Source organism: Microbacterium murale (genome assembly GCF_030815955.1).
Lineage (GTDB): Bacteria > Actinomycetota > Actinomycetes > Actinomycetales > Microbacteriaceae > Microbacterium > Microbacterium murale_A.
This window is the reverse complement of the sequence record NZ_JAUSXK010000001.1, coordinates 2,886,367-2,944,037: the sequence shown is the minus strand read 5'-3', so window position 1 is coordinate 2,944,037 and position 57,671 is coordinate 2,886,367. Positions and strand designations below refer to the sequence as shown.

General features: G+C 66.6%; 52 protein-coding genes (2 of these 52 only partly in view). 16 read left to right on the top strand and 36 right to left on the bottom strand.

What is annotated here, in order from left to right; all coding sequences use genetic code 11:
- The 3 genes from QFZ46_RS14280 to QFZ46_RS14270 all read left to right on the top strand — a co-directional run.
- On the top strand, positions 1-428 hold the 3' portion of the coding sequence (locus tag QFZ46_RS14280) for a hypothetical protein (protein WP_307362663.1). Its footprint begins 139 nt before the window's first position; 428 of the gene's 567 nt are visible here — the last part of the coding sequence; its start codon lies beyond the left edge, outside the window; its stop codon occupies positions 426-428.
- A 172-nt stretch (positions 429-600) separates the two neighbouring features.
- Positions 601-993: a pyridoxamine 5'-phosphate oxidase family protein gene (locus tag QFZ46_RS14275; protein ID WP_307362661.1), complete on the top strand. Its 393-nt coding sequence runs from the start codon at positions 601-603 to the stop codon at positions 991-993.
- 15 nt (positions 994-1,008) lie between these two features.
- Positions 1,009-1,407 (top strand): YccF domain-containing protein, encoded by a 399-nt coding sequence (locus QFZ46_RS14270; RefSeq protein ID WP_307362658.1) that lies wholly within the window; start codon positions 1,009-1,011, stop codon positions 1,405-1,407.
- 65 nt (positions 1,408-1,472) lie between these two features.
- Here the strand turns inward: QFZ46_RS14270 and QFZ46_RS14265 are convergent, their stop codons facing one another.
- On the bottom strand, positions 1,473-4,232 hold the full coding sequence (locus QFZ46_RS14265) for a lamin tail domain-containing protein (RefSeq protein WP_307362653.1): 2,760 nt from the start codon (positions 4,230-4,232) through the stop codon (positions 1,473-1,475).
- A gap of 202 nt (positions 4,233-4,434) precedes the next feature.
- Positions 4,435-5,421, bottom strand: a complete 987-nt coding sequence (locus QFZ46_RS14260) for a glycerophosphodiester phosphodiesterase family protein (RefSeq protein WP_307362650.1) — start codon at positions 5,419-5,421, stop codon at positions 4,435-4,437.
- 87 nt (positions 5,422-5,508) lie between these two features.
- On the opposite strand from QFZ46_RS14260, the gene QFZ46_RS14255 reads away from it, so the two are divergent.
- Both QFZ46_RS14255 and QFZ46_RS14250 read left to right on the top strand, forming a co-directional pair.
- The gene (locus tag QFZ46_RS14255; protein ID WP_307362647.1) at positions 5,509-6,411 is read left to right on the top strand and encodes a Bax inhibitor-1/YccA family protein; all 903 of its coding nucleotides are present in this window, start codon (positions 5,509-5,511) and stop codon (positions 6,409-6,411) included.
- 140 nt (positions 6,412-6,551) lie between these two features.
- A complete protein-coding gene (locus QFZ46_RS14250; protein ID WP_307364617.1) occupies positions 6,552-6,824 on the top strand; it encodes a GlsB/YeaQ/YmgE family stress response membrane protein in 273 nt (90 codons plus the stop codon).
- Positions 6,825-6,830: 6 nt separating this feature from the next.
- On the opposite strand, the gene QFZ46_RS14245 is transcribed toward QFZ46_RS14250, so the two are convergent.
- The 11 genes from QFZ46_RS14245 to QFZ46_RS14195 all read right to left on the bottom strand — a co-directional run bounded on the left by QFZ46_RS14245 (position 6,831) and on the right by QFZ46_RS14195 (position 18,424).
- Positions 6,831-8,111, bottom strand: a complete 1,281-nt coding sequence (locus tag QFZ46_RS14245) for an RNA polymerase sigma factor (RefSeq protein ID WP_307362645.1) — start codon at positions 8,109-8,111, stop codon at positions 6,831-6,833.
- Positions 8,108-8,536 carry a YciI family protein gene (locus QFZ46_RS14240; protein ID WP_307362643.1) on the bottom strand — a complete coding sequence of 143 codons (429 nt, stop codon included), beginning with the start codon at positions 8,534-8,536 and terminating at the stop codon, positions 8,108-8,110. Before QFZ46_RS14240 ends, QFZ46_RS14245 begins: the two co-directional genes overlap by 4 nt.
- Before the next feature lie 97 nt (positions 8,537-8,633).
- Positions 8,634-10,001: a glycosyltransferase gene (locus QFZ46_RS14235; protein WP_307362641.1), complete on the bottom strand. Its 1,368-nt coding sequence runs from the start codon at positions 9,999-10,001 to the stop codon at positions 8,634-8,636.
- 25 nt (positions 10,002-10,026) lie between these two features.
- Positions 10,027-11,604, bottom strand: coding sequence for a glutamine-hydrolyzing GMP synthase (gene guaA / locus QFZ46_RS14230; protein ID WP_307362638.1), 1,578 nt, complete (start codon positions 11,602-11,604; stop codon positions 10,027-10,029).
- On the bottom strand, positions 11,601-12,119 hold the full coding sequence (locus tag QFZ46_RS14225) for a DUF3817 domain-containing protein (RefSeq protein ID WP_307362637.1): 519 nt from the start codon (positions 12,117-12,119) through the stop codon (positions 11,601-11,603). Before QFZ46_RS14225 ends, guaA begins: the two co-directional genes overlap by 4 nt.
- Positions 12,120-12,163: 44 nt before the next feature.
- Positions 12,164-13,144 (bottom strand): class I mannose-6-phosphate isomerase, encoded by a 981-nt coding sequence (locus QFZ46_RS14220; protein WP_307362634.1) that lies wholly within the window; start codon positions 13,142-13,144, stop codon positions 12,164-12,166.
- Positions 13,145-13,155: 11 nt separating this feature from the next.
- Positions 13,156-14,334, bottom strand: coding sequence for an ADP-dependent glucokinase/phosphofructokinase (locus QFZ46_RS14215; protein WP_307362632.1), 1,179 nt, complete (start codon positions 14,332-14,334; stop codon positions 13,156-13,158).
- Between the two features lie 39 nt (positions 14,335-14,373).
- Positions 14,374-15,237, bottom strand: a complete 864-nt coding sequence (locus QFZ46_RS14210; protein WP_307362631.1) for a ketose-bisphosphate aldolase — start codon at positions 15,235-15,237, stop codon at positions 14,374-14,376.
- 45 nt (positions 15,238-15,282) lie between these two features.
- On the bottom strand, positions 15,283-16,128 hold the full coding sequence (locus tag QFZ46_RS14205) for a carbohydrate ABC transporter permease (RefSeq protein WP_307362629.1): 846 nt from the start codon (positions 16,126-16,128) through the stop codon (positions 15,283-15,285).
- 2 nt (positions 16,129-16,130) lie between these two features.
- Complete coding sequence (locus QFZ46_RS14200; RefSeq protein WP_307362627.1) at positions 16,131-17,054, bottom strand: carbohydrate ABC transporter permease; 924 nt, start codon at positions 17,052-17,054, stop codon at positions 16,131-16,133.
- 80 nt (positions 17,055-17,134) lie between these two features.
- Positions 17,135-18,424 (bottom strand): ABC transporter substrate-binding protein, encoded by a 1,290-nt coding sequence (locus tag QFZ46_RS14195; protein WP_307362625.1) that lies wholly within the window; start codon positions 18,422-18,424, stop codon positions 17,135-17,137.
- A 231-nt stretch (positions 18,425-18,655) separates the two neighbouring features.
- Here QFZ46_RS14195 and QFZ46_RS14190 point away from each other — a divergent pair, with 231 nt between their 5' ends.
- Both QFZ46_RS14190 and QFZ46_RS14185 read left to right on the top strand, forming a co-directional pair.
- Positions 18,656-19,462: a DeoR/GlpR family DNA-binding transcription regulator gene (locus QFZ46_RS14190; RefSeq protein ID WP_307362623.1), complete on the top strand. Its 807-nt coding sequence runs from the start codon at positions 18,656-18,658 to the stop codon at positions 19,460-19,462.
- A gap of 76 nt (positions 19,463-19,538) precedes the next feature.
- Positions 19,539-20,147 carry a glyoxalase gene (locus tag QFZ46_RS14185; protein WP_307362621.1) on the top strand — a complete coding sequence of 203 codons (609 nt, stop codon included), beginning with the start codon at positions 19,539-19,541 and terminating at the stop codon, positions 20,145-20,147.
- A gap of 63 nt (positions 20,148-20,210) precedes the next feature.
- On the opposite strand, the gene QFZ46_RS14180 is transcribed toward QFZ46_RS14185, so the two are convergent.
- The 3 genes from QFZ46_RS14180 to QFZ46_RS14170 form a co-directional block, all read right to left on the bottom strand.
- Positions 20,211-24,857, bottom strand: a complete 4,647-nt coding sequence (locus QFZ46_RS14180) for an ExeM/NucH family extracellular endonuclease (RefSeq protein WP_307362620.1) — start codon at positions 24,855-24,857, stop codon at positions 20,211-20,213.
- 167 nt (positions 24,858-25,024) lie between these two features.
- Positions 25,025-25,780, bottom strand: coding sequence for an SURF1 family protein (locus tag QFZ46_RS14175; RefSeq protein WP_307364615.1), 756 nt, complete (start codon positions 25,778-25,780; stop codon positions 25,025-25,027).
- Positions 25,781-25,839: 59 nt separating this feature from the next.
- Entirely contained in the window at positions 25,840-26,955 is a 1,116-nt protein-coding gene (locus QFZ46_RS14170; protein ID WP_307364613.1) for a GuaB3 family IMP dehydrogenase-related protein, read from the bottom strand.
- 113 nt (positions 26,956-27,068) lie between these two features.
- Between QFZ46_RS14170 and QFZ46_RS14165 the strand changes: the two genes are divergently transcribed.
- Positions 27,069-28,151 carry an FAD-dependent oxidoreductase gene (locus QFZ46_RS14165; protein WP_307362618.1) on the top strand — a complete coding sequence of 361 codons (1,083 nt, stop codon included), beginning with the start codon at positions 27,069-27,071 and terminating at the stop codon, positions 28,149-28,151.
- 28 nt (positions 28,152-28,179) lie between these two features.
- On the opposite strand, the gene QFZ46_RS14160 is transcribed toward QFZ46_RS14165, so the two are convergent.
- The 4 genes from QFZ46_RS14160 to guaB form a co-directional block, all read right to left on the bottom strand.
- Positions 28,180-29,868, bottom strand: a complete 1,689-nt coding sequence (locus tag QFZ46_RS14160) for an ABC-F family ATP-binding cassette domain-containing protein (RefSeq protein ID WP_307362617.1) — start codon at positions 29,866-29,868, stop codon at positions 28,180-28,182.
- A gap of 66 nt (positions 29,869-29,934) precedes the next feature.
- Positions 29,935-30,486 carry an OsmC family protein gene (locus QFZ46_RS14155; RefSeq protein WP_307362614.1) on the bottom strand — a complete coding sequence of 184 codons (552 nt, stop codon included), beginning with the start codon at positions 30,484-30,486 and terminating at the stop codon, positions 29,935-29,937.
- 67 nt (positions 30,487-30,553) lie between these two features.
- Complete coding sequence (locus tag QFZ46_RS14150) at positions 30,554-30,868, bottom strand: DUF2277 domain-containing protein (RefSeq protein ID WP_307362612.1); 315 nt, start codon at positions 30,866-30,868, stop codon at positions 30,554-30,556.
- 76 nt (positions 30,869-30,944) lie between these two features.
- On the bottom strand, positions 30,945-32,447 hold the full coding sequence (gene guaB / locus QFZ46_RS14145; protein ID WP_307362610.1) for an IMP dehydrogenase: 1,503 nt from the start codon (positions 32,445-32,447) through the stop codon (positions 30,945-30,947).
- A gap of 242 nt (positions 32,448-32,689) precedes the next feature.
- On the opposite strand from guaB, the gene QFZ46_RS14140 reads away from it, so the two are divergent.
- The 5 genes from QFZ46_RS14140 to QFZ46_RS14120 are packed head-to-tail and all read left to right on the top strand — an operon-like array spanning position 32,690 to position 37,744.
- Complete coding sequence (locus QFZ46_RS14140; RefSeq protein ID WP_307362608.1) at positions 32,690-34,006, top strand: branched-chain amino acid ABC transporter permease; 1,317 nt, start codon at positions 32,690-32,692, stop codon at positions 34,004-34,006.
- A gap of 3 nt (positions 34,007-34,009) precedes the next feature.
- Positions 34,010-34,987: a branched-chain amino acid ABC transporter permease gene (locus tag QFZ46_RS14135; protein WP_307362606.1), complete on the top strand. Its 978-nt coding sequence runs from the start codon at positions 34,010-34,012 to the stop codon at positions 34,985-34,987.
- On the top strand, positions 34,977-35,972 hold the full coding sequence (locus QFZ46_RS14130; protein ID WP_307362603.1) for an ABC transporter ATP-binding protein: 996 nt from the start codon (positions 34,977-34,979) through the stop codon (positions 35,970-35,972). Before QFZ46_RS14135 ends, QFZ46_RS14130 begins: the two co-directional genes overlap by 11 nt.
- A gap of 50 nt (positions 35,973-36,022) precedes the next feature.
- Entirely contained in the window at positions 36,023-36,730 is a 708-nt protein-coding gene (locus tag QFZ46_RS14125; protein ID WP_373457677.1) for an ABC transporter ATP-binding protein, read from the top strand.
- 21 nt (positions 36,731-36,751) lie between these two features.
- Positions 36,752-37,744 carry an SDR family oxidoreductase gene (locus QFZ46_RS14120; RefSeq protein WP_307362596.1) on the top strand — a complete coding sequence of 331 codons (993 nt, stop codon included), beginning with the start codon at positions 36,752-36,754 and terminating at the stop codon, positions 37,742-37,744.
- Between the two features lie 68 nt (positions 37,745-37,812).
- Here the strand turns inward: QFZ46_RS14120 and QFZ46_RS14115 are convergent, their stop codons facing one another.
- The 3 genes from QFZ46_RS14115 to groES form a co-directional block, all read right to left on the bottom strand.
- Positions 37,813-39,066, bottom strand: coding sequence for an ABC transporter substrate-binding protein (locus QFZ46_RS14115; protein ID WP_307362592.1), 1,254 nt, complete (start codon positions 39,064-39,066; stop codon positions 37,813-37,815).
- A 154-nt stretch (positions 39,067-39,220) separates the two neighbouring features.
- On the bottom strand, positions 39,221-40,144 hold the full coding sequence (gene rarD / locus QFZ46_RS14110) for an EamA family transporter RarD (protein WP_307362589.1): 924 nt from the start codon (positions 40,142-40,144) through the stop codon (positions 39,221-39,223).
- 150 nt (positions 40,145-40,294) lie between these two features.
- Positions 40,295-40,591 carry a co-chaperone GroES gene (gene groES, locus QFZ46_RS14105; RefSeq protein WP_033104978.1) on the bottom strand — a complete coding sequence of 99 codons (297 nt, stop codon included), beginning with the start codon at positions 40,589-40,591 and terminating at the stop codon, positions 40,295-40,297.
- 137 nt (positions 40,592-40,728) lie between these two features.
- Here groES and QFZ46_RS14100 point away from each other — a divergent pair, with 137 nt between their 5' ends.
- A complete protein-coding gene (locus tag QFZ46_RS14100) occupies positions 40,729-41,988 on the top strand; it encodes a THUMP-like domain-containing protein (protein ID WP_307362584.1) in 1,260 nt (419 codons plus the stop codon).
- A gap of 1 nt (position 41,989) precedes the next feature.
- Here QFZ46_RS14100 and QFZ46_RS14095 read toward each other — a convergent pair whose 3' ends face one another.
- From QFZ46_RS14095 to coaA, 10 genes are all read right to left on the bottom strand, one after another.
- On the bottom strand, positions 41,990-43,030 hold the full coding sequence (locus QFZ46_RS14095; protein ID WP_307362581.1) for a hypothetical protein: 1,041 nt from the start codon (positions 43,028-43,030) through the stop codon (positions 41,990-41,992).
- 183 nt (positions 43,031-43,213) lie between these two features.
- Positions 43,214-43,726 carry a hypothetical protein gene (locus QFZ46_RS14090; protein ID WP_307362578.1) on the bottom strand — a complete coding sequence of 171 codons (513 nt, stop codon included), beginning with the start codon at positions 43,724-43,726 and terminating at the stop codon, positions 43,214-43,216.
- The gene (gene tsaD / locus QFZ46_RS14085; RefSeq protein WP_307362577.1) at positions 43,723-44,799 is read right to left on the bottom strand and encodes a tRNA (adenosine(37)-N6)-threonylcarbamoyltransferase complex transferase subunit TsaD; all 1,077 of its coding nucleotides are present in this window, start codon (positions 44,797-44,799) and stop codon (positions 43,723-43,725) included. The genes QFZ46_RS14090 and tsaD overlap by 4 nt, the downstream gene beginning before the upstream one ends.
- Positions 44,796-45,308: a ribosomal protein S18-alanine N-acetyltransferase gene (gene rimI, locus QFZ46_RS14080; protein WP_307362574.1), complete on the bottom strand. Its 513-nt coding sequence runs from the start codon at positions 45,306-45,308 to the stop codon at positions 44,796-44,798. The genes tsaD and rimI overlap by 4 nt, the downstream gene beginning before the upstream one ends.
- Positions 45,305-45,925 carry a tRNA (adenosine(37)-N6)-threonylcarbamoyltransferase complex dimerization subunit type 1 TsaB gene (tsaB, locus tag QFZ46_RS14075; protein ID WP_307362572.1) on the bottom strand — a complete coding sequence of 207 codons (621 nt, stop codon included), beginning with the start codon at positions 45,923-45,925 and terminating at the stop codon, positions 45,305-45,307. The genes rimI and tsaB overlap by 4 nt, the downstream gene beginning before the upstream one ends.
- A 67-nt stretch (positions 45,926-45,992) precedes the next feature.
- The gene (gene tsaE, locus QFZ46_RS14070; protein ID WP_307362569.1) at positions 45,993-46,475 is read right to left on the bottom strand and encodes a tRNA (adenosine(37)-N6)-threonylcarbamoyltransferase complex ATPase subunit type 1 TsaE; all 483 of its coding nucleotides are present in this window, start codon (positions 46,473-46,475) and stop codon (positions 45,993-45,995) included.
- On the bottom strand, positions 46,472-47,545 hold the full coding sequence (alr, locus tag QFZ46_RS14065; protein WP_307364611.1) for an alanine racemase: 1,074 nt from the start codon (positions 47,543-47,545) through the stop codon (positions 46,472-46,474). The genes tsaE and alr overlap by 4 nt, the downstream gene beginning before the upstream one ends.
- 38 nt (positions 47,546-47,583) lie before the next feature.
- Entirely contained in the window at positions 47,584-47,943 is a 360-nt protein-coding gene (locus tag QFZ46_RS14060) for a holo-ACP synthase (protein ID WP_307362567.1), read from the bottom strand.
- A gap of 168 nt (positions 47,944-48,111) precedes the next feature.
- On the bottom strand, positions 48,112-49,953 hold the full coding sequence (gene glmS, locus QFZ46_RS14055) for a glutamine--fructose-6-phosphate transaminase (isomerizing) (protein WP_307362565.1): 1,842 nt from the start codon (positions 49,951-49,953) through the stop codon (positions 48,112-48,114).
- A 66-nt stretch (positions 49,954-50,019) separates the two neighbouring features.
- Positions 50,020-50,973 carry a type I pantothenate kinase gene (gene coaA / locus QFZ46_RS14050; RefSeq protein ID WP_307362564.1) on the bottom strand — a complete coding sequence of 318 codons (954 nt, stop codon included), beginning with the start codon at positions 50,971-50,973 and terminating at the stop codon, positions 50,020-50,022.
- A 129-nt stretch (positions 50,974-51,102) separates the two neighbouring features.
- Here coaA and QFZ46_RS14045 point away from each other — a divergent pair, with 129 nt between their 5' ends.
- Both QFZ46_RS14045 and QFZ46_RS14040 read left to right on the top strand, forming a co-directional pair.
- A complete protein-coding gene (locus QFZ46_RS14045; RefSeq protein WP_307362563.1) occupies positions 51,103-51,552 on the top strand; it encodes a hypothetical protein in 450 nt (149 codons plus the stop codon).
- Between the two features lie 38 nt (positions 51,553-51,590).
- On the top strand, positions 51,591-52,532 hold the full coding sequence (locus QFZ46_RS14040; RefSeq protein ID WP_307362561.1) for a Ppx/GppA phosphatase family protein: 942 nt from the start codon (positions 51,591-51,593) through the stop codon (positions 52,530-52,532).
- 129 nt (positions 52,533-52,661) lie between these two features.
- Here QFZ46_RS14040 and QFZ46_RS14035 read toward each other — a convergent pair whose 3' ends face one another.
- The 3 genes in view from QFZ46_RS14035 to QFZ46_RS14025 are tightly spaced (each overlapping or abutting the next) and all read right to left on the bottom strand, a layout consistent with a single transcriptional unit that may run on beyond the window.
- Complete coding sequence (locus tag QFZ46_RS14035; protein WP_307362559.1) at positions 52,662-55,175, bottom strand: glycoside hydrolase family 3 C-terminal domain-containing protein; 2,514 nt, start codon at positions 55,173-55,175, stop codon at positions 52,662-52,664.
- Positions 55,172-57,490, bottom strand: a complete 2,319-nt coding sequence (gene yicI / locus QFZ46_RS14030; protein ID WP_307362556.1) for an alpha-xylosidase — start codon at positions 57,488-57,490, stop codon at positions 55,172-55,174. Before yicI ends, QFZ46_RS14035 begins: the two co-directional genes overlap by 4 nt.
- Positions 57,487-57,671, bottom strand: partial view of a beta-galactosidase gene (locus QFZ46_RS14025; RefSeq protein ID WP_307362555.1) — the 3' end only. It continues 1,876 nt past the right edge of the window; only the last 185 of its 2,061 coding nucleotides appear in the window; the start codon falls outside the window, past its right edge — the gene reads right to left on this strand; it ends in the stop codon at positions 57,487-57,489. Before QFZ46_RS14025 ends, yicI begins: the two co-directional genes overlap by 4 nt.

The window sequence follows — 57,671 nt, the reverse complement described above, 5'->3', positions numbered from 1 at the left end:
ACGGCAGCTACCAGTTCGATCTGACCCGTGGCACTCCCGAAGGATGGCGGATCGACGGCACACCGGCCGAGGCCGCGCATCGCATCGGGGCATGGCTGGATGAGAACGGGTGGACCGACATCAAGACCCGCACCTACACCGGTGATGTTCCCAACGTCGCCATCCAAGCCGCGAAACCCGACGCCCACGTGCAACGCATCACCATCGACTTCAGCCCCGGAGAACTCTTTGACTCCGCCACCGTTTACGCCGACAGCACCTGCGAACCCGGCGACGCCCAAACGCTCTCGGAGTTGACGCTTCCCGGTACGGCGGGCGACCGACCCGAGTTACAGAAGCTCCCTCCGGCCGAACACCCCGCCGCGCCGCCGATATTCGGCTACAACGAGGACGGCACAGCAAGGTACTGGCCAGACGAATCCGAATGATCAGCATGCCCAGCGCGCTCTCGGCCGCGGGTGTCAGAATCGAGCCATGCGCCTGATCGTCACGATCTCGTGGGGCATCGCGTCACTCCGCATCGACGGCTCGTTCCTCCATGACGTTACGAGTCCAGGCTGGGCCGCAAACGCCCGTCAGCAATCCGCATAGGAGGAAGACATGATCAGCGAACTGCAGGAGCAGCAGTGCCGAGAGCTGTTGACCACGACGACGGTGGGAAGGATCGGCTTTGTCGCGGACGAGCGCGTCCAGATCTTTCCGGTCAACTATGCCGTGTCAGGCAATGATCTCTTCATACGCACGTCTTCCGACGGCCTCCTGCGACGCGCGGGCGATGCGAGTTCGCTCGTCGCGTTCGAGATCGACTTTCACGACGACCTCGCAGGCACGGGATGGAGTGTGCTGATGCACGGACGGATATCGACAATGAGCGACGAGGAGGCTTCCTCGATCACCGGCCGCGAACCGTGGGCCGGCAGCGAGCGCGTGCTGCCGCTGCGGTTCCGCATCGAGAGCATGTCCGGTCGGCGCGTGCGACGCGACCTGCACTGAGAGAAGGGAAGAACAATGCGCACGATACTCAACGTCATCTGGCTGGTCCTGTCCGGATTCTGGCTGTTCCTGGGCTACATGCTCGCAGGCATCATTCTGTGCATCCTGATCGTCACGATCCCCTGGGGCATCGCCTCGTTCCGCATCGCCGGCTACGCCCTCTGGCCGTTCGGGCGGCAGATCATCGAGAAGCCCAGAGGCGGGGTCGGAGCCTTCCTCGGCAATGTGGTGTGGGTCGTCCTCGCCGGGTGGTGGCTCGCGATCGGGCACATCGTCTCCGGCATCGCCCTGTGCATCACGATCATCGGCATCCCGATGGGAATCGCCGACTTCAAAATGGTGCCGATCTCGCTCATGCCGCTCGGCAAGGACATCGTCTCGACCCGCAGAGGCCCGTTCGATTCGAAGCACTGATCGATCGGCGCAGACGCTGAGGGCGCGTGGAGCGATCGGCTCCACGCGCCCTCAGCGGTGTTCGGCTAGGCCGTCTGCCGCCGGCGACGCAGGGTCACTGCGATCGCACCGGCGAGCAGGAGTCCCAGTGCGAGCACGAGTGCGCCCGCCGGGAGTTCGGAACCCGTGACCGCGAGCCCGCCGCCTGCGGCCGTGACCTGGATGCTCACCCAGCCCAGCAGCTCGCCGTTCGCGGAGTAGACCGCGAGACGGTGAGCACCTGGTGAAGCATCCTTCGGGATCGTGATCGTGATCGCTCCCGCGGCATTCAGCGAGCCGTCGGCGAGGAACGTCGGATCGGAGTACATCCACACCTCGACGTCGGCGCCGGCGTGCTGCGCAACCGTGATCGTCACCTGCTCGCCAGGCGCGACGGACGTCTTGTCGACCGTCGCTCCCCCACGGTTGCCGTCGACGATCTCATCGCCGGGCAGCGGCTCGATCGACGGACCCGGCTGGTTTCCACCCTCGCCCGGACCCTCGCCGGGACCTTCACCGGGGCCTTCGCCACCGCCGCCAGCCGGCAACGTGCCGGTGCGCAGCGCCTCGGAGGCGAACCCGTCGGCGAACCACCACACCGGACGCTGCCCGTTCGACGCGAGCGAGGCCGGAGCCGTCGCGAACCCCTCGTTATTGATGTCGGGCAGGCCCGCCGCACGTGCGAAGTGCGCGATGCCCGGCTTGGCAGTGCCGTTGAGGGTGATCTGCGCGGAGGCTCCGTGGCATCCGTCGTCGCACACGGCCCACATCACACCGAGCACCGTGTCGTAGTCCAGCGCCATGACGCCTGCGAGGCCCGGATCGATCGTCGAGACGAGTTCCGCCGAGCCGTCGGCGGTCAGTGCGAACGCGTACACCCCGCCGTTGTCCTCGACTGCGACGAAGAAGAGGCCGTCGTTCTTGCCGGAGTACGTCGCCGGGTCGTAGGCCGCCTGCGCGTTGTCATCGAACAGCTTTCCGGCGAGCGCAGCATCCGGCACCCACTCGACCGCCTCGATGCCGAGGTTCGCACCGACGGCCGGAAGCAGCGCGGTGAGGTCCCACTCGGCCAGTGCCACGAGGTCTTCAGACGAACCGTCCGGATCGACCTGCAGGATCTTGTTCTGGTTGACGCCCTTGGCGCTGTTGTCGCGCTCGGATGCCACGTACACCAGGCCGTCGGCGTCGGTGGTGATGCCTTCGGTGTCTGGACCGGCAGCACCGGGATCGGCGGCATCCTTCTGGAAGCGCACGCGCTTGCCGTCGGCCCAGCCGTCGACCATCGACACCGAGCCGTCGGCCGCGGCCTTCAGCTTCCAGATTCGCCCCTCGCCGTTGTCGACCGCCCAGAGGAAGGCACCGTCGGCGGTCTCCTGGACGTCGAGTCCTGAGCTGTCCTCGAGGAACATCGGAGCACTGTCCAGCACCCGCACGTCGGCGGATCCCGGCCAGGGTGCGAGATCGATCTCGCCGCCGCCGTCACCGCCGTCCTCGCAGTCGTTCACCGCGCCCTTGGTCGAGACGGCGGCATCGATGAACTCGTCGCCGCAACGCGCCCAGACGCCCTTCGCGTGATCGGCGTATACGTGCTCGGCGACGGTCTTGCCGTTCGCGTCGCGCACCGTGACGGTGTCGCCGCCGCCGAGGCCGAACACGAAGTTCACCGGCTGGTCGAACACGAAGTATCCACCGGCGGCGAGCACCGTGCCGGCGGGCAGTGGAGTGGTCTCGCTCGCGTGGTCGGCGGGCTTGTCGTCCATCACGCTCCAACCGGAGATGTCGACGGCGGACGTGCCGGTGTTGTGTACCTCGACCCAATCGGTCGCATCGCCGTTCGACTCGATCTCATTGATCACGACGGCGGGGGTGACGCACGTGTTGGATGCTCCGGGTGTAGGCGTCGCGAGCGCGAAGGCTCCCACACCGTCGACGCAGCGGGCGAGCGTCGCGGCGGCGAAGTCGCCGTCGATCGCAGCATGTCCCTCCCAAGGAAGGGTGTCGTCGATCATCGCACCGGAGGTGTCGAACAGCCGGATGCGGTCGGCGGAGCCGATGCCGATCGGATCGCGGAAGGCCGTCTCGACACCGTTCACAATGCCGATCGTGCCCTCCTCCACGAGCAGAAATCCGCCTGCGGGGATCGACGTGCCCGGCGCGAACTGCCAGCGGTGGTCGTCGGAGTTGTCGCGGATCTCGTATCCCGAGACGTCGAGTGCCGTCTCGCCCGGGTTGTAGAACTCCACCCAGTCGGCGGGCTGCGAGTCGACCTCGTTGATGAAGACCGCACCCGCGACCGGTGTCTCGGGCTCTTCCGGCTCTTCCGGCTCTTCGGGAACGACTTCGAAGGTGTTCTCCGCGCCCTTGGTCGATGCAGTGGTGATGCTCCAGACCGGCTCGCCGCCCGCATCCTGCACGCCCCAGCTCGGCACGGCGTGCGTGTCTACGGGCCAGGTCGTCTGCAGCAGCGGCTCAGCGCCGTTGGCGTCGCCCGGCGCGAACAGACGCACGCTGTCGCCCTTGCCGAGCCCGAAGTCGAAGTCACCCTCGCCCGCATCGGAGAGCGTATCGATGACGAGGTATGCCCCCGGCGTCACAATCGTCCCGACGGGGAACGTGTACGGGTTCTTGTCGCTGTTGTCCTGGACGATGTAGCCGCTCAGGTCGACGTCACTGTCCGAGTGGTTGTAGAACTCGATCCAGTCGTCTGGGCTGCCTCCATTGGAGACGACTTCGTTGATGCGGACGCCGAGTGGCGCCTCGGCACCGATGGCAGAGGTGGGGACTGCGAGCAGCAGGGTGGCGCTCATTGCGCACACTGCCGTCGTCGCGAGCCCGCGTTGCATGCGGGACATGTGACTCCAGGGTCAGGAAGGGGACGGGATGCGTCCAGACCATCGAGTCGGGCTTAAATTTCGGAGTCGAGAGCGTGTACGCCACGTGAACGAGCCATGTCCGACCGGCGGCCCGGTCCGAACGCGCGAGCAGTCCCAGCCGTGCGCGCAGGCGGATTCAGCCGCGGAAGAACGCGACGCCGAGGTCGGGATGATCGACGAAGACCCCGTCGATGCCGGCGTCCGCCAGCACCGCCCATTCCGATTCGTAGTCGCCGAACGCCCCCTTGCCCCCGTCGCTGCGGAACTCGGCAGCGAGGAACGAGTTCTCCGGACGAGCGGTCCAGGTGAACACCTTCAGGCCTCTGGCATGGGCGTCGGAGACGATCGTGTTCCCCTTGGCGAGCAGCATCCGCTTGTTGAGGCTGATGCCGTCGACTTTTCCGACGAGTCCGTCCAAGCCGTGCGGTGTGACCGTCGCCTTGTACGTCGCTGCGGCCTTGCCATGCGCGACGAGCTGATCGTACGGACGGCCGGATGCCTCGATCAGATAGATGTAGGACGCGGGAATGGATGCTGCTCGCAGTTGCGCCAGGACCGTGGATTCGAAAGCCTCGATGATCAGGGGAAGTTCGCCGTCGGCCCATCCCGCTGCCCTGAGGTCTCGAATGATCATCGGAACCAGATCGAGGCCGATGCTCGCGAAGTAAGTGGCGTGCTTGATCTCCAGCACGACGCCGATCTCACGCCCGTGCTCGACGGAGCCGGCGCGCACGATGTCGAGGAGGTCTGTCAGCCGCAGTACTCCTTGGCCTCCGTCGAACGTCGCGCTGGCCGTGCGCACCGTCGGGATCCGCTCTGTCACGCGCAGCGTCGCAATCTCGTCCCAGGTGAAATCCTCGGTGAACCACCCCGTCAGGGCCTGCCCGTCGACGCGCTTCGTCGTCTTCCGGTCGGCGAACTCGGGACGAGTCGCGACATCGGTGGTGCCTGAGATCTCGTTCTCGTGACGCACGACCAGCACACCGTCTTTCGTGGCGACGATGTCGGGCTCGACGGCGTCCACCCCCATCGCGAGGGCGAGTTCGTACGAGGACCGGCTGTGCTCCGGGCGGTAACCCGGCGCACCACGATGGCCGATGACGAGTGGAGACCTCCTGGGCATGCTCTCAGCGTAGAACACCCCATACATCAAAAAGCCCGGTATCGTTGAGGAAAGCGACCTTAAGACCCACTCGGAGTGAGGCCCACCATGAGCAATTTCGCATTCAACAATCCAGCGTTCCAGAAGCAGGATCCGCGCAACGTAGCGACCTACCCCGGTGCTGCCGGCGCCCAGAACGCGCAGACCGCATCGCTCGCGCATGCGGGCATGGATGCTGCCGCCAACGCGCAGCTCGAGGGCATGTACGCCGCACCTCCGGCCGGTGCCATCGAAACCGACCGTATGAGCGTCGAGGACACCGTCTGGAAGACGGCCGGACTGTTCGCGATCCTTCTCGTCACTGCCGTCGTCGGCTGGGTGTGGACACTGGGCGGTGTCAGCGTCGACCCCACCGCGGGCGTATCGATGCTTCCGATGATCGTCGGCGCCCTGGGCGGCTTCGTCCTCGCGATGATCATCACCTTCACCTCACGCAAGAAGGTGCGCCCCGCGCTGATCTTCGCGTATGCCGCCTTTGAGGGCGTGTTCGTCGGTGGTATCTCGGCGTTCTTCGAGCTCCTCTACCCGGGGATCGTCGTCCAGGCGACGCTCGCCACGGTCGCCGTCGTCGGCGTGACCCTGGCACTCTTCGCAAGCGGCAAGATCCGCGCCTCCAAGAAGATGACCAAGATCTTCATGATCGCCATGGTCGGCTACCTCGTCTTCTCTCTGCTGAACCTCGTTCTCATGTGGACCGGCATCAACCAGAACGCGTTCGGTCTGCGCAGCGTGGAGATCATGGGCATCCCGCTCGGCCTGATCATCGGCGTTCTCGTCGTGTTCATGGCCGCGTACTCGCTCGTGCTCGACTTCGACCAGATCCAGCAGGGCGTGCGCAACGGCGCACCCCGCGTGTACGGGTGGGTCGGCGGCTTCGGCATCATGGTCACCGTCGTCTGGCTGTACATCGAGATCCTGCGCATCATCGCGATCGCCCGCGGGAGTAACTGACCGCGAAAAAGTTCGATGAAAGGCCCCAGCTCTTCGGAGCTGGGGCCTTTTCCATATTCGGGACTCGCGCACAAGGGGGTGGTTTTTGTGCAATTCAAGGAGCATAGTTGGCTCACCGCTACAGAAAGGGGATTTATATCATGGGTTTCCTCGCATTTCTTATCCTCGGGTTGATCGCTGGGGCGATCGCGAAGTTGATCCTGCCGGGTAAGCAGGGTGGCGGTTGGATCGTCACCTTGCTCCTCGGCGTCGTCGGCGCAATGCTCGGCGGCTGGATCGGCGGAATGATCTTCGGAGTCGGTCTCAACGAGTTCTGGAGCCTGTCCACCTGGGCTCTCGCGATCGGTGGCGCGATCATCGTGCTGCTGATCTACGGTCTGATCGTCGGCCGCGGCAACAAAGTAACCGACTAGATCTGACTACTCGGAGGCTTTCGCCTCCAGAAGGGCCCGTTCCCTTTCGTTCCCCGCAAGTCTCGCGGCCGTAGCGAACTCGGAACGGGCCTCTTCTCTGCGCCCCAGACGAAGCAGCATCTCGCCTCGCGTCGCCGGCAGCAGGTGATAGCCCCTGAGGGCGTCGGATGCCGCGAGCCGGTCGATGATGCGCAGGGCGGATGCCGGTCCGGTGGCCATCGCTACCGCAGCGGCTCTGTTCAACTCGACGACAGGCGAGGGTGCAATACGACCCAGTGCCTCGTAGAGCACCACGATGCGGTCCCAATCGGTGTCATCGACGGATGCCGCGACAGCATGGCATTCGGCTATTGCCGCCTGGAGTCCATACGCCGTGCGCCCACCCCCGAGGGCATCGGCAGCGGCAAGAGCGGCGCGGCCGCGGGAGATGCGGCCGCGATCCCAGCGCGAACGATCCTGATCGCCCAGCAGCACCGGCTCCCCCTTCGCATCCACTCGTGCCGGGAAGCGTGCGGCGGTGAGCTCCATCAATGCGAGAAGACTGTGGGCATCGCGCTGCTTCGGGACCAGTGCCGTGAGTACACGGGTGAGACGGATGGCCTCTTCACCGAGATCGGGTCGCATCCAGTCCGCGCCGCTGCTTGCGGCGTGGGCTTCGTTGAAGATCAGGTAGAGCACGCCGAAGATCGCGCTCAACCGCTCCGCGTATTCCTCACGCGGCGGTACCTCGAAGGGCACGTTCGCCGCCGACAACGTCTTCTTCGCGCGCACGATACGCTGCTGCACAGTGGCGACGGGCACGAGGAAGGCCCGTGCGATCTGCTCGGTGGACAGACCAGCGACCACTCGGAGAGTCAGGGCGACGCGAGCCTCGCGCGACAGCACCGGATGGCACGAGACGAAGACGAGCCGCAGCACATCGTCGTCAATCGCATCCGGATCCCACGGATCCGCATCCGCGGCATCCGCCTGCTCGCGCTCGAGATCGTGAGCGATCACGGCGATCCTGTCATCGAGGCGCTCTTGGCGGCGCCATCCGTCGATCGCCTTGCGCTTCGCGACCGCCGTGAGCCAGGCGGCAGGATTGCGCGGCACGCCCTCGGCCGGCCACTGCCGCAGCGCATCGATGAGCGCCTCCTGGGCGAGGTCTTCGGCATGGCCGAAGTCACCGACCATGCGCGTGAGCGTCGCGACGATCTTCGCCGACTCGATGCGCCAGACCGCGGCGATGGAGCGCTCCACGCTGGTGGTGGAACGCTCCATCGCATCGCCCGGCTGATCGGTCATGACTGCTGCGCGCGCTGTGCCTGCTCGTCGCGCCAGCCCTCTTCCTTCTGGATCCACTCGTTGTCGGCTGGGAAGTCCTCCATCTCGGTGACCCGACGCACCTCGAGGAAGGCACCGGGTCCGAGCGGTGCACGCTTGGCCCACTCCGCTGCCTCTTCGCGTGTGGAGACCTCGATGATCCAGAAGCCGTTGAACAGCTCCTTCGTCTCCCCGTAGGGGCCGTCTGTGATGAGCGGGGCCTCTGCAGAGTAGTCGACGACGAATCCTTCGGCCGCGTCGGTGAGGCCTTCGCCAGCGAGCAGCACGCCCGCCTTCATCATGGACTCGTTGTACTTGCCCATCGCCTCGATGATCTGCTCGAACGGCATCTCCTTGTATGCATCGACACCCGAGTCGTCCGCGCGCATGATCAGCATGAACTTCATGATTTTCTCCTTGGTTCGGGGGATCGTTTTCGACCCTCTCACTAAGACGTCGAACGGGAAAGGGGCGGATCGACATCTCCGGGAAAAAATTCTGAGATCAGCGTCGGGGCGGCGCGGCGAGTACATCCCGCACAGTAACCGCGAACGCCTCGGTCGCGTGTTCGGCGCTCCATGCGGATGCCGCGACCGGCGCCTCGGCGACCAGACGCGCATACAGCTCGGAATCGGTGAGCACCAGGCGCAGGGCATCGGCGAGCGCAACCTCGTCGGCATCGGGAACGAGGATCCCTCCTCCTGCCGCCAGCAGGTCGCCCGGACCGTAACGCACGTCATAGGAGATCACCGGCACGTCGTGGAGCAGCGCCTCGAGGATCGACAGCCCCTGCCCCTCGAACGCCGTGGAGGTGACGACGGCTGAGGCACGATCCAGCACCCGCCCCGGGGCATCCGTATGACCGGCGAGCATGACGCGGGAGCCGGCGCCGAGTTCGTCGATCAATGCCTGCAACGCATCGTGCTCTGCTCCCCCGCCCCAGATCTCCATGCGGGATCCCGGGACATCGGCCCGCACGAACGCCCGGATGGAGTGATCGACGCGTTTACCCGGCGCGAGACGTCCGAGCACCACGACGAGCCCCGGCTCCCGCTCGGCCGCCGTCGCCTCGGGAGCGGGTGCTGCGTTGGGGATCACGACATGATTCGCATCCGCTCCGAACCTGGCGACGACGTCATCCCGCTGCGTCCTGGTCGGCCACGCCACCGCATCGAATCGGTCGGCGAGCGCGAACCAGCGCGTCCACAGGGCGTTCATGGCGGCATCCGGCGTGTACGGCGCCTCGAGATGCATGGTGTGGATCGTGTGGATGATGCGCACGCGCGGATCGTCCCAATCGGCGATCAGCTCACCCAGTTGCCGTGATTCGCAGATGACCACGATCGGCTTCTCTCCCGACGCCGCCGTGACGTGGCGCAGCCACGCCGCGTACAGGCCGCGGAAGCCGACCACACCGCCGACCACCTGTGCCGTCTCGTCGTAGACGAGCACAGGTTCGTCGGTGAGATGCCAGTCCGGGTTGCCCGGTATCACGGGGAGTGCGGCGAACGGGCGATCCTCAGTGTCGCGCAGTACGCGGTACTCGCGCTCGGGCACGACCCTCGACCTGTCCGTGGACGCCGCGTCGCGCAGCCATGCGGCCGCGCCGCCCGAAGCAGACACCGCCTCATCGAACAAGTTGCGCATGCGCGCCGAATCGGCGATCGCCCCACGCCGTGCGAACGTCGCACGATGCGCGGCGTGCGACGCCGCCTCTGCAGGATCGAACGTGAGAAGCAGCGGACCTGCGCCGTCGGCGACGCCCGCAGCGGCGAGCAGCCTGGCGCGTGACAACGTCGCGATCGTGTAGCCGCCGTCGAGATCGGGGATCAGCCGGCTGGAGAGCACCAGGTACTCTGCATCCGGCAACACGGAACCTACGCTGGTCCCGCCCACGTCACTCCCACTCGATGGTTCCCGGCGGCTTCGACGTGACGTCGAGCACCACGCGGTTCACGTCGCGCACACTGTTGGTGATGCGGTTGGAGATCTTAGAGAGCACGTCGTACGGCAGGCGGGTCCAGTCGGCCGTCATGGCGTCTTCGCTGGAGACCGGGCGCAGCACGATCGGGTGTCCGTAAGTGCGGCCGTCGCCCTGCACACCGACCGAGCGCACGTCGGCGAGCAGAACCACGGGGCACTGCCAGATCTCGTTGTCGAGGCCGGCCTTGGTCAGCTCTTCGCGGGCGATGGCGTCGGCCTCGCGCAGAATCTCGAGACGGTCAGCGGTGACCTCACCCACGATGCGAATTCCGAGGCCCGGCCCCGGAAACGGCTGGCGCCCGACGATCGCCTCCGGAAGACCGAGGTCGCGCCCGATCTGGCGCACCTCGTCCTTGAACAGGGTGCGCAGCGGCTCGATCAGTTCGAAGTCGAGGTCTTCGGGCAGGCCGCCGACGTTGTGGTGCGACTTGATGTTCGCCGTTCCGGTGCCGCCGCCGGACTCCACCACGTCGGGGTAAAGAGTGCCCTGCACGAGGAACTTGATCGGCTCGCCCTCTGCCTTGGCCTCGGCGACCAGGTCGAGCTGCACCTTCTCGAAGGCGCGGATGAACTCGCGTCCGATGATCTTGCGCTTCTGCTCCGGGTCGCTGACGCCCTTGAGGTGGCCGAGGAACGTGTCAGCGGCATCCACCGTGATCAGGCGCACGCCGGTCGAGGCGACGTAGTCTTGTTCGACCTGCTCGCGCTCTCCCTTGCGGAGAAGCCCGTGGTCGACGAACACTGCGGTGAGCTGGTCGCCGATCGCCTTGTGGACAAGGGCCGTGGACACCGCCGAGTCGACGCCGCCGGAGAGAGCGGAGATGACGCGGGCGGAACCGACCTGCTCGCGGATGCGGGCGACTTGCTCCTCGATGACGTTGCCGCTGTTCCAGTCGGCGGCGAGCCCTGCAGCCTTGTGCAGGAAGTTCTCGATGACCTCCTGGCCGTGGTCGGAGTGTTTGACCTCAGGATGCCATTGCACACCGTAGAAGCACTTCTCCGCACTGCCGAAGGCAGCGACGGGGGTGTCGGCGGTGGATGCGAGGACCTCGAATCCCTCTGGCGCCTTGGCGACCTGGTCGCCGTGGCTCATCCACACGTTCTGGGTGTCCGGCTGTCCGCCGAGCAGCACGCCGCCATCGCCGGTGAGCGCAGCATCCGTCGCACCGTACTCGCGAAGCCCGGTGTTGGCGACCTCGCCGCCGAGTGCACGAGCCATCACCTGGAAGCCGTAGCAGATGCCGAGAGTCGGCACGCCGAGGTCGAAGATGTCGCCGTCGAGCGAAGGGGCGCCCTCTTCGTAGACCGATGACGGGCCGCCGGAGAGGATCAGCGCGACAGGGTTCTTCTCTGCGATGTCCGCGGCGCTGACAGTGTGCGGCACGATCTCGCTGTAGACGCCCGCCTCGCGGACGCGGCGGGCGATGAGCTGCGCGTACTGCGCGCCGAAGTCGACGACGAGGACGGGACGCTGTGCGGTGTCGGCGCTCATCGCGCTGCCTCCTGGGTTTCTGAAGTTGCGGCGGCCATGGCCGCCTCACGTGATGCGAGATACGCCTTGACCTCGCGGGAGACCTTGGCTTCCATGATGAACGAGAGCGCGGGGATGACGCCGCCGAGCGCAAGAGTGATGAAGCGCGAGAACGGCCACCGCATCAGGCTCCACAGACGGAAGACCGAGAAGAGGTACACGACGTAGAACCAGCCGTGCGCCACGAGGATGAACAGCGACAGGTTCGCTCCGTCGCCTGCGGAGACGAGGTCGCAGCCCATGCCCCCCGGCACGAACAGCGAAAACCACTGGCATCCGTCACCGACGATGACCGGCGCGAACCAGAGGAGGCCGCCGGAGCCGCCGGCGAACAGCTCGACGTGGATGGGGCTGTACTTCAGGATCATCTCGGCCAGCAGCAGAAGCAGCATGACACCGGTAATGATCGATGCGATCTGATAGAACTTCAGCGCCCCGCGGATCTTGGGAAAGGAGGCGGCTTTCGGTTCTGGCATGAAGTCAAGTCTACCCGGGGCGGCCGGTGTGCCATCCCCGGCGATCACACAGCCGGTGGTCGGGCGACGAGCACCTCCCCGCGCCCCAGAACCTCGACTGATCCTGCGGCCGCCGGCGTCAGCAGCGTGGTCCCCGTACGGCACTGCTCGCCTGCGATCTCGAGCGTCCCACTCGTGACCACAGCGATCGAGAAGCCCGCCCCGATCACCGCGATGCCGTCGACCGGTATCCGCTCGAGCCGGAAGTACTCGTCCGCATCGCTCGGGAATGCGGAGCCCGAAGCCGGCGCCGTCAGCACCAAGCCGCGCATGTCTTCGACGCTGCGTCCGGACATGTTCACCGCCGTCAGAGCGAGATCGAATCCGAGGCCCAGATGCCCGTTCTCGGAGCCATCGAGCGCATAGCCGTCCCATTCGAGGAGGATCGACAGATCCTCGGGCTGCTGCAGTTCGATCAGCAGCACACCCGCGCCGATCGCGTGCAGTTCCCCGGGCGGCACCCAGACGATGTCTCCGGGCGACACGTCGATCGCATGCAGCAGACCGAGCAGCGCATCGACATCCTGCTCGGCAACCAGGGCCGCGAGATGCGTGACGTCGATGTCTTCACGGAGCCCGACGTGCACGGTACCGCCCTCCAGGATGTACCAGGCCTCCGCCTTGCCGTGTGCGCGACCGAGGTGGATCGCCGCGAAGTCATCGTGCGGATGCGCATGCACCGGGAGCCGCTGCCCCGCGTCGAGTATCTTGACCAGCAGTCGCGTGTCAGCGCCCCAGCGCTCCACGTGATCGACCCCCAGCCAGGCGACCGGATCCGCCTCCACTGCGTCGCGCAATACCCGCCCGTCTGCGAGCGTGCTCAGACCGAGAGCCTCCTCACCGTGGACCGTCGTGGTGGAGCCTACCCAGTCCTCCGGCACCCGTTCAGCCGCGCCGCTCTCGCCGCGAAAGGCGTCGATACGCGCGCCCCCTCGGTAGAAGCGTTCCGGCGGGCGGTTCGACGAGAGCCGTATCGGGTTCATCATTGAGCTCCGTTCTATGCGTAGGCGGAGAGGAAGCCACCGACGAAGCTGTCTCCTAGTCCTATTGTCGTGGGCTGCGCGATGTCGAGCGCGTAGGCCGGCACCCCTGCGGCGTCCGGCATGCTGGCCTCAACCGCGCTCACGAGTCGTGCGCCGCTTCGGTGCCTGTCCATGTCCGCGGTCGCCTCGGCCTGTGCCGCGGTGAAGCCATCGCCGAGGCGGTACCGAGTGGCGGCCACTCGCACTGCACTCTCTAGCGCATCGCGGTGACGCTCGGCATCCGCCCCGACGGCGATCGCCCAATACCTGGTGTGCACGACGAGCGCGGGGACCGGGATGATCTCCTGTATCTTCCGGAGCGCTCGCACCACGTCGGGGGCATCGAGCAGGTCGACGGCATGACCGAGGTACTCCTGCAGCTCGTCTTCATTCATGCCGTACACATCGAAGTAGGACAGCAGACGAGCTCGCACAGTCTCGGCGAAATCCCTCGTGTAGAAGCCGGCATCCTCGTAGTAGACCAGGGCATCCGTCGGCATCCGCCGCATCGCGAGCAGGATGTCGTCGAGCCGTCGTTCGAGCAGGTCATGATCCTGCATGGTGTTGAAGCCGGAGATCAGGAACGCGGATGCCGTGGCGAGTGCATCCGGCAGCGACGCGGCGATCGCCATCTCGCGGTTCGGAGGATCGTTCGCGAAGATCAGCCGATTCGCGGCCGGGGAGACGACGTCGCCGTCGAGGAGGCGCACCTTCGCCCCGACCGGGTACTGCACGATCAGGTGCGGGTCGAGCGTGTCGTTCACGGCCGAGGAGAGGATCGTGATCCGCGCCGGCAACAGCCGCCGCACATTGTCGTCGACGCTCACAAGGTGCTGCACGCTCGGGAAACCGAGGCTGTCGAGCACGAGACCGGCCCGGACACCGGTGCCGCCCAGGGTTACGTCGAACGAGAAGTGCGATGCGAACTGCTCCACCACCTCAGACGATGCGACGAAGCGCTCCGCCCCCGTCCCGACAGCGACGAACGCGAGAATCGTCACCAGAAGTGACCGCTCATCAACGATCGGCGCCGTGGCGGTCAACTCGTCCCGCCGCACACCGTGCTCGCGCGCCAGCTTCTCGAACACCAGGGCATCCCACCGCAACTCGAAGTCCACGGTGCCGCCGAGTCCGAGCACGAGCTGCCTGCCCACGTCGCCGATCATGCGTCGATCGCCCCTCCAGTCCGTGGGTCAGTACAGCTCGGCTTTGCCGTCTGCACCGAACAGCTTGATCTTCTCAGCCGCTGTCACCTTCATGGCAACGATCGGCTCGGGCTGGATCGCGTTCGGCTCGCGCAGCCGCTCATCCGTGCCGAGAATCTCACGCATGCGATTGTGGTACGAGACCTTGATGTCGCTTGAGATGTTGATCTTGTTGACGCCCAGCTCCACCGCACGACGCAGCTCCGCATCCGGGTTCGACGATCCACCGTGCAGCACGAGCGGGATGCCGACAGCCGATTTGATCTCCTCAAGCAGATCGTGGCGCAACTCTGGATTCTTCTCGGCCGGGTACAGTCCGTGCGAGGTGCCGATGGCGATCGCCAGGCTGTCGACACCCGTCTCCTCGACGAAACGAACGGCATCCGCCGGGTTCGTGTAGATGATCTCGGCCGCACCCGACTCTCCGTAGCTGTCATTCGCGCCGATCGTGCCGAGCTCCCCCTCGACCTGCACGCCCACCGCGTGGGCCGCCTCGACGACCTTGCGGGTCAACGCGACGTTCTCGTCGAACGGCAGCAGCGACGCGTCGATCATGACCGAGGTGAAGCCGGCCTGGATCGCGACGATCATCTGCTCATAGGTTCCGCCGTGATCCCAGTGGATCGCCACGGGAACGCTGGCGCGATGTGCCCGCGAGCGCATCGCTGCGATCAGGTCGGTGCTGATGTGCGAGACCTCGTCCGGGTGGATCGCGATGATGACCGGTGCGGCCAGCTCCTCGCTGACGTCGATGATGCCGTTGAACATCGCCCAGTCGCTGATGTTGAAGGCTGGGATCGCGAAGTTGTGGTCGTTCGCGACATCGAGGATGGATTTGCCGGTGTAGAGCACGTGAATTCTCCTGTTTTCGTGGTGGTCGAAGTATGGGCGGACGGATCAGCTCTTGACGGATCCAGCGGTGAGCCCGCTGATGAAGTAGCGCTGGAAGAAGAGGAAAAGGATCAGCACGGGGATGGACCCGAGCACGCTCATCGCCATGATCTGGTTCCACTCGTAGGAGTGCTGGCCCATGAGCAGCTGGATGCCGATCGGCACGGTGCGCATGTCTACCGTGCGGGTGAGTGTCAGCGCGAACAGATACTCGTTCCACGCGATCATGAAGGTGTAGATGCCGACCGAGACGATGCCGGGCACGGAGATCGGCACGAGTATGCGCCATAGGGCGGTCATGGACCCGGCACCGTCGACCCGCACGGCTTCGTCGAGCTCCTTCGGGAGAGTGTTGAAGTAGCCGGTCATCATGATGATCGCGTAGGGCAACGTGAACACCATGTAGGTGAGGATCAGGCCCAGGTACGAGTTGTAGAGGCCGAGCGCGACCATGAGGCCGAAGTACGGGATCAGCAGCGTGATCGGTGGTACCGCCTGCACGCTGACGATCACGACATTCAGGATGCGTTTGCCCCTGAACTCGAAGCGGCTGAACGCGTAGGCCGCCTGGATCGCGACGATGAGCGTCAGGACAGTCACAGCACCGGCCACGATGTAACTGTTGAGGAAGAACCGCATCGTCTCGGGGCTGGTGAAGATCGCGACGTACGCGTCGAATGAGAACGTGTCGGTGATCAACCGCGGCGGCATCTCGAAGATCTGCGTGTTCGACTTGAAAGAGCTCGACAGCATCCAGAGCACAGGCCCCGCGGCGAACACAGCTCCGATGATGAGGCCGATCGTGACACCGGTCTTCGCGACCGTGCGCTGGGTCTTTACGGTGAGAGCCATGATCAGTCCCTCGCTTTCTGGTGGCGCACGTAGAACACGGCGAGCACCATCGACATGAGAAGGACCAGCACTGCGGACGTCGCGGCGAGTGAGAAGTCGTATTTGGCGAAGGCGAGCTTGTAGGTGAAGGTACTGAGCACCTCAGTGACGTCGATGGGACCGCCGCCGGTGGTCATCCAGATGAGCGCGAACTGCTGCGAAGTCCAGATCAGGTCGAGCAGCACGAGGCTGACGATGATCGGCCGCAGCTGCGGGATGGTGACGTTCCAGAAGCGCTGGACAGCGCCGGCCCCGTCGACAGTCGCTGCCTCGTTGAGTTCGTTCGGGATGCCTTGGAGCCCGGCCAGCAGGCTGACCATGAAGAAGGGGTACCCCGCCCAGATGTTTATGAAGATGATCGTGCCGAGCGCCAGCTGAGGTGAGGCGAGCCACTCGATGTCGGTGTTGAGCAGGAAGTTGACGACGCCGTTGGGGGCGAGGAGCATGCGCCACAGCACGGCGATCACCGCGACGGTGAAGAGCCACGGCAGCACGTAGAGGGCTCGGAAGATCGACCTCGCGAAGCCGCCGAGCAGGGGGCTGTTCAGCATCATTGCGAAGCCGAGGCCGAGCACGAGATGAGCGACCACGCTGGCGACCGTGAACAGGATCGTGTTACCCGTGGCCTTCCAGAAGCCCGGGTCCGAGAGTATCTCGACATAGTTCGCGATACCGACGAACTCGGGCGACTTGTTCAGGATCACATTGTCCTGGAACGAGTAGCCGATCACCATGACGATCGGGACGATCATCAGGACGAACAGCAGGATCATCGTCGGCGAGAGGAAGGCGTAAGACTCCGTGGTCTTGCGCAGTTGCCGTCGGCGACGGGACAACGAGACTCCGGTGACGATCACCTCGGTGTCGTCGGTCGTTCTCAGGCTCATGTGAACCGGTACTCCTTGATTGGTCGGGTGCCGCACCGCATCAGCGATGCGGCACCCCGTTCATGCGGGGAGGCAGGAGATCAGAACTCCGCCATCCAGGCGTCCTGCGCCCTCTTCAGCGCATCGTCGATCGACTGCTGTCCGTCGAAAGCTGCCTGCAGCTGCTCGCCGAGCACTCGCATCAGCTCTTCCGCGACAGGAAGTCCGGTGAACTCGTTCGCCGGGTAGCCCGCCTGGTAGATCTCGAAGGCCTTCTTGAACAGCTCATCGTCGTTCACGAAGTCCGGCACCGACTTGGAGTTGCCGGGGAACGCCTTGGCCATGGTCGACAGCTCGGAGTTGGTGTCCTCGCTCATCAGGAACTCGACGAGCTTGAACGCGGCTTCCTTGTTCTCGGAGTTCTCTGCGACGCCGATCCCCCACGATGCGTACGGGATGCCGCGTTCGCCGTCGTATCCGTCTTCAGCGGGGAGCGCCGAGATCGAGAATTTCAGGTCGGGGTTCGTCTCGCGGATCAGGTTGATGTGCGCGAGCGAGTCGATCATCATGCCGACACGACCGTTGGTGAACTCCTCGACCTTGTCCTGCTCCTTCATGGTGAAGGAACCGGAGGCGATCGAGCCGTCGTCCCAGAGGCCGCCGATGAAGTCGACAGCCGAGGTGACTTCGTCGTTCGTCAGGTCCGGCTGACCGTCCTTGAGCATCGAGCCTCCCGAGGCCCAGACCCACGACATCACATCGTTCTGCACGCCGTTCGGCGCTTCGAGCGAAAGCGGGAGGACCCAGCCGGACGCATCGCCGCCGAGGGCGGAGACCTTGGCGGCAGCATCCGCGAACTCGGTGCGGGTGGTCGGCGGCGCGGTGACGCCCGCCTCGGCCAGCAGGGTGTCGTTCGTGAACATCGGGTAGACGAAGTTCACGACGGGGATCATGTAGGTGCTGCCGTCGACCTGGATCTGGCTCGCCAGTTCACTGTCGTCGTAGTCGTACTCCTCCATGAGCGCGCTCAGGTCGGCGATGACGCCCTGCGAGGCGAAATCGTTCACCCAGGCGCCGTCAAGGCCCACGACGTCGGGCATGGTGCCGGATGCAGCCCCGGCGAAAAGCTGCTCCTTGGTGGAGGCGTAGGGCCCGCTCACGAGATCGACCGTGATCCCAGGGTTCGCATCCTCGAACTCGTCGATCAACGCGCGAAACTCGCCGTCGGGGAGCTCAGGTTCCCACCACTGCGCGAACTCGATCGTCACGTCACCGTCACCGGCGTTGTCGCTGCCGGCGCTGGGCGCGCAGCCGGCCAGCGCTATGAGCGTTGCTGCCGCTGTGGTGGCGCTGACGATTCGTCGGGCGTGTCCCCGTTGCTGTGTGCTCATCACTTCTCCTCTTCGAGATCGTGCCGCACCGTCAGCTGAATGCTTGTTAATGCGGTTTTAAGCGATGTTATGCCGAGATATGCAACTTCGTCAAGTGGCATCATGGTGGTCGTTCGGCCTAACGATGAGATAGAGCCAAGGGAGCGCCGACGAACGTCGCCACCGGCAGGCTTTGCATTTTTCTGCATGACTGTGCCGGGTTGACCAGTCCGGTGTGCTAAAGATGTCTTCATGGAAGCATCTGCACCGACGCATCGACGCCGCCTTCCCGCCGGAAGAAAGGCCGATCTCGCCACTTACGTCGAGCAGACCGGGCAGGTCACGGTCGGTGATCTCGCCACGCACTTCGAGGTGTCGATCGACACGATCCGACGAGATCTGGATCAGCTGGATCGCGAGGGCGTACTCATTCGCACTCACGGAGGTGCTGTCAGCGCAGCGAGCGGACAGCTCAAGGACCGCGCCCTCGACGTGCGCCTGCGTATGCAGACGGAGGAGAAGGAGCGGATCGCTCGCCTCGCCAGCAACCTCGTCGAGGACGGCTCCGTGATCATGCTCAATGCCGGCACGACGACGCTCGCCGTCGCGCGGGCACTACGCAACCACCGCGACCTGACGATCGCGACGAACAACCTACGGATCCCGGCGGAGATCGCGCCGTCCGCGTTCCGCGACCTTTATGTGTTCGGCGGTGCCGTGCGCGCCATCACGCAAGCGACTACCGGCCCTGTGACATTCACGATGACGCCAGGCGGCCCGGACGTGGACATCCGCTGCGACCTCGCCATCATCGCGGTCGGCGCCGTCGACGAGTCGGGGTATTCGACGTCCAATCTCGGCGATGCGGCGATGATGTCCGAGATGATCCAGCGCGCCGACCGGACCGCGATTCTCGCCGACTCATCCAAGTTCGATCGACGTCTCTTCGCACAGGTCACCGGACTGGAGCGCGCTGATTTCTTCGTCACGAACACTCCGCCGACGCCGAGACTCCTCGCCGCGCTCGCACAAGCGGACGTCGAGGTGATCACACCGTAGGCTGCCTCGCCTACGGACCCTCGATCGAGCAGGAATCAAGAAGCGCAGCGCACGGCGCGCTCATAGCGTGGAGCACATGAACACCATCGACACCATCACACTCGAAGTCTCCGACCTGTCAGCCGCTGAAGCGTTCTACGCGCAGGCCTTCTCTCTCGGAGATCGGCTTCGCCTTCGCCAATCGGATGACGCGACCTCCGGGTTCCGCGGATACACGCTCTCGCTCATCGTGTCGCAGCCCGCGAACGCGCAGCTGCTGCTCGACGACGCCATCGCCGCTGGCGCCGCAGTGGTCAAGCCGGCGGCGAAGTCGCTGTGGGGCTTCGGTGGCGCGGTCCAGGCTCCCGACGGCGCGGTGTGGAACATCGCCACCTCTTCGAAGAAGGACACTGCCGCGCCGAGTCGCACGATCGACAGCGTCGTACTGCTGCTCGGCGTCGACGACGTCAAAGCGAGCAAGGCGTTCTATGTCGAGCGGGGCGTTCCCGCCGGTAAGAGCTTCGGCAGCTACGTCGACTTCAAGACCGCTGAAGGGTCCATCGGTCTGGGCCTGTACAAGCGTGCAGCGCTGGCGAAGTCCGTCAACGTGCCGAGCGAGGGATCCGGATCGCACCGTATCCGGATCCAGGGCGCGCTGGGTGAGGTCACAGCTCCTGACGGCTTCCGTTGGGAGCAGGCCGTCTGATCCGCACACGACGGAGGCCGCCGGGAACTCTCCCGGCGGCCTCCGTGTGTCAGCGGTTCATTGTCAGAACCAGCCGCTGACGAGATCCCACAGCCAGTCGAGGATGTCGCGGACCACACCGCCACCGCCACCGCGGTTGACGGTGACCGTGCCGGTGGCCTGGTCACCGTCCTCCTGAGCGACGATGACCGTGTACTTGCCGGCATCCGTCTTCTTGGGAACCGTGACCGCGCTGCTGAAGCTGCCGTTCTCGTCCACGACGGCAGTGCCGAGCTCGATCACCTTGCCCTTCTTCGATTCGAGCGAGATCGCCACGGTCTCACCGGGCACGAAATCCGCACCGGTGACGGTGAGGCTCTTGCCCGCGCTGACTGTCTTCGCGCCGACCTCGATGGTGCCGGTGAACTCGCCGCCGCCACCTTCACCCGTGATCGTGAACGGCACCTGCACGCTCGTCCCGTCTGCGGTGGCGACGGTGAGCTGCTGCTCCCCGGTCACCCCCTCCGGAACCGTGAACGTCAGGCTCACGCGTCCTGCCTCATCCGTCGTGTCGACGATCGTCGCGTCGACGGCGCCCGTGGCGAGAACCGTTTCTCCGAGCGAGACGGTGGCCTCAGCCGGTGCGGCATCTCCCCCGCTGAACGCCAGCGATGACAGGTCGATCGTGACCTGATCGCCGGCGCTGTAGCCGTCTGCATCCGCTGCGCTCAGCGTCACGCCGACCGCGCGCTGCGCGAGGTCGGGCGTCGCCGTGCCGTTGGCATCGAACCAGTCGACCATCGACTGCAGGTCGATCTTGCCTGTGTCGGCCTTGCCCGTGCCCTCCGCGAAGGTGAAGAAGTTGTCTCCACCGGCCGCGAGGAACGAGTTCGCCGCGACGACGTACGACGCCGCGGGATCGATGGGCTCGCCGTTCAGGGTGATCGATGTGATCCGCTCCCCTGCTGCCGCCGTCGGGTCGTACGTGTACTGCAGACCCTCCGAGATGCCGAGCTTCAGGAACGGACGGCTCGCGCCTTCCGGTTGCCACTGCTCCTCCAGCACGCCCTTCAGCTGCGTGCCGGTGAGGTTCAGCGTGACGAGCGTGTTGGCGAACGGTTGAACGGTCGCGGCTTCGCGGAACGTGACGTTGCCGTCGGCATCCTGCTCGCCGGTGCCCGCGTACGCCAGGTTCGCCCTGATGCCGCCCGGGTTCATGATCGCGATGTCCGCGCCCGTCGCCCATTTGTGCACGTCAGCGACGAAGTTGCCGATCGTCGACTCGCCGCCGCGGTTCTCCGAGCCGTTCGTCTGACGAGCGCGGTTGAAGTCGCCGGTGATCGCACCGACCGACTCGGCACCGAGCACATCCGCCTCGGCCTTGGCCGCGTCGACGATCGCCTGGACTTCGCCGTCGGCGTCGTACAGCGGCGTGATGACGTCCTTGCCGGTGACCGGGTCCTTCTCGGTCTTCGTGAGCGGCTTGATCTCGTTGGTGATCGAGAGCAGCTCCTTCGACTCGGGGTCGACCTGCAGGTTCATCAGACCGAAGTTCTCGCCGTACTGACCGGCGGAGATGACCGGACGGCCGTCGATGACATGGTTGTACGCGAGGTGGGTGTGCGCCGAGACGATCGCGCTCACGCTGTCATCGACACCGGCGACGATCTCGCCGAGTGCCGAGTCCGGCGTGATGGTCGCAACGTCGGTGGAGGTGGCGCCCTCGTGCACGAGCAGGATGAGCACATCCGCCTCGCCGTTGGCGGTGTCGCCGTCGGTGAGGTCGTCTGCCACGGCGTTCACCGAATCGACGATGCCGCGCACCTCGAGATCGGCGATGCCCTCGGGCGACACGAGCGAGTCGAGCTCTTCCGTGACCGCGCCGATGAAGCCGACGTCGACGCCCTCCATCTCGGTGACCCATGCAGGGGCGAGCGCGGTCTCACCGGTCTCGGTGAGGAACACGTTCGACGAGATGTACTCCCAGTCCGCGCGATCCTGCACGCGGTCGCGGAGGTCTTCCCAGCCCTGATCGAACTCGTGGTTTCCGGCCGCACTCACATCGAGCCCGGCGGCGTTGAGCGCGTCGATCGTCGGGTTGTCGTCGTTGATGAAAGACGTGAACGTGGATGCCCCGATGAGGTCGCCGGCGGCTGCGAACACAGTGTTCGGGTTCGCGTCACGCACCGACTGCACGGCGCCTGCGAGTACCGCCGCACCTGCCGCGACGCCGTCCGCCTCGATCCGACCGTGGAAGTCGTTGATCGTGACGACGTCGATGCTCACCGGCGGGATCTCACTGGAGAGGCCGACGATCACCGGGTCGTGGTCGCTCGAGCGGAACGGCGTGCCGGCCTCGGCTGCGCCGAACTCGTAGCCGCGATCGCTCCACTCCGGGGAGTTGATGCCCCACACGCCGGTGCCGGTGACCGACTCGGCGAGCGAGGGCGACGCGATCGCGTGATCGAGCGAGCCGAGTTCGCCGTCGAACGTGTAGGTGTATCCGGCATCCGCAGCGGGCACGAGGTCGGTCCAGCCGGCCTGCGCGAACACGTCGATCGGGTCTTCCTGGCCGTAGGCGTTGAAGTCACCCAGCAGCAGGATGTCCTCGCTCCCACTGGTCTCGGCCAGAGTCTCGGTGAATCCGAGCAACGACTGCGCCTGCGCGACGCGGTCGGCGTTGAAGTGGCCCTGACCGTCGGCGGGCTCGTCGCCGTCGCCGGACTTCGACTTGAAGTGGTTCGCGACCACCGAGACGATCTTGCCGTCGGCGTCGAAGGTCTGCGCGATCGGCTCGCGGGCGTTACCCCACACGGCCTCGTCGACCACGGTGGCGCTGTCGCCGACGGGGGTGACGGCATCCTTCTTGTAGATGATCGCGTTCGTGATCACGTCGGTGTCGGTGTCGAGCAGAGCAGCCGGCGTGGGCACGAAGTCCCAGACGTCCGTCCCTGCTGCCTCGTTGAGTCCGTCGACCAAGTCGGCCACAGCCGTGTCGACGGGCTTACCGAAGTGAATCGAGTTCTCGATCTCCATGAGCGCGACGACGTCAGCGTCCAGATCGTTGATCGCTGTGACGATCTTCGACTTCTGCGTGGCGAACAGCTCTGCCGTCTTTGCGCCGCGTGCCTCGGGGTTCTCGCTCTGCAGGGTCGTGAAGTAGTTGAAGACGTTGAACGCGCCGACCTGCACATCGCCGCCGACTTCAGGGGCGGTGTCGGTGCGCGGGTTCTCGGTGGTGAACGTCGCCTTGTCGGCCGCGTCACTCGCGTCGTCGATCGCGACGACCGGCTGCAGGCGCCAGTCCTCGAAGCCGTACTGCAGCACATAGCCGTTGTCGGCGAAGTCGACGACGTCTCCATTGCGCACAACGGTGTCGGTCGTGAAGTAGGGCTGCTCGCCGGTGTGATCGCCGCTGGTGACCTGCGAGTTCCAGCCGTCGTCGAGCAGGATGCGGTCGGCTCGGTTCGCCGCCGCGATGGCGCCCGCGTCCGCGCCCGGGCGCGTCGTCTCGGTGCTCTTGACGTTGAGATCGCCGGGGTTCAGCCAGAGCGTGCCGTAGTTGTACAGCTGGTGGCTGGATGCCAGGCGATAGGTGCCGGAGGGGGCCACGAACATGTTCTCGTAGGCCTCACGGTCCGCGCCGATCACGGTCTCCGGCAGCGGCGTGGCCGCGGGAACGCCGACTCCGGCGGTGACGACCGAGACGGCTTCGACGGATGCCGGAGCGATCTGGGTCTGCCCGAAGTACTCCGAGACGGTGCCGGTGACCGAGACGAGGTCGCCGATCTCCAGTGCGGGCGCGAGCGCGTTCAGGTAGACGAAGACGCCGTCGGATGCGCCGGGTGTGGCGTCGGGTTCGCCGCCGCTGCCTGCGGTCTGGATCGAGATGCCCTTGTAGCCGCCGACGCGGTAGTCGCCGGTGACGATGCCCTCGACCGTGACGGCCTGTCCGTCGAGCGGAGAGGCGTCGGTCGTTCCCTGCACCTCGGCGATCGACACCGCGGTCGGGTCGACCGGATCGGTGGGGTCCGTCGGACCCGTGCCGCCCGAGCCCTGCGGGGTGATGGAGGCCGACAGAGTGAAGTCGGCACTGTTGACGTCGGTGTCGACTCCGCCCGTGCGGTTCAGGGACTTCACGTCGGTGTTGCCCGCCGGAGGGGTGGCCGCTGCGGTCTCGAACGTGTTCGACGTGCCGTAGCCGAGCAGGTCGACGACCCCATCGACGCCCGCGACCGAGCCGGGGGTGAGGCTCACGGCGGTTGTGCCCTCGACGAGGGCGAGCGTACCGTTGGTGCCGCTCGGAGTCAGAGTGGTGACAGCATCCGGCGTCGGCAGCGCAGCGCCGGCCGTGCCGTTGCTGTTGCCCTGCACGAGGAAGTAGCCGCCTGCCGGAATCACGCCGGTGAGCGGTGCCACGCCGTTGAAGGCGCCGGTTCCCGTCGCGGAACGGTACTGCAGCGACATGCCGTCGAGGGTGATCGGCGCGGCCGTCGGGTTGTAGAGCTCGACGAACTTGTTCGTGAACGCGGCCCCTGCACTTCCGCCGGAGAGATACGCCTCATTGATGACCACCCCCGTGCCCGAGGTGTCTGCGAAGGCGGGCGAGGCGACCAGAGCGCCGGCGCCGAGGGCGAAGACACAGGTCGCGGCGAGGGTGCCGATTCGGCCCCTGCCTGTGCGGTGCGACACAGAAACCCCGAGGTTCCTGTCGTCAGGGGCTGACATCATCGGTGTTGTCTCCTCGATCGACTAGAACGACAGCTCTCGTGAAACTGCCGCCGTGGTGCTCACAGCGCACACACATGTTGGTGAGCTTACGGAGCGGCGCCGACATCCTCAATGGTGTTTGCAGATCGGTAACCAGAGCGTCACGAGACGGCCCGCGTCAGGGTCGTTCAGGACGCCTGGTCGCCTGAGTCCTCGAACGCTTCGACCTCGAGCTCCCAGCGATCCTTCGCCAGGCGATACCAGATGTAGAACGCGAAGCCGGCGAACACGGCCCATTCGATCGCGTAGAAGATGTTCAGCCAGTTCACGTTTGACAGCTCGTCTGGCGCGGGCGAGTCGATGTCGACAAGGCCCTCCGGCGCGTCGACCGACGCGAGATAAGGACGATAGACCGACAGCTGCTCGGTGTCGTGCCACTGGCTGAGCAGCATGGCCGGGGACATGCGGTCCATGCCGAAGGGGTCGTCGGTCCTCGGGAGGCTCGTGCCCTCGTCGGAGATGACGCGGCCGGTGATCGTCGCCTCGGTACCCGCGGCCCGATCTTCCAGAGCGGATGCCGCGGCATCCGCCGACTCTCTGTCCGGAGCCCACCCGACAGCCACGGCGATCGAGGTGCGCTCATCGACACGGAGCTGTCCGGTGACCCAGTAGCCCTCTGCGCCGTCATTGAAGCGGGAGGACACGATCAGGAAGTCACCGGCGACCCAGGTGCCGGCGGTCTCGACCCGCTGCCCGACGTAGGGTTCTGGCAGGTACTGACCGGGCTCGACGACGTCGCTGAGGGGACGCACTTCTTCGGTGACCCCGGCAGGGGGCGGCTCGGTGTCGATGGCGCGCTCGAGCTGCCACTGACCGAGGAACGCGAAGACTCCGGCGACGACCAGCGCGAGCACCAGAACGCCGATCCAGCGGGGCCGCAGCATGACCTCGCGAAGAGTCGGCGGGAATGCCTGCGAAGTCGTCACGGTCTGCTGCGTACCGCTCAAGAGTGGTACGGGGCGAGCACGACCTCGACGCGCTGGAATTCCTTGAGGTCGGAGTATCCGGTGGTCGCCATCGATTTGCGCAGAGCACCGATGAGGTTGGCGGTTCCGTCGGCCACTGGCGCAGGCCCGTAGAGGATCTCCTCGAGTGTGGCGATGCCGTCGACCGCGACGCGGTGCCCGCGGGGAAGCTGCGGGTGATGCGCCTCTGGTCCCCAGTGGAAGCCGTGTCCTGGAGCATCCGTGGCACGTGCGAGTGCGACACCGAGCATGACGGCATCCGCACCCATGGCGAGCGCCTTGACGATGTCGCCGGACGTGCCGACGCCGCCGTCGGCGATCACGTGCACATAGCGTCCGCCCGACTCGTCGAGGTAGTCGCGACGTGCGGCCGCGACGTCGGAGACCGCGGTGGCCATCGGGGCGTGGATGCCGAGTGTCGCTCGAGTGGTCGAGGCCGCTCCCCCGCCGAATCCGACGAGGACTCCGGCTGCGCCTGTGCGCATGAGGTGGAGAGCAGCGGTGTAGGTGGCGGCACCGCCGACGATGACGGGTACGTCGAGGTCGTAGATGAACTTCTTCAGGTTCAGCGGCTCGGCGACGCTGGAGACGTGCTCCGCCGAGACGGTCGTGCCGCGGATCACGAACAGATCGACGCCGGCGGCGACGACGGTCTCGTAGAGCTCCTGGGTACGCTGCGGGGTGAGCGATCCAGCGACCGTGACGCCCGCTTCGCGAATCTCGGCGAGGCGCGCCTTGATGAGTTCGGGTTTGATCGGCTCGGAGTAGAGCTGCTGCATCCGCACTGTCGCTTTGGCGGCCGGGAGGCCGGCGATCTCGGCGAGCAGCGGCTCCGGATCTTCGTAGCGCGTCCAGACGCCTTCGAGGTCGAGAACCCCGAGGCCGCCGAGCTGACCCAGCATGATCGCCGTCTTGGGGCTGACGACCGAATCCATCGGCGCACCGATGATCGGGGTGTCGAACTGGTAGGCGTCGATCGACCAGCCGGTCGAGACGTCTTCTGGGTTGCGGGTTCGCCGCGACGGCACCACCGCGATGTCGTCGAACGTGTACGCGCGACGCGCGCGCTTGCCTCGGCCGAGTTCGATGTCCATGCTCACCCGTCCAGCCTACCCGGGGTCGATCCGACTGCGAGACTGGTGACCGTCGGGTCTGGTGAAGATCGAGACGCGTGAGAACCGGGGCTCGTGACTATCGGGAGGATGCCGTGAGATCGGATGCAGTGGGCATCGCCGTCATCGGCGGTGGTGTGATGGGACTGGCGACGGCATGGGAATTGGCCCGTCGCGGCCATCGACCGGTGCTGCTAGAGCAGTTCGCCCGCGGTCACGTGCAAGGCGCGTCGCATGGCGCGACCCGCAACTTCAACAATGCCTATCAGGACGAGCACTATCTCGATCTGCTCGTGCGCGCCCGCGAGGGCTGGGACGCCCTCGGCTCCCCCGGCGGCGAACCGCTGCTGCGGATGCACGGGCTGGTCAGTCACGGCGACGTCGACATCGCCTCGGTTCGCAGTCGGCTCGTCGAGCGCGGCATCCCGGCCGAGATCCTGGATGCTGCGGAGGCGAGGCGGCGCTGGCCCGGTATGCGCTTCGACGATGCCGCGCTCTGGTCATCCGATGCGGGCGTGGTGCGAGCATCCGCCGCTCTTGTCGAACTGGAGCGGCGGATCGTCGCGGCAGGCGGCGAAGTGCGCTGGGAGACGCCGGTGCGGGACATCGTCGAAGACGCCTCCGGCGTCGCGCTCGCGCTGCCGGGTGCCCCGCTGCATGCGGAGACCGTCGTGGTCACCGCCGGCGCCTGGACCGGTCGACTTCTCGGCGGGATCCGGCTTCCCCGGTTGAGGGTGACAGAGGAGACGCCGGCGCACTTCACGCCGCTCTCCGACGACGCGTGGCCGTCGTTCAACCACTACGTCGACACAGATCGCTTCCCCGCCACCGTCTACGGGATGCCGACACCGGGTGAAGGCGTCAAGGTCGGATTCCACGGCGTCGGCGACGAAGTCGATCCGGATGCTCGGCCGCACCGCACCACGCACGCAGATGCCCTCGCAGCGTACGTACGGGAATGGATGCCAGGACTCGATGCATCGTCGGCTGCGCCGATCAGCTGCACCTACACGTCGACCGACGACGGCACTTTCATCCTTGATCGTCAGGATCGGATCGTGGTCGGCGCCGGCTTCTCCGGGCACGGTTTCAAGTTCGCCACCGGAGTCGGCGCCGTCCTCGCGGACCTCGCCCTCGACGCGGGAGCGCGCGCCGCAGAGCCGTTCCGGCTGCGCTGAGCCGACCGGCCCCGGTGACTCTCAGCGCTCAGCGCGTGCGCACGACCCGTCGTTCGTCCCAGACCGGAGCATCGGCCTCGTAGACGTCGCCCTCGGTGCCGAACACCAGGAAGCGGTCGAAGGATCGCGCGAACCAGCGGTCGTGCGTGACGGCGAGCACCGTGCCCTCGAACTGCGTCAGCGCCTCCTCCAAGGCCTCGGCCGACTCGAGGTCGAGGTTGTCCGTCGGCTCGTCGAGAAGCAGCAGCGTCGCGCCGGAGAGCTCGAGCAGCAGCACCTGGAACCGCGCCTGCTGGCCTCCCGAGAGCGAATCGAACGTCTGCTGCGCCTGTCGCACGAGCCCGTAGCGGTCGAGGGCGGAGCTCGCGGCTTCACGCGGCATCCCCGCTCTGCGCTCGTCGCCGCGGTGCAGCACCTCCAGCAGCGTGCGTCCGATGAACTCCGGGTGCGCATGGGTCTGTGCGAACAGGCCGGGCACCACACGGGCACCGAGGGTCGCTGCTCCGGTGTGTGCCACAGCATCCACCTGCTCGCCGGTCGACGTCACGTGCCCGAGCGTCGGATCCGGATCCGTTCCACCGCGAGCGAGCAGTCTCAAGAAGTGCGACTTGCCGGAGCCGTTCGAGCCGAGCACTCCGATCCGGTCGCCGTACCAGATCTCCGCGTCGAAGGCACGCATCAGACCGGTCAGCTCGAGCCGCTCTGCGACCACTGCGCGCTTTCCGGTTCGCGCACCGCGCAGCCGCATGTCGAACTCCTGCGCGGGAGGACGCTCCTCCGGCGGGCCGGCCTCCTCGAACTTCCGCAGTCGGGTCTGGGCTGCGCGATACCTCGAGGCGAAGCCGTCGTTCGCCTCGGCCTTCACCTTGAGGTTCGCCACGAGGGTCTTCAGCTTCTCGTGCTGCTCATCCCACCGACGTCGCAGTTCGTCGAGTCGGTCCATCCGGTCGGTTCTGGCCTGGTGGTACGTGCCGAAGCCACCACCATGCACCCAGGCAGAAGCGCCCGCTCCTCCCGGCTCGAGCGTGACGATGCGATCCGCAGCGCGGGCGAGCAGCTCGCGGTCGTGCGAGACCAGCAGGACCGTCTTGGGCGTCTCGCGCAGTTGTTGCTCGAGCCATCGCTTCGCCGGGACGTCGAGGTAGTTGTCCGGCTCGTCGAGAAGCAGCACGTCATCGGGACCGCGCAGCAGCGCTTCCAACGCGAGTCTCTTCTGCTCGCCACCGGACAGCGTGACTAGCTCGCGATAACGCGCCCGTTCGTACGGCACCCCGAGTGCGGCGACTGTGCACTGGTCCCACACGGTCTCGTGCTCGTAACCGCCGGCGTCCGCGTACTCGGCGAGGGCCGTGGCGTAGCGCATCTGCGTATCGTGCTCGTCGCGCTCGATCAGCGCGTTCTCGGCGGCTTCGAGTGCGAGCGCTGCTGTGCGGATACGTCGCGGCGCGACACGCACCAGAAGCTCCTGCACCGTGCGGCCCGCCTCGCCGTGTCCGACGAACTGGTCCATGACGCCGAGCCCGCCGTCGATCGTGATGACACCGGCATCCGGTGCCTGGTCGCCGCGGATGATTCGCAGCAGCGTCGTCTTGCCGGCGCCGTTCGGACCGATGAGCGCGCTCGTCGACCCGGATCCGACCCGGAACGTCACCTCGTCGAGGAGGGGTCTGCCGTCCGGCAGAGTCAGCGAGATGGCCGAGATGTCGATGTAGCCCACGGGTGAAGCCGTCCTTCCGCCCGTATGCCGAGCCGATCAGGCTATCAGTTCCGTGGGACGGATTCCTCAGACGAGAGCGCTCGAGGTCGGCACGGCGTTCGAGAAGAGGTCCAGCACCGGGCAGTGCTCGTCGACGACCGCGCGGAGGTTCGCGTACTCCTCGGCGCTGTTCGGGCCCGAGATGTCGACACTCAGACGGACATCGTGGAAGCCGGCGCGACCGGACTCGTCGATCCCGAAGAGCTTCTGCACATTGAGATCCCCCTCAGCGGTGATCTCGATCTCGTCGATGGTGAGGCCGAGCGCCTGGGCGTAGAGGCGGAACACGACGACCTGGCACGAGACGAGAGCGCCGAGCGCGTATTCGACGGGGCTCGCTGCGGAATCGTCGCCGGCGAGCGCGCCCGGCTCATCGACCAGGAAGCGATGCTTCCCGGCGCGCACCTCGGTGGCCACCGACCCGATGCCGCGGCCGACCACCTTGTAGGTGAGCTCGGCATTCTTCGCATCGGCAGCGACGCGCTCGTTCCATGCGGTTCCAGCATCGGTGAGGCGCTGCGCGCGCTCAGCCGAGGTGACGTCGGCGACGGGTACGGTCTGGTCCTGGAGAAGAGTCATGACGCGACGATAACGGCGCCGGCGGTCTGCGACGAAGGATGCCGTCATCCGCCGTCACATCACGTGTCTAGGCGGTGGCGCGGGCAGCGCGCTTCTGCTCCTGATAGACCCGGATCGCCTCATAACGCTCAGCGGAGCGAGCCTGGCGCTTGGAAGCCTCCTGCTCTCGGTTCTTCGGCGGCGCGGAGGTGACGAGGTCGTCGAGCAGGTGGCGGGTCGCCCGCTCGATCTCGGCGACCGCCCGGTCGAAGACTGCCTGATTGGCGCGCGAGGGCGCGTTCGTTCCGGAGATCTTGCGCACGAACTGCACCGCCGCATCATGACATTCCTCGTCAGTCGCGGCGGGCTTCAGGTTGTTCAGGGGGACGATGTTGCGGCACATGCCAGCACGCTACGCCGGGCCAGCGACAGACGGAAGGGGCGGATGCCGCAGCATCCGCCCCTTCGCAAACAAACCCCTACTTCTTGTAGTTGGGCGCCTCGACGACGATCTGCACATCGTGGGGGTGCGACTCCTTGAGCCCCGCCGACGTGATGCGCACGAACTTTCCGCGAGTCTTCAGCTCTTCGATCGTGCGAGCACCGACGTAGAACATCGACTGACGAAGGCCACCGATCAGCTGATATGCCACCGCAGAAACGGGTCCGCGATACGGCACCTGACCTTCGATGCCCTCGGGGATCAGCTTGTCGTCACTCGGGACGTCGGCCTGGAAGTAGCGGTCCTTCGAGTACGAGGTCTGCTTGCCGCGGGTCTGCATCGCACCGAGCGAACCCATGCCACGGTACTGCTTGAACTGCTTGCCCGACTGGAAGACGATCTCGCCCGGGGACTCGTCGGTCCCGGCGAGCAGCGAGCCGAGCATGACCGCATCCGCACCGGCGACGAGCGCCTTGGCGATGTCGCCGGAGTACTGCAGTCCGCCATCGGCGATCACCGGGATGCCGGCGGGACGCGCAGCGAGCGACGCTTCGTACACGGCGGTCACCTGCGGCACTCCGACCCCGGCGACGACGCGCGTGGTGCAGATCGAACCGGGACCGACGCCGACTTTCAGTGCGTCCACGCCCGCATCGATGAGTGCCTGCGCACCCTCGCGGGTCGCGACCTGACCGCCCATGATGTCGATGTGTGCGAACGACTCGTCCGCCTTGAGCCGCTGAACGATGTCGATGACGCCCTGAGCGTGCCCGTTGGCCGTGTCCACGACGAGGATGTCCACGCCGGCGTCACGCAGTGCTTCGGCACGCTCCCACGCATCGCCGAAGAAACCGATCGCGGCAGCGACGCGCAAGCGCCCCTGGTCGTCCTTGGTGGCGAGCGGGTACTTCTCGCTCTTGTCGAAGTCCTTGATCGTGATGAGGCCGGCGAGCTTGCCGTCGTCATCGATCAGCGGAAGCTTCTCGACGCGGTGCTTGGCGAACAGCGCGATGACCTCGCCCGCAGCGACCCCGACCTTCGCCGTGACCAGATCGGATGACGTCATGACGTCCTTGACGAACGTGCTCTGACGCTCGAACCCTGAGACGAAGCGCATGTCGCGGTTCGTGATGATGCCGACGAGGTGCCCTTCGGGGTCGACGACCGGCAGTCCGGAGATGCGGTACTTCGCGCACAGGTTGTCGACCTCTTCGACAGTCGCATCGGGAGTCGTCGTGATCGGATCCGTGATCATGCCGGACTCGCTGCGCTTGACACGGTCGACGTGTGCGGCCTGATCAGCGATCGAGAGATTGCGGTGCAGCACGCCGATGCCGCCCTCGCGCGCCATCGCAATGGCCATGCGGGATTCCGTGACGGTGTCCATCGCGCTGGAGAGAAGCGGTGTCGCCACCGAGATGCGGCGGGTGATGCGCGACGAGGTGTCTGCCTCACTCGGGATCACGTCAGTATGGCCCGGAAGGAGCAGCACATCGTCATAGGTGAGTCCGACGAAACCGAACGGATCGTGCTGGTCCATGGATGAGCCTCCTGCGCGCGTATATCTGACCTGGGGTGTGCCGCCTGTACAGATTCTAAACGCCGTCGGCTGAAGAACATTCCCGCGTCATTGTGTCGAGCATCCACTCACGGGGGTCCGTCACGTTACACCTGTGTCACCAATCCACCCCTCGGCTAGTGAATCGGCGCTTCCCGCACTACGCTCAAACCCACGCCCGCGGCCGACCCGAAGCCGCGGCGAGCACTCACAGTGGAGGTTGCGTGGGACCCACGTCTACAGCCGTCCGTCGCGTCCGGCCATGGTTGGTCGCACTCCTCGGCGTGCTGATCGCTCTATCAGCCCTGGTGCTCCAACCGCCGGCATCCGCTCTCGCAGACGAGACGGACGACGGCCAGGAGGTCACCGATTTCTACTTCGCCGGAGTCATCACATTCGATGACGAACCGGTGCCCGAGGTCACAGTCCAGATCGAAGGAAACGGCTTCGAGGCCGAGACCGAGACGGATGCCGAGGGCAAGTGGCGACTCTACGTTCCCGAGAAGGACGCGTACACCCTCACCGTCGACGAGGAGACGCTCCCCGAAGGTGTGATCGTCGAGGGTGACTCCGCGTCGCAGGAGGTGGAGTTCGCGCTCACGAACACGAAGATCGTGAACCTCTTCCTCGGCGAAGGCGTGCGGGAGACGACGTCGTTCATCGATCAGTTGCTCTCGCGCATCGTCGGCGGGCTGAACTTCGGCCTTCTGCTGGGGCTCGCGTCCATGGGCGCGGCGCTCATCTACGGCACGACGCGCCTGTCGAACTTCGCCCACGGTGAGATGGTCACCTGGGGCGCCGTCGTCGCCCTGCTCTTCACATCGTTCTGGCATCTGCCGCTCTGGGTCGGCATCATCGCGGCGGTCATCGGCGGCGGCGCACTGGGATTGGCTCTGGATGCCGGTCTCTGGCGCCCGTTGCGACGACGGGGGCTCGGAATCGTGCAGCTGATGATCGTCAGTATCGGGCTCTCGCTCGCCCTGCGCTACGTCCTGCAGTACATGATCGGCGGCAGCACCTACCAGTTGCAGGGCGCGAGTCCTACGCCGATCAAGTTCGGTCCGGTCTCGCTGTCGTACATCGATCTGATCGGCATGGGGACGAGCATCGTCGTCATCCTCGGAGTGGCGTACTTCCTCACGCGCACCAGGGTCGGAAAGGCCACCAGGGCCATATCCGACAATCCGCAGCTGGCAGCGGCATCCGGCATCGACGTCGACAAGGTCGTGCGCATCGTCTGGGTCCTCGCCGGAATGCTCGCCGCGATCTCCGGCGTCCTGTGGGCCTACTTCCGGCCAGGGGTGAAATGGGACATGGGCATGCAGATGCTGCTGCTCATCTTCTGCGCCATCACGCTGGGCGGTCTCGGCTCCGCGATCGGCGCGCTCATCGGATCGATCATCGTCGGTCTCGCCGTCGAGGTCTCGACGCTGCTGGGCGTGCCATCGGATCTCAAGTACGCCACCGCGCTGGTCGCACTGATCGTGATCCTGCTCGTCAGGCCGCAGGGTCTGCTCGGGCGCAGGGAAAGGTTGGGTTGACGCATGGACTTCGGCAATATCTTCGGCAACACGGCCTCATACCTGCTGAGTCCCACCACGATCGCATACGCGCTCGCGGCGACCGGACTCGCTGTGCACTTCGGCTACGCCGGCCTGCTCAACTTCGGCATGGCCGCGTTCATGGCTGTCGGCGGCTACGGCTACGCCATCTCGATCCTCAGTTTCGGGTTCCCGTGGTGGGCTGGTGTACTCGTAGGCGTCCTCGCCGGTGCACTGTTCGCGCTGGTGCTCGGCATCCCGACGCTGCGTCTGCGTGCCGATTACCTCGCGATCGCGACGATCGCGGCCGCCGAGGTGGTGCGGCTGCTCTTCCTCACCGAGCTGTTCCGAGAATGGACGAACTCGGCCGGCGGTCTCTCCGGATATCACCAGAGCTTCCGCGACATGAATCCCTTCCCACCCGGAATCTACGGTTTCGGCCCGTGGACGTACAACGAGAACGATCTCTGGGTGCGCGTGTTCGGTCTTCTCGTTCTCGCGCTGTCGGTGCTGCTGGTGTGGGCGCTGATGCGCAGCCCGTGGGGTCGTGTGCTCAAGGGCATCCGCGAGGACGAGGATGCGGTGCGCTCGCTCGGCAAGAACGTCTTCGCCTACAAGATGCAGGCACTCGTGGTCGGTGGTGTCATCGGAGCGCTCGGCGGCATCGTGTTCGTGCTGCCGTCGGCCGTGATCCCCGGCAGCTACTCCACCTCGCTGACGTTCTTCCTCTGGACGATCCTGCTGCTGGGAGGCGCGGCGACCGTCCTCGGTCCGACGCTGGGTGCAGTGCTGTTCTGGGTCGTGTTCGCCTTCCTCGGCGGTCTGCTGCCGGAGATGGCTCGCATCGGCGCTCTGCCGATGACCACGAACCAGGCCGACGTGGTGCGCTACATCGTGATCGGCATCGTGCTGATGCTCATCGTGATCTTCCGCCCGCAGGGCATCCTCGGAAACAAGAGGGAGATGACCTTTGTCAAGTAACAACGTCCCCGACGCTCCGGCGACGGGCAGCGTCACTCGTCCCAAGACCACCGGCCTTGCGAAGGGACCGGCAGAGCCGGGTGTCGCGAAGGTCGATCCGATCCTCACCGCAGACGGCGTGAAGCGTCATTTCGGTGGTCTGACCGCGGTCGATGTCGAACACCTCGAGATTCCTCGCGGCGCCATCACGGCGCTGATCGGGCCGAACGGCGCAGGAAAGACGACCCTGTTCAACCTGCTGTGCGGCTTCGACAAGCCCAACGCCGGCACGTGGTCTTTCGACGGCACGAATCTGTCAGGAGTGCCGTCGTTCAAGGTCGCTCGCATGGGCCAGGTGCGCACGTTCCAGCTCACCAAGTCGCTGTCGTTGCTGACCGTGCTCGAGAACATGAAACTCGGCGCACCGAACCAGCGGGGTGAGGGCTTCTGGGCTGGACTCTTCCCATTCCTGTGGCGACCACAGGAGGCCGAGATCGAAGAACGGGCGCGTGATCTGCTCGTGCGCTTCAAGCTCGACGCCAAGGAGAAGGACTTCGCGGCCTCACTCTCCGGCGGGCAGCGCAAGCTGCTCGAGATGGCGCGCGCGCTGATGAGCGACCCCACCCTGGTGATGCTCGACGAGCCGATGGCCGGCGTCAACCCGGCGCTGACGCAGTCGCTGCTCGATCACATCCTCGACCTGAAGGACCTCGGCATGACCGTGCTCTTCGTCGAGCACGACATGCACATGGTGCGTCACATCGCCGACTGGGTGGTCGTGATGGCCGAGGGCCGCGTCGTCGCCGAGGGGCCGCCGAGCACGGTCATGGAAGACCCGGCCGTCATCGACGCGTACCTCGGCGCCCACCAGGACGTGGATCTGGGCGCCGTGACAGGACGTCTGCCTGTGATCTCGGATGCCGCGGCCGCGGAGTTGCGTGAGCAGATCGAGGCCGAGGCCGAAGCCGAGATCGAGAACCCCGGCATTCAAGAGGAGAAGTCATGACGGACAACGCCCCCCTTTCCTCCGTCGACTCGCGTGACGTCGTCGTCGAGATGACGGATGTGCACGCCGGCTACCTGCCAGGAGTCAACATCCTCAACGGCGCGAATCTCATCGCACGCAAGGGCGAACTGATCGGCATCATCGGCCCCAACGGCGCCGGGAAGTCGACACTGCTGAAGGCGATCTTCGGCATGGTGCAGGTGCGCAGCGGCGAGATCACTGTGAACGGCGAGAGCATCCTGGGGCTGAAGGCCGACCGGCTGGTCAGGCGCGGTGTGGCTTTCGTACCGCAGACGAACAACGTCTTCCCTTCGCTGACGATCGAGGAGAACCTGCAGATGGGGCTCTATCAGAACCCCAAGATCTACACCGAGCGACTGGAGTTCGTCAGCAGCATCTTCGCGGAACTCGGCACCAGGCTGAAGCAGCGCGCCGGCTCCCTATCCGGTGGTGAGCGCCAGATGGTGGCGATGTCGCGGGCGCTGATGATGGACCCGTCTGTACTCCTGCTGGATGAGCCCTCTGCGGGGCTGAGCCCCGTACGACAGGATGACGCGTTCATCCGCGTCTCCGACATCAACAAGGCCGGGGTCACGACGATCATGGTCGAGCAGAACGCCCGCCGCTGCCTGCAGATCTGCGACCGCGGCTATGTGCTCGACCAGGGCCGTGACGCGCATGAGGGCACCGGACGCGATCTGCTGAACGATCCGAAGGTGATCGGTCTGTACCTCGGCACGCTCGGTGACGCCGCGTAGCCGACGCCGTAGGCTCGTCCCATGACGAGCATCCTGTATCTGGGCGGCACCGGAACCATCAGCGCGGCGTGCGTTCGTCGCTCGATCGAACGCGGACACGACGTGACCGTCGTCAATCGGGGCAGTGCACGGCGTGCGCTCCCGGACGAGGTCACCGTCGTCTCCGCCGACATCCGCGATGCCGCGGCGCTGAGATCAGCACTCGGCGGCCGCGAGTTCGATGCGGTCGCCGACTTCCTCTCATTCTCCCCCGCCGACGTCGAGCGCAATCTCGGTGTCTTCGAAGGTCGCACCGGACAGTACGTCTTCATCAGTTCGGCGTCCGCGTATCAGAAGCCACCGGCGCAGTTGCCGATCACTGAGCAGACGCCGCTGGATAACCCGTTCTGGCAGTACTCACGCGACAAGATCGCGTGCGAGGATCTGCTGTTCGATGCCCACCGCCAGCGTGGTCTGCCCATCACGGTGGTGCGGCCGTCCCACACCTATGACGAGCAGTCGATCCCGACGCTCGGAGGCTGGACCGACATCGCCCGCATGCGCGCCGGTCGGCCGGTCATCGTGCACGGCGATGGCACGAGCCTGTGGACCATCACGCACTCGGACGACTTCGCCGTCGCCTTCACCGGGCTCGTCGGCCGCTCGGAGACGATCGGCGAGGCGTACACGATCACGGGCTCGCATGCGCCGACCTGGAACCAGATCTACGGGTGGCTCGCAGACGCGGCAGGGGTTGCTGCGCCGGAACTCGTGCATGTCGCATCCGACACGATCGCGGCGCTCGCGCCCGAGATCGGCCCGACCCTGCTCGGCGACAAGGCCCACTCGATCGTGTTCGACAATTCGAAGGTGCAGGCCCTGGTGCCGGAGTTCGCGACGACGATCACGTTCGATGAGGGGGCGCGTCGAATTCTCACCCACTACGACAGCCATCCTGAGGCTCAGATCGTCGACTCCGACCGCGACGCCCAGTTCGATCGTCTCGCCACGTACGCCACGGCTGCCGGCAGATAACCAGGCGCGGCGCGCACGAAGAAGGGGGCTCCGGATGCCAGCATCCGGAGCCCCCTTCTTGAACAGTGTTACTTGATACGGGTCTGCACGTTCTCCGCGTCGAACTCGTAGACGCCGATCGCAGCGCCTGCGGGGTCGTTGTCGTCATCGAACGTGACCTCGCCGGAGTAGCCGTCGTAGTCGGCGGTGCCGCCACCGTTGATGATCTCGGCGCACTCGGCGAAGCTGGTGCACTTCTCACCCTCGCCCGAACCGCCGGAGACCTGCTGCATGGAGCCTGCGATGTCCTCACCCTCGACGGACACGGCCTGCAGCGCCGCGAGGGCGATGAGGATCGTGGCGTCGTAGGCCTCGGCGGAGTAGGTCAAAGCATCGATCGGCTCGTTGCCCTCAGCGGTCCAGACCTCGTTCAGCTGGTCGATGAAGTCGTCCGGCAGCTCAGCGCCGGCACGAGTGCCCTTCGAACCTTCAAGGCTCACTCCGAGGTCAGGCCAGTCCTTCAGGTTTCCGTCGACGAGGTACAGCGCCCCGGTGTCGACGCCGGCGTTGCCGAGCAGCGGTGCGATCGTCGCGAACTGGTCGTACGACACGATGGCGACAGCATCCGGGTTCGCGGCGGCGATCGTCTGCACCTGGGCGTTGAACTGTCCGTCACCCTGGTTGTACGACGCCTCGGCGACGACCTCGCCACCGGTACCCTCGAACGTGGCCTTGATGGCCTCGAACAGACCTGTGCCGTACGGGTCGTTCTGGTAGATGATCCCGAGGGTCTTGTGCCCGTCCTCGGCGATCTCGTTGCCGAGGACCTCGCCCTGCAGGTTGTCACTGGGAGCCGTGCGGAAGTACAGCGGGTTGATTCCCGTGAAGTCTGCCGATGTGTTCGACGGCGAGACGGTGAGGATGCCTGATCCGGCGTTGCCGTCGAGGATCAGCTTCGTCACGCTCGAGGATGCCGCTCCCACCATCGCGGTGACGCCGGCGCTCTGCAGGTTCGTGATCGAGGTCTCGTACGCCTTGTTGTCGAGGTCGCCCTCGTCTTCGGACGTGAGCTCTACCTGGATACCGGCGTCTGCCTCGTTGATCTCGGAGACGGCGAGCTGCACACCGGCCTCCATCGGGGCGCCGAGGAAGGACAGTGATCCGGTGGAGGGAAGCAGCGAGCCCAGCTGAAGCGTCAGGTCGACGTCGGCCGGGCGGTCGGAGCCCCCGGTGCCCTCAGTCGACTCGGGGGCGGGCGTGCTGCAGCCCGTGATCACAAGCGCCGAGGCACCTACCAGCGCGATGCCGGCAAGCCACTTCGTACGCGTCTGCGTGCGGTTCATAATGCTCCTTTGCGACGACAGGCATGGCGATACATGCCCGGATGATCCCACCTTATGGTGAGCGCGCTTTTGCCGGGTCTCGGTGCGCTAACGATCTTGTTTCGCATTGATGACGGTTCGCAGCGCCCCCGCCACGACTGGGGTCGCGCGCCGTTCACACGACCGGAGCCACGCGTGTGCGCCGCCCGCGCCGCCCCGCACGCACCAGGTCGATCACGAACACTGCTACCGCGATCCATACGATGATGAACCCGATCCATCGCTCGGGCGGCATCGGCTCGTGAAGCAGCAGCACGCCGGTGAGGAACTGCATGATCGGCGTGATGAATTGGATCATGCCGATGACCGTGAGATTGATGCGACGGGCGCCGGCGGCGAACAGCAGCAGAGGCACGGCCGTTGCGACGCCGGCGAACAGCATGAGCACCGTGTGCCACGTGCTCACCGTTCCGAAGGTGATGCCCGTGGTCTGCGCGACGATGATGAGCTGCACGATGGCGATGGGCATCAGCCAGAACGATTCGAGGGTGAGCCCGCTCACGGCATCCACCGATGGCCCGATCTTCTTCTTGATCAATCCGTACGTGCCGAAGGATGCGGTCAGCGACAGCGCGATCCAGGGGAACGAACGGTATGCCACGACGATGACGACGACGGCGATGAGCGCGATGCCGATCGCCACCCATTGCAACCGGCGGATGCGCTCGCGCAGCACGAAGACGCCGAGCAGCACCGTGGTGATGGGGTTGATGAAGTAGCCCAGCGCCGTCTCGACGACGTGGCCGCTGAGTGTTCCGATCAGGAACACCTGCCAATTGATGTAGATCAGCAGCCCGGCGAGCGCCGTCCACCCGAGCAGTCGCGGCTGCCGGATGATCACCATGATCCGGCGCCACCCGCGCGCGACGGTGAGCAGCAGCAGGCAGAAGACGAGCGAGAAGACGACCCGCGCCGCCACGACCTCCCACGGGCCGGTCGGCACCAGCAGCAGGAAGTACAGCGGCAGGAACCCCCAGAGCAGATAGGCACCGACCGAGTAGGCGACTCCTGCGGGCTGGTTGCTGCGCTCTGGTATCACTGAACAACACTATTGCCGGCTGCAGACGCCGAGCGCCGAGGGACGGATGTTGGCAGGAAACGAGCGGTGGGTGTCCGGCGTTGCGCGGCAGGGATGCGAAAAGGCCCGGATGCCGTAGCATCCGGGCCTTCTACGCTGTTGTCGAGTTGCTCAGCGAACGACGACGGCGAGGACGTCGCGAGCCGAGAGCACCAGGTACTCATCGGCGCCGAACTTGATCTCGGTGCCGCCGTACTTGCTGTACAGGACGCGGTCGCCGACGGAGACGTCGAGCGGAACGCGGTTGCCGTTGTCGTCGATGCGGCCGGGGCCGACGGCCACGACCTCGCCCTCCTGGGGCTTCTCCTTGGCAGTGTCCGGGATGACCAGTCCACTAGCGGTGGTCTGCTCTGCCTCGACCTGCTGGATGACGATGCGGTCCTCGAGCGGCTTGATGGAAACCGACACGGTCTACCTCTTCTTTCTTGACGCTGACACGAAAGACTTGTTCGCACTCTCAACCCGAGAGTGCTAATCACAAGTGTAGGGCGTCGGCTGGCACTCATGCAATGCGAGTGCCAGTTCGGGCCGCGTAGGCTGAACCGGTGGAGATGTCCGAGCTGACCGCGCTGCTCACCCCCGAGGGCCTTCGGCTGCTCGACGAGGTGGGCACGATCGCGTCCGCGGCAGAAGTCGCCAGCGCCGTGTCGAGGCTGCGCGCAGCCGGCCACTCCCCCGATCTCGTCTCTGCTGTGGTCGGCCAGGCGCACCTCCGCACGAAGGCCGCGTCGAAGTTCGGCGGCTTCGCCGAGCGGATGCTGTTCACCAGGGCCGGTGTCGAGCAGGCCACGCGCCTCGGCGTCGCGGCACGCCACGCGGGACGCATGCGACGGGCAGGCATCGAGCGGGTGACGGATCTGGGCTGCGGCATCGGCGGCGACGCCCTCGCATTCGCAGGCGCCGGCCTCAACGTCGTGGCCGTGGATGCCGATGAGGTCACCGCCGCGATCGCCGCATACAACCTGGCCCCGTTCGGTGCGGATGCCACCGTGCAGCACGGCACGGCCGAGAACTTCGTGAGCGCGAACTTCGCAGATGTGCACGACCCGCGCACGAATTCGGCTGATTCCTCCGAAGATGCTGCACATCTGCGATCGAAGCGTACGGCGATCTGGCTCGACCCTGCGCGCCGTACGACGGGTCATAACGAGACGCGGCGAGTCGCAGCATCCGATTACTCCCCCTCGCTCGATTGGGCTTTCGAACTCGCTGCCCGGATCCCGACCGGCATCAAACTCGGGCCGGGTCACGACCGTGAGTCGCTCCCCGCGGACGCGGAAGCGCAGTGGGTCAGTGCGGACGGCAGCGTCGTCGAACTCGTGCTGTGGTCTGGAGTGCTCGCGCGCGAGGGCGTGCGGCGTGCGGCGCTCGTGATCCGCGGCGAAGAATCTCACGAGCTCACGGCGGGGGCGGATGCCGAGGATGCCGACGTCCGCGAGCTCGGCGCCTTCCTGCACGAGCCCGATGGCGCCGTCATCCGCGCACGACTGATCGGCGACGTCGCACGGAGCATCGACGCGGGGATGCTGGACAGGAAGATCGCCTATCTCACCGGCGATGCCGCGTTGACGACCCCGTTCGTGCAGTCGTTCAGGGTGCGCGAGGTGATGGCCGCGAATCCCAAGGCGATCAGCCAGGTGCTTCGAGCCAACGACATCGGCACGATCGAGATCAAGAAGCGCGGCATGGACATCGATCCGGCGGCGTTCCGCAAGAAGCTGAGCCTGAAGGGCTCGCAGACCGCGACGCTGATCCTCACGCGCGTCGGGGACCGGCGGATGGCGATCCTCGCCGATCGGGTGTGACTCAGCCGCCGGTCTCGTCGGTCGTACCGGTCTCGCCGGTCTCGCCGCCGACCAGGTCGTCGAACGTGAACTCGATCGGATCGTCGGTCTCGGGGTCGACTCTGACATCCGTAGCATCCGCGTGCCGGATGATCGTGAGCTGGGGGCCGCGCATCTCGGTCTGCCGCACGACGTATTCTGTTGGGACGCCGTCCACGACTGCGACGATCGTGAGCTCGGCCTCAGCATCCTCGGAGCACGCCTCGATGACGCCGCCGTCAGCGGGTGCGATGACGCAGAGGCCGCCCTGTTCCCAATTGCCCCAGACCACATGCTCGCCGTCGTATCCGATGATGCTGAGCGCGCTGCCCACGTAACCGGCGGCTTCGAGTTCGCGCAGCTGCGCGAGCTCCCCGTCGCTGTACTGCGATTCCCAACCGGAGGGCCCCTGGTCCCAGACCTGGATGAACGGCACCAGTTCGCCGGTCAGCGTGGGGATGAGTCCGGCGACGAGCTGCTGACCCGCCTTGTCCTCTCCTTCCGGAATGGTCGCGGTCGCGTTCGGCCACACTGAATTCTCCAGCTCCTTGGACGGTATGCAGCCGTTCTGCGCCCGCTCCGTGCCGGTGACGATCACGCACACCTCGTCACCGTCCGAGCGCTCCGCACGCCAGATGACGACACCGTACTGCTCTGCCACCGGGATGACCGTCCCAGAGTCGTAGACATCGTCCGCTTCGAGTTCCGCGCGTTGGTCTGCGTGAGCGGTGGCGAGCGCGTACGCTTCCGCATCCCAGCCCCAGACCCCCCAGCCGATGCCGAGTCCGATCGCGAGGATCGCAGCGGATGCCGCAGCCAAGACGGGCCATCGGCGGCGGACAACAGCCTCGGACCGGCCGGATGAACCCGTCGAGGGCGGCGTTTCAGACTCCGACGCCTCGGCGTCGGACGCCGCATTCTCGCCCGCTGCACCCATCTCGGCCACCGCATCCGGTGACGATCCGCCCAGGTCGGTGCCCTGGCCTTTCGCGGCCTCGGCAACCGGGGTCGTCGCGAGTTCCACGATTGCGGCGCGCCGCGTGCCGGCTCCAGCTCTTGAAGGCGTTCGACCTCCGCGGCGGACAGTCCACCACCGCGCCCGTACGCCTTGGCCTGCAGCATCCGCAGCTCTGCGGATTCAGATTCGTTCAGCATCCGTTCGATCCTGTCACTCGTCTCGCGAACGCATCAGCAGCGACAGCATCCGCTACCCCAGATTCTCGAACTGCATACCCGCCCAGATGAGCCAGCCCAGGCTATAGATCGTCGCGGCAAGGCCGAGGATCAGCGCCCAGAGGGCGATCCCGCGGCTCTCGACCGGGCGTCGCAGCGACATGATCGCGGCGACCACCGCGACGATCGCGAGCGGAATCCCCCAGCCGACGAAGAACGATGCGCACAGGGCGACGATCGCGGCCAGCAGGGCCCACGGGGCGAGGCGGGTGTTGTCCTCGGCTACGGTGCCGTCGTCGGGCGCCCACTGCACGGCCGGCATCCCGGCGGTGTCGGCAGGACCGCTGGCGACGACCGGTTCGACGCCGACCGGGCCGGTGGGCATCTTCGTGTAGCTGTCACGGGGAGCGCCGGGCAGCCGCGTCGCACCCGCCGGTCGTTCGACCTCGGCCGACGGCTTCTCCAGTTTCGGCCGCTCGTCCGCGTTGCTCGCGCGACCGGGATCACCCGGTGCGCCGGGTTCGCTCATGCCGCGCTGATCGGTCATGCGGCATCCTCCATCGGCGACTCGGCGATCTGGATCTCGGTGACGGGCAGCGTCGAGTCGGCGCCGAACGCGAGGGTCGACGGCCGGCGACCCGAGCTGATCAGCTCGGCGGCGAGCGCGGCGATCATCGCCCCGTTGTCGGTGCACAGCGACAGCGGCGGGATCCGCACGGTCACACCGGCGGCCGCAGCCCGCTCGATCGCGACGTCACGCAGCCGCTTGTTGGCGATCACGCCGCCGCCGAGCAGCAGGCGGGGCACCCCGAGGTCTGCGCAGGCGGCAAGCGCCTTGGTGACGAGAACATCGACCACGGCTTCGCGGAAGCTCGCCGCGACATCCGCCACCGGCACCTGCTCACCCGAGGCTTCGCACCGTTCGACCCAGCGGGCGACGGCCGTCTTGAGGCCGGAGAACGAGAAGTCGTAGCGGTGCTTCTCCATGTCGGGCGCCTTCGAGAGTCCGCGCGGGAAGCGGATCGCCTTCGGGTCGCCGTCGGCGGCCGCGCGGTCGATCTCCGGACCGCCCGGATACGGCAGCGAGAGCAGACGGGCGACCTTGTCGAAGGCCTCCCCCGCCGCGTCATCCATGGTCTCGCCGAGCAACTCGACGTCGGTGGTGAGATCACGCACGTGCAGCAGAGAGGTGTGTCCACCGGAGACGAGCAGCGCGATCGTCGGGTACTCGAGCGGGTCGGAGTCCGGTGTGACGATGTCGGCGGCGATGTGCCCGACAAGGTGGTTCACTGCGTACAGCGGCTTGCCGAGCGAGACCGCCAGCCCTTTGGCCGCACCGACGCCGACCATGAGCGCACCGGCGAGGCCGGGGCCGCTGGTCACGGCGATGGCGTCGAGGTCGTCCAGCTGCACCTGCGCCTCGGCGAGCGCCGCCTCGATCGACGGCTGCAGTGCTTCGAGGTGCGCACGGGCGGCGACCTCGGGGATGACGCCTCCGTAGCGGGCGTGCTCGTCCATGCTGGAGGCGATCGTGTTCGACAGCAGTGTGCGGCCGCGGACGATGCCGATACCGGTCTCGTCGCAGCTCGTCTCGATGCCGAGGACCAGCGGTTCGCTCATGCTGTGGCTTCCTTCGTGGCGGAATCCGGAGTGGCGGCATCCGGAGTGGCGGCATCCGCCCACCGCCGCAGGTCGAGCTTCATCACTATCGCGTCGACGTCATCCGGTTGGTAGTACCTCGGCCGGCGGGCGAGTTCCTCGAATCCCTCGGAGATGTAGAGCCCCTCCGCACCGGGGTTGTCGGCGCGCACCTCGAGGAAGACCTCGCGAGCACCGCGAGCGGATGCTTCGGCGAGCAGTGTCCGCAGCATCGCGCGTCCGCGCCCCTCGCCTCGGCGGGTTTCGACGAGCGCGATGGTCTGAATGTCAGCATCCGCGTTTCCACGGATCGAACGGAGCCCGGCGTATCCGATGATCTCGCCGGCGTCCTCGTCGACGAGGTAGTGGCTGTACTCCGTCGCGAGTTCCGCCGCCATCGACTCGGCGCTCCACGCGTCGGTCGGGAACGAGGCGTTCTCGATCATCATGATCGCGTCGAGGTCGGCGGGAGTCGCGATGCGTATGGTCACACGCCCACCCGCTTCGGCGCGCCTGGAACCGTGACGTCGGGCTGGCGCAGGTAGAGAGGTTCGGCGCCGGCGAGCTCTCGTCCGGCGTTCGCGGCACGGATGCCTACTCTGCCCAGGGCCGCGGCATCGAGGATCGTGACTTCGCGCGCGTGAAGGCCGTCGAGATACGCCTCGGCTCCGCTGCGCGGCACAAGTACGGTGTCGGATCTGAGGTGCGGGATGCCGTCGGCATCGAGCCCGTGGAACACACTGATCGCGACCTCGCGACGACGAGCATCCGTGACGACCGCGAAGGTGCCGATGTCGGGATCCTCCTCGATGATGCCGAGGGCTGCGCCGAAGTGGCTGGGCACGGCGATCACCGGGATGCTGCGACCGAGCGCGAACGCGCGCGCGGTGGCGATGCCGATCCGCAGGCCGGTGAATGGGCCGGGGCCCATCCCGGCGACGACATGCGTGATCTCATCGCCCGCTTCGGCCAGAGCCCGCTGCAGCAGACCGCCGATGACCTCGGCATGTCCGAGCGCGTCAGGACTGGACGCGTCGGCACGGCGACGACCGACGGCGTCGACGATCGCGACGGCCGTGCCCAGGGAGGTGTCGACAGCGAGAATCACCTCTCCAGGGTAGTCGGCCGCGCGCCCTGATCGCTCAGGTCCGTCCTGCACCGCAGGGGGCCGCGTCTCAGCGCGCGACGCGCTCGATCGTCAAGACGCGGGGGGCGTCAGCATCCAGGTCCTCGTCCGCCACTTCGTCACCCGCTGCGCCCACGGGCCGTTCGAGTTCGATGTCCCACCAGGCATCCGCGATCGACGGGGCCATCTCCCGCCCCCACTCGATCACCACGACCGACCGGGCGAAGTCGATGTCGAGATCGTCGAGTTCGGCGGCAGATCCCAGCCGGTACGCGTCGACGTGCACGAGCGGCGCACGGCCGACGAGCGACGGATGCGTGCGCGCGATCACGAACGTCGGGCTCTGCACCGGACCGCGCACGCCCAGCCCCGACGCGAGGCCGCGGGTGAACGTCGTCTTCCCCGCACCGAGCGGACCCGTCAGCACGAGTAGATCGCCCGGTTCCAGCTGTTCGCCGATCACGAGCCCGAGGTGCTCCATGGCATCCGATGTGGCGATCTCACGACGCCCGAGAAAAGCGGGATCGATCATGCGCCCCGCCGGGGCACGCGGTTGCCGATGCGGGTGACGATCTCATAGTTGATGGTTCTCGCGGCGTTCGCCCACTCCGTCGCCGAGGGCGCGCCCAGCGTCGGATCGCCGAACACCACGGCCTCGTCGCCCACCGCCACATGGGCGTCGCCGACATCGACGACGAACTGGTCCATCGCGACGCGTCCGGCGACTGTGAACCTGCGGCCGTTGATCATGACCGGTCCGCGACCGGATGCCTGACGCGGGATGCCGTCCGCATAACCGAGCGGGATCAGAGCGAGCGTCGTGTCATGGTCGGCACGGTGGTCGTAGCCGTATGAGACTCCCGCGCCGGCCGGCACTCGACGCACAGCGGCGACGGCTGCGCGGAGGGTCATCGCCGGGCGCAGCCCGAGGTCGGCGGACGAGCGGTCATCGAACGGCGAGAGCCCGTAGATGCCGATCCCGATGCGCACGGCATCCATTCGAGTCTCCGGGTGGTCGATCGCGGCGGCCGTCGCGGCGATGTGCCGGATCTCGGGCCGGATGCCGGCGGATGCTGCGGCCGCAGTCCCCTCTTCGAACTTCGCGAGGGCTTCGAGATCATCGGCGCGCGACGCGTTGGAGAGGTGACTGAACAGGCCGATGATGCGGAGACGCCCGATTCTCTCGAGCCGCGCGGCTTCGGCGAAGACACGCCCCCAGTCGCCGGGTGCGACGCCGTTGCGCGAGAGCCCGGTCTCGAGCTTCAGGTGCACTCCGACGGGGCCGCTGCTGCCTGCTGCGGCTCCGGCCGCTTCGAGCTGGTCGAACGACGAGATGCCCACCTCGATGCGGTCGGCCGCGGCCTGCTCGAATCGCTGGCCGGGCTCGTGCAGCCAGGCGACGATCGGGGCGTTGATGCCCTGCCTGCGCAGGTCGACGGCCTCAGCGATCTCGGCGACGCCGAGACGGGTGGCCCCGCCCGACAGTGCTGCCACGGCGGCGGATGCCGCGCCGTGACCGTATGCGTTGGCCTTGACGACCGCGATGACATCGACCCCGGTGAGGCGGCGGATGTGCCGGGTGTTGTCGGCGATGGCCGCCATCTCGATCGTGGCCTCCCGGAACGGGACGGTCGGCGTGCTCACAGCGGCGCTCCCTCGGCGACGACGAAGGCGGTGGCGAGGCCTGCATCGTGCGACATGGTCAGGTGGAGGTTCAGGATGCCCTTGTCCTTGACAGCCTCTGCGGTGGTACCGGTGAGCAGGAAGTGCGGCCGGCCGGAGGGCTCTGAAGCGATCTCGATCTCGGTCCAGTGCACGCCGTCGGATCCGCCGAGGGCCTTGATCAGCGCCTCTTTCGCGGCGTAGCGCGCGGCAAGGGACGGGAGCCGCAGAGTGCGCTCGGACGGGGCGAAGAGTCGCTCCATGAGCCGCGGTGTTCGCGACATGGTGCGCTCGAATCGCGGTATGTCGACGAGGTCGATGCCGGTCCCGATGATCACTGCTCCAGCCTACTCGGGCCGCCCCGCACGGTTGGCTGGACGTCCGCGTGCACGGTTACAGGGACCGGTGCGAAGCCGCGAGACCCCAGGTAAATGTCGAGACCCCGTCGTATTGACGTCAATACGACGGGGTCTCGGCAGGAAGACGGGGTCTCAGCGAACGAGGCCCTACTCGACCGTGACGGACTTCGCGAGGTTGCGCGGCTGGTCCACGTCCAGGCCCTTGGCCGTGGCCAGAGCCATCGCGAAGATCTGCAGCGGCACCACAGCGAGCACCGGCTCGAACATGGCACCGGCGAGCGGAATGTGGATGACCTCGTCGGCGAACGGCAGCACGGCGGCATCGCCCTCTTCGGCGATCACGATGACGCGAGCGCCGCGGGCGCGGATCTCCTGGATGTTCGACACGACCTTCGAGTGGATCAGCGCCGAGTGGCGGGGCGACGGCACCAGGACGAACACCGGCTGCCCCGGCTCGATCAGCGCGATCGGCCCGTGCTTGAGCTCGCCGGCGGCGAAGCCCTCAGCGTGGATGTACGAGATCTCCTTGAGCTTCAGCGCGCCCTCGAGAGCGATCGGGTAGCCGACGTGACGGCCGAGGAACAGCACCGATCGGGTGTCTGCCATCCAGCCTGCGAGCTGCGACACGTGGTCGTGCTCCTTCTCCAGCACGCTGGCGATCTTGTCCGGCAGCGTGGCGAGCTCTTCGACCGCGGTGTCGTCGGTCAGCGTCTGACGCACGCGCCCCATGTGCAGTCCGAGCAGCAGCAGCGCGGTGATCTGCGCCGAGAACGCCTTGGTGGATGCCACGGCGACCTCTGGGCCCGCGTGGGTGTAGACGACGGCATCCGATTCCCGCGGAATCGTCGCGCCCTGCGTGTTGCAGATCGACAGGGTGCGCGCACCGCGTTCGCGGGCGTACTTGACGGCCATGAGCGTGTCCATGGTCTCGCCGGACTGGCTGATCGAGATCACGAGCGTGTCATCGCCGATCACCGGGTCGCGGTAGCGGAATTCGTGCGCGAGCTCGACGTCGGTCGCGACGCGTGCCCACTGCTCGATCGCGTACTTCCCGACCAGGGCCGCATAGGATGCCGTGCCGCAGGCCGTGATGATCACACGGTTGATGCCGATGAAGAGCTCGTCGAGCCCATCGAGTTCGGGAATGACGACCTGGCCGTCGTGCACACGACCGAGGATCGTGTTCGCGACCGCCTCGGGCTGCTCTGCGACCTCCTTGGCCATGAACGATGACCATCCGCCCTTCTCGGCGGCGGCAGCATCCCACGAGACATCGAACGGCTCGGCCTCGACGGAGTTGCCGTCGAAGTCGGTGACCGTGACGGCGTCAGGCGTGATGGAGACGATCTGGTCCTGGCCGATCGCGAGCGCCTTGCGCGTGTGCTCGACGAAGGCGGCGACGTCGGAGCCGAGGAAGTTCTCGCCCTCGCCGAGTCCGATCACGAGCGGGGAGTTGCGGCGGGCGCCGACGACGAGACCGGGGTGGTCCTCGTGCATCGCGAGCAGCGTGAACGCACCCTCGAGGCGGTTCACGACGTTCTGGAACGCATCCTGCAGATTGCTGGTCTTCGCGTACTCCCGGCCGAGCAGTGCGGCTGCGACCTCGGTGTCGGTCTCGCTGCGGAACGCCACACCATCGGCGAGCAGTTCCTCACGAAGAGCCGAGAAGTTCTCGATGATGCCGTTGTGGATGACGGCGAGCTTGTCGTCATCGGCAAGATGCGGGTGCGCGTTGACGTCGGTCGGACCGCCGTGCGTAGCCCAACGCGTGTGGCCGATGCCGGTCGTACCGTCGGAAAGCGGAGCATCGGCGAGCGAGTCGCGCAGCATGCTGAGCTTGCCTGCCTTCTTGCGCATTCCGAGGTCGCCATTGCCGTCGATGACGGCGACGCCCGCAGAGTCATAGCCACGGTATTCCAGACGGGCGAGGCCCGCGAGAAGGATGTCCTGGCTGGGGCGAGGGCCCACGTATCCGACGATTCCACACATGGTCTCAAGAATAAGCGGCGAATTTTGCGAGGGTCCCGAACGAACCTGCGGGCCCACCCGCCGCGCTCACAACTTGCGCAGCAGCACGCTCTCCACGTTGTGGTCGGCGCCCTTGTTCAGCACGAGGCTCGCACGGTGCCGGGTGGGCATCACGTTCTCGATGAGGTTGGGCATGTTGATGTCGTTCCAATAGCCCAGGGCCGTGGTGACTGCTTCTTCGTCGGTGAGATGCGCGAACACGTTGAAGTACGACGAAGGATTGCTGAACGCGCCCTTGCGCAGCGCGAGGAATCGGTCGACGTACCATTTCTCGATGTGCGAGCTGTCGGCGTCGACGAAGACCGAGAAATCGAACAGGTCGCTGACGGCGACGTCGTTCGGCACTGGCGGGGGCTGCAGCACGTTGAGACCTTCGACGATGACGACATCCGGGCGGCGCACGACGACGTGGGCATCCGGCACGATGTCGTACCGCATGTGCGAATAGAACGGGGCGCGCACCTCCGGCGCTCCCGACTTCACCTCCGTGAGGAACGACAGCAACGAGCGGCGGTCGTACGACTCCGGGAATCCCTTGCGTTCCATGAGGCCGCGGCGCTCGAGTTCGGCATTCGGATACAGGAATCCGTCGGTGGTGACGAGTTCGACCCGCGGGGTACCCGGCCAGCGGCTCATCAGCTCGCGCAGGAGGCGTGCGATGGTCGACTTGCCCACCGCGACGGACCCCGCGACCCCGACGACGAACGGGGTGGTGGTGTCATCCTCCTGCAGGAAGGAACTCGTCGCCGCGCCGAGCTGCTTGGTCGACGTCGCATAGAGGCTGAGCAGGCGGCTCAGCGGCAGATAGACCTCGCGCACCTCGTCCAGGCTCAGGCGGTCACCGAGGCCCCGGAGTTCGACGACCTCGGTCTCGCTCAGTGGCTGATCGAGACCGGCAGCCAATCGCGCCCATTCCGCGCGTCCGATCTCTCGATACGGCGACAGGGGCAGCGTGGGGTCGGCGGTGGTCACGGCATCCATCGTATCGGCGCGCCGAGGAGCAGGGTGCTGGCGGCGTCACGAACGACCTTCGGGCCTCACCACCGACACTGACGCCGCCAGCGGAGGGCACGAGAACGCAGGGCCCCGGCGGTCTGCCACAATGACGGCATGACGAATGGAATCGGCCGCAGGACAGTGCTGACAGCGGCCGCATGGTCCGTTCCCGTGATCGCCGTCGCGGTAGCGACGCCCTTGGCAGCTGCCTCGACAGCAGCACTCGATGTCAACCTGGGCGTGATCAGCGCCTCGCCCTCATTCGTGCACCTGCGTTTCTCCACAAGCAACCCTTCGGATGCACCGCTGACCGTTACGGTGGTGTGCCCTCGTTTTCCGACCGATGCGACGTTCCGCTCGGCCACCCCGAACGCCTGGACGTACTCGTTCGGCAACGACACCGCCTCGTTCACCACGACGCTGGCCGCGCACGCGACGGGCGTCTCGTTCAACACCGCGTACGCCTCGAACCACCCCTCCATCCGCGCGACGACGATCTCGTTCATCGCATCGGCACCCGGCTACGCGGCCGCGACACCGACGGTTCAGGTCGAGTTCGTCTGACGTCCGTGAGCGACCCCGCACACGCGTAGTCTCATCCCGTGCGCCTCGGAATCCTCGACATCGGTTCGAACACCGTCCACCTGCTCGCTGCGGATGCCAGGCCGGGCGGTCGTCCCCTGGCGACGACGAGTGATCGCACGGTGGTGCGCCTGATGCGCTTCCTCACGCCTGAGGGCGCGATCAGCGAAGAGGGCGTGCAGGCGCTGGAGGCCGCCGTCACCCGCGCACGCCGGATCGCGGAGACCGAGCGCGTCGAGACGCTGCTGGCGACCGCGACAAGTGCCGTCCGCGAAGCCCTCAACGGCGAAGAGGTCATCGCTCGAATCGAGGCGGCGCTCGGCCAGCCGCTGCAGGTGCTCACCGGCGTGGAAGAGGCCGAGCTCACCTTCCTCGCCGTGCGGCGCTGGTTCGGGTGGGATGCCGGACGCATTCTGCTGCTCGACATCGGCGGCGGGTCGTTCGAGTTCGCGGCCGGTGGCGACGAAGCGCCGGAGGTCGCGGCATCCGTCCCGCTCGGCGCCGGCCGCATGACCGTCCAGTTCCTGCCGGAGGACCCGCCGGGTGAGGATGCCGTCGAGCAGCTGCGTGCGCACGCCGCCGAAGTGCTCGCTCCCGTGGCCGAGAGGCTCAACGCCCTCCCCTACCCGGATCACACGGTGGGCTCGTCGAAGGCCATCCGCTCGCTGGCGAACCTCGCCGGCCGAGAGGTCTCCGGGCTCGGCTTCGACCGCACGGTGCTCTCGCGCTCGTCGTTGAAGTCATGGATTCCGCGGCTCGCCCGGATTCCGGCATCCGCTCGCCAGGAGCTGCCGGGGATCACACCCGACCGCACGTTCCAGATCGTCGCGGCAGCCGTCTCGCTGCACACCGCCATGAAGATGCTCGACATCGATGAGCTCGAGGTGTCGCCATGGGCGCTGCGCGAGGGCGTACTGCTGCGGTACACCGAGTCGCTCAGCTGGGGCGGCGTCGGGGTCTAGCGCGAGTACCCCGGCACACTTGTCAGTGGGTGAACACGGATGGCCGTCGAATTCGTCTGTCTCGACGGCCATCCGTGCAAATCGACAGCCATCCGTACCTGTCGGACGTACGACCAGCGCGGCCGCCGCCTATGAAACGGTCAACTCGGCCAGAACCGGCAGGTCGTCGGCGGAGGGGCCGGCCGCGACCCGATAAGAACCGGGCTGCACGCGCAGCGCCCCCTCATGCAGCCAGTCCTCGGCAGCACCGTCGAGTCGCAGCGCGCCATCCCAGACCGACAGGCGCGCGACGTCGAACGTGATCTCGACCTGCTGCTGCTCCCCTGGCTCGAGTCGCACGCGGCGGTATCCGACCAGCAGCCGTCGCGGTGCGGTGATCGGCAGCTCAGGAGCGATCGAGTACAACTGCACGAGCTCCTCCGCGACGCGCTCGCCGGTATTGGCAACGGTGACGACGGCCGTGACCGCGCTCTCCCCCACCACCCCGAGGGCCGGGTGCCGGTGCGTGGGCGCCGGCGCATCCACCTGATCCGCGACCAGCGTGACACCGCGATACTCGACGGTCGAATACGTCAACCCATGACCGAACGCGAAGGCGTACGGCGCCGGCTGGTGCCGGTACGTCGCCTGCTGCCGTTGCGTGTCGTAGTCGAACAGATCGCCGGCCTGCGTGGGATCGGCCGGCCACGACTGCGCGAGGCGTCCGGTCGGCTCGCGATCGCCGCTCAGCACGTCAGCGATGCCGTGGCCGAGCTCCTGCCCGCCATGACTCGACCACACCACGGTCGCCGCCGCGACGGCCCCGGCGAGCACGTACGGATAGCTCGACACGATCTGCAGCACCGTGCGCTCGTTCGCCTCGTGTGCGATGCGCCAGAGATCCGTGAAGGCCTCAGGCAGCAGCATGTGCGGACGGTCAGCGGTCTCCCGGCCCGCGAGGTGCGGATCGTTGCCGACGGCGACGATCACGACGTCGACGGATGCCGCGGCAGCTGCGACCGCGTCCGCACCGGAGCGCACGATCTCGACGCTGAAATGCTCGGCATCATCGAGAGTGACGCCCTCGGCGAGCAGCAGACCCACTTCGCGCGACGCCCGCACCCAGCGGCCGGACCCGAGATGAAGCAGCGACCAGCTGCCGTCGGCGTGCAGGTGCCTGCGGAAGCTCTCCTGCACGACCCAGCCGCCGACGCGCTCGGCATCCGTCTTCATCGGCCAGGCACCGCCCGTGAGCAGACGGCCGCTCGCGTGCGAGCGCAGCGTCAGCAGCCCATCGCCCCAGTCCGTGACGTCGAACAGGGCGTCGTCGCCTGCCTCATCGCCGACCGCTGCCACCTTCGAACCGTCGGAGTTCGAGACGACGTAGCGTCCGTCGGCCGCACGCAGCGTGATCGTGTCCGCACCGGTCACCGTCTCTACTCTCGCTGACGGATACCGCTCGGCGAGCCCCTGCGCGATGCCGACCGCGTACGGCGGCGTGCCGGCGTACCAGTCGGTCAGCACGACCTCCGCCATCGGGCCCACGACCGCGATCCGCGCGGGAGCGACGAGCGGCAAGACCCCCGCGTCATTGCGCAGCACGACGACCGAGCGTCCGGCGACCTCGCGAGCGAGCTCACGCGCACCGGGGGCGTCGATCGCGTCTATGCCGATTCCGGCATAGAGATCGGCGTCGCCGTCGAACTCGCCGGTGCGCACGCGCATCTCGAGGATGTGGCTGACCGCGCGGTCGATGTCCCCTCTGGTGAGAAGTCCCTGTTCGAGCGCGCGGTTCAGGTTCGTGATCGTCGGTTGGGCGTCGGCGTCGTTGTCCGTGAAGGAATCCATACCGCTGCGCACGAGCGCCGCAGCAGCATGCACGCTGTCAGGTTGCGCACCCTGCACCGTGACCACGAACGTCGGGGCGCCGGCGTCCGACACGATCGCGAGCGAGCCGTCCGTCCAACTGCGCGCTTCGGCGACGAGTTCGGGTTGAGTGTGCGCGGGGATGCCGTTGACCTGGTTGTACGCCAGCATCATGCTGCCCGCCACCTGCTGTTCGATGGCGGGGCGGAATGCGGCCAGTTCCTCTTCATGAAGCGTGCGCAGCGACATCTCGGATGACGTCGCCGAGCGGTCGGTCTCGTTGCTGTAGGCGAGGAAGTGCTTCAGCGCCGGCACGGTCTTCCAGACCCGCTCGTCGTCGCCGCGCAGCCCCTTCGCATATGCCGCACCGAACTGACCGGTCAGATGCGGATCCTCCGAGTACCCCTCCTCATTGCGCCCCCACAGCGGATGCCGCAGCGTGTTCACGACCGGTGCCCACACGTTCAGGCTGACCAGGGGGTTCTCGGCGCGCTTCGCGCGCAGCTCCGTCGAGGTCACGCTGCCGACCGCCTCGATGAGCTCCGTGTCCCAGGTCGCGGCCAGGCCGACCGGCTGCGGGAACACCGTGGCTTCACCCAACCACGCGACCCCGTGCAGCGTCTCGGCGCCGGTGCGAGCCTCAGCTACGCCCCACCGTTCGATCGCGGGCATCGCCTGGTGCAGCATCGCCACGCGCTCGTCAGCGGTGAGCCGCGAGAGCAGGTCTGCTGCGCGCTCCTGCACTGACAGATCGGTGCGGCGGAACGGCTCGGTCTCGTGTGAAAGCTCGTCAGTCATTTGGAATCCTCCAGCTCGATAGAAGGCAGCTCGGTAGAGGTCAACTCGATCGAGACGGTGCCGGCGCCCGGAGCGGACACCGTGGCCGACCCCACCTGCAGCGACCAGCCTGCTGTGGCGTCGTCGGTCGTCGCCCTCACGGTGCTGCCCTCGCGGCGCACCCGGAAGGTCGTGGCATCCGCACCCGACAGCCCAGGCACGACCGTCACGCCGTCGTAGCCGTCAGGCAGCGCGAAGCACCGCAGCGTCACGCCGTCCGCCCACTCGTAGTCGGGTCGGTCGTCCCGTGCGCCCCACGGCAGCACCGTTCCTGGGCGCACGCGCAACGGCAGGCTGCGATAGTCGTGGTTCTCCCTCGGCCATCGGCTGCCTTCGACGACGCTGCCGTCGAGCAGAGAGCTCCAGGCCCCCTCCGGCAGGTAGTACTCCACGTCGCCCTCCGCAGTGAACACCGGGGCGACCAGCAGCGCATCGCCGAGCATGTACTGCGTGTCGGCGTCGAAGCCGCTGCGATCCGCGGGGAACTCGAGAGCCATCGGTCGCATCATCGGGATGCCGTCGGTGTGCGCCTGCTCGGCGACGCCGGCCAGATACGGCATCAGCCGCATCTTCAGGTTGGTGAACAGCCGAGTGACCTCGACCGATTCCTCATCGAACGCCCACGGCACCCGGAAGGTGGATGAGCCGTGCAGCCGCGAGTGCGAGGAGAGCAGACCGAAGGCGAGCCAGCGCTTGAAGAGCCCGGCATCCGGGGTGCCCTCGAAGCCGCCGATGTCGTGGCTCCAGTACCCGAAGCCGCTCATCGCCAGCGACAGACCGCCGCGCAGCGACTCCGCCATCGAGGGGAACGTCGAATCGCTGTCGCCGCCCCAATGCACAGGGAACTGCTGGCCGCCGGCCGTTGCCGAACGCGCGAAGAGCACGGCCTCTCCGCTTCCTCGTCGCCGTTCGAGGGTTCGGAAGACGATCTCGTTGTACAGCTGCGGGTAGTAGTTGTGCATCCGCTTCGGATCCGAGCCGTCGAACCACTCGACGCCATCGGCGGGGATCCGCTCGCCGAAGTCGGTCTTGAACGTGTCGACGCCCTGATCCATCAGTCGTTCGAGGTGGCCGGTGTACCAGGCCGCAGCATCCGGATTCGTGAAATCGACGATACCCATTCCGGCCTGCCAGAGGTCCCACTGCCACACGTTGCCGTCGGTGCGCTTGAGCAGATACCCCTTCTCCACGGCCTCGGAGAACAGCCGCGAGCGCTGCGCGATGTACGGGTTGATCCACGCCGACACCTTCAGCCCGCGCTCGTGCAGCCGTGCGAGCTGCCCCTCAGGATCGGGGAACGTGCGCGGGTCCCACTCGAAGTCGGTCCACTGGTACTCGCGCATCCAGAAGCAATCGAAGTGGAACACGCTGAGCGGCAGGTCGCGCTCGGCCATGCCGTCGATGAACGAGTTCACGGTCGCTTCGTCGTACTCGGCGGTGAACGACGTCGTCAGCCACAGACCGAACGACCAGGCGGGTACACGCGCAGGGCGGCCGGTGAGCGCGGTGTACCGGCGCAGCACGTCTTTCGGTGTGGGGCCGGCGAACAGGTAGTACGCCACGCTCTCCCCCGGAACCGAGAACTGCACGCGAGAGTTGACCTCGGAGCCGACCTCGAACGAGACCTGGTCGGGAGAATCGACCAGCACGCCGTAGCCGCGGCTGCTGAGATAGAACGGCACCGACTTGTACGCCTGCTCACTGGCCGTGCCGCCGTCGGCGTTCCAGCTCTCGATCACCTGGCCGTTCTTCACGAACGCACCGAACCGCTCGCCGAATCCGTAGACGCGCTCCCCCGGTTCGAGCGACAGCTGCTGATGCACCCACGTCTCGGAATCATCTGATGAAGACGTGACGTGCGCGACCGAACGGGGCAGAGACCGGGTGAGCACGCGGCCGTCCTGTTCGAAAGCCACGTCCCACGAGCCCTTCGCCACGCGCACGCGCAGGTCGCCTGTCGCGAGCACCGCGCCTTCGTCGTTCGACGACACTGTGGGGACGAATCCTTCCTCGGGCACGATCTCGAAATCGGGTCCGCGATGCACAGCGCCGGCGTGCCGCATGACCGCAACCTTGACGACCCCTGGTGCGGGCGAAGAGAACGTGACGGTGATCATCGGCCGATTCAGAGTGTCGCCGCGGTGGCGGACCACGGTGGTCGGCGCATACACGGTCATCGTGCCGGCGGCCTCGTCGATGCGGATGTCATCGACCTCGGTCGCGTACAACGGGGTCAGCCCCGGTCGGGTCAGCCAGTAGCCGTCGGTGAACTTCACCTGTCGTGCCTTTCGCTAAGTGCTCGTACATCGCCGGCGGCGAGCGCCACGACGGATCCGGTCTTCTCTTCGGTGAGCAGGTCTACGAGACCCGACGGAACCGGGACGTCGATGGATGCTGCGGAATGGTTCAACAGGAAGAGCACCTCGCCGCGGCGCACGGCCTCCAGCCCTTCGGGCA

Coding starts and splice junctions, on each gene's coding strand:
- QFZ46_RS14155 (WP_307362614.1), bottom strand. CDS start 30,486: ATGACTCTTCTCCAGGACCAGACCGTACCCGTCGCCGACGTCACCTCG.
- QFZ46_RS14135 (WP_307362606.1), top strand. CDS start 34,010: ATGGACTTCGGCAATATCTTCGGCAACACGGCCTCATACCTGCTGAGT.
- QFZ46_RS14275 (WP_307362661.1), top strand. CDS start 601: ATGATCAGCGAACTGCAGGAGCAGCAGTGCCGAGAGCTGTTGACCACG.
- QFZ46_RS14200 (WP_307362627.1), bottom strand. CDS start 17,054: ATGAGCCTGAGAACGACCGACGACACCGAGGTGATCGTCACCGGAGTC.
- QFZ46_RS14190 (WP_307362623.1), top strand. CDS start 18,656: ATGGAAGCATCTGCACCGACGCATCGACGCCGCCTTCCCGCCGGAAGA.
- tsaD (WP_307362577.1), bottom strand. CDS start 44,799: ATGAGCGAACCGCTGGTCCTCGGCATCGAGACGAGCTGCGACGAGACC.
- QFZ46_RS14185 (WP_307362621.1), top strand. CDS start 19,539: ATGAACACCATCGACACCATCACACTCGAAGTCTCCGACCTGTCAGCC.
- QFZ46_RS14265 (WP_307362653.1), bottom strand. CDS start 4,232: ATGAGCGCCACCCTGCTGCTCGCAGTCCCCACCTCTGCCATCGGTGCC.
- QFZ46_RS14120 (WP_307362596.1), top strand. CDS start 36,752: ATGACGAGCATCCTGTATCTGGGCGGCACCGGAACCATCAGCGCGGCG.
- coaA (WP_307362564.1), bottom strand. CDS start 50,973: ATGGATGCCGTGACCACCGCCGACCCCACGCTGCCCCTGTCGCCGTAT.
- glmS (WP_307362565.1), bottom strand. CDS start 49,953: ATGTGTGGAATCGTCGGATACGTGGGCCCTCGCCCCAGCCAGGACATC.
- guaB (WP_307362610.1), bottom strand. CDS start 32,447: ATGGACCAGCACGATCCGTTCGGTTTCGTCGGACTCACCTATGACGAT.
- QFZ46_RS14260 (WP_307362650.1), bottom strand. CDS start 5,421: ATGCCCAGGAGGTCTCCACTCGTCATCGGCCATCGTGGTGCGCCGGGT.
- tsaE (WP_307362569.1), bottom strand. CDS start 46,475: ATGATCGATCCCGCTTTTCTCGGGCGTCGTGAGATCGCCACATCGGAT.
- alr (WP_307364611.1), bottom strand. CDS start 47,545: ATGGCGGCCATCGCCGACAACACCCGGCACATCCGCCGCCTCACCGGG.
- QFZ46_RS14205 (WP_307362629.1), bottom strand. CDS start 16,128: ATGGCTCTCACCGTAAAGACCCAGCGCACGGTCGCGAAGACCGGTGTC.
- QFZ46_RS14240 (WP_307362643.1), bottom strand. CDS start 8,536: ATGAAGTTCATGCTGATCATGCGCGCGGACGACTCGGGTGTCGATGCA.
- QFZ46_RS14090 (WP_307362578.1), bottom strand. CDS start 43,726: ATGACCGATCAGCGCGGCATGAGCGAACCCGGCGCACCGGGTGATCCC.
- QFZ46_RS14220 (WP_307362634.1), bottom strand. CDS start 13,144: ATGATGAACCCGATACGGCTCTCGTCGAACCGCCCGCCGGAACGCTTC.
- QFZ46_RS14125 (WP_373457677.1), top strand. CDS start 36,023: ATGACGGATGTGCACGCCGGCTACCTGCCAGGAGTCAACATCCTCAAC.
- QFZ46_RS14180 (WP_307362620.1), bottom strand. CDS start 24,857: ATGATGTCAGCCCCTGACGACAGGAACCTCGGGGTTTCTGTGTCGCAC.
- guaA (WP_307362638.1), bottom strand. CDS start 11,604: ATGAGCGCCGACACCGCACAGCGTCCCGTCCTCGTCGTCGACTTCGGC.
- QFZ46_RS14270 (WP_307362658.1), top strand. CDS start 1,009: ATGCGCACGATACTCAACGTCATCTGGCTGGTCCTGTCCGGATTCTGG.
- QFZ46_RS14115 (WP_307362592.1), bottom strand. CDS start 39,066: ATGAACCGCACGCAGACGCGTACGAAGTGGCTTGCCGGCATCGCGCTG.
- QFZ46_RS14045 (WP_307362563.1), top strand. CDS start 51,103: ATGACGAATGGAATCGGCCGCAGGACAGTGCTGACAGCGGCCGCATGG.
- QFZ46_RS14170 (WP_307364613.1), bottom strand. CDS start 26,955: ATGGACATCGAACTCGGCCGAGGCAAGCGCGCGCGTCGCGCGTACACG.
- QFZ46_RS14250 (WP_307364617.1), top strand. CDS start 6,552: ATGGGTTTCCTCGCATTTCTTATCCTCGGGTTGATCGCTGGGGCGATC.
- QFZ46_RS14035 (WP_307362559.1), bottom strand. CDS start 55,175: ATGACTGACGAGCTTTCACACGAGACCGAGCCGTTCCGCCGCACCGAT.
- QFZ46_RS14150 (WP_307362612.1), bottom strand. CDS start 30,868: ATGTGCCGCAACATCGTCCCCCTGAACAACCTGAAGCCCGCCGCGACT.
- QFZ46_RS14255 (WP_307362647.1), top strand. CDS start 5,509: ATGAGCAATTTCGCATTCAACAATCCAGCGTTCCAGAAGCAGGATCCG.
- QFZ46_RS14225 (WP_307362637.1), bottom strand. CDS start 12,119: ATGCCAGAACCGAAAGCCGCCTCCTTTCCCAAGATCCGCGGGGCGCTG.
- QFZ46_RS14245 (WP_307362645.1), bottom strand. CDS start 8,111: ATGACCGATCAGCCGGGCGATGCGATGGAGCGTTCCACCACCAGCGTG.
- QFZ46_RS14195 (WP_307362625.1), bottom strand. CDS start 18,424: ATGAGCACACAGCAACGGGGACACGCCCGACGAATCGTCAGCGCCACC.
- QFZ46_RS14175 (WP_307364615.1), bottom strand. CDS start 25,780: ATGCTGCGGCCCCGCTGGATCGGCGTTCTGGTGCTCGCGCTGGTCGTC.